This is a genomic window from Sphingobium sp. BS19, assembly GCF_027925545.1.
Taxonomy (GTDB): domain Bacteria; phylum Pseudomonadota; class Alphaproteobacteria; order Sphingomonadales; family Sphingomonadaceae; genus Sphingobium.
In genome coordinates this window covers 55,991-113,661 of sequence record NZ_BSEF01000002.1, presented here as the reverse complement: position 1 = coordinate 113,661, position 57,671 = coordinate 55,991, and the positions used below count along the sequence as shown (strand labels likewise).

Sequence of the window (57,671 nt, the reverse complement as noted above, 5' to 3'; positions counted from 1 at the left end):
TGATCAGCGTCAGCATTTCGCCCATCCCAAAGCCCAGACCCGGCTGCGGCCCCGCCAGCAGCATCAATCCGCTAAAAGCAAGCGCTACGCCGATCCAGCTCATGATATGCGGACGCTTATGCAGGATCAGCCACTGGAACACAGGCACCAGCGGGACATAGGCCGCGGTGATGAACGCCGACGTGCTGCTGGGGATATATTGCAGCCCCCATGTCTGCAGCGTGTAGCCCAGGAATATGCCAATGCCGATGGCCGACCCCGCGACCATTTCGGTCCGCGTGAAACCCCGCAGAACTTTCCGCGCGAGGATCAAGGTCAGAAGCGCAGCCGTGCCGAAGCGAAGTCCCACGAAGAATAGCGGGCCGCTATCGTGCAATGCCGTCTGTACAATCAGGAAAGTCGCGCCCCAAAGCATGGTGACGCCAATCAGCGCAGCTTCAGCCTTGCCGAATAGTAAGACGGGCTGAACAGGCGGTGCGATAGGAGGGGGCGAGGCGATGGACATAGGCCACGCCCCTTGAACTAGTCGTCCGCGCCGTCAAGAGTGCTGACGGCGCGGACGTGAAAACAAGGGTGTTAGTCCTTGATATCCTTGCCAGCCTTTTCAACAGAGCTGCCAATGTCATGCTTGGCATCCGCAGCGCCTGCTTCGATCTTTGCGCCTGCTTCGTCGGCGGCAGCGCCGATTTCGTGGCCCGCGTTATCTACAGCGGCACCCATTTTGTCGGCACCGGCGGCGGCCTTGTCGTCGGCGTTGTTGATACCGCGCTCGATATCGTTGCCTACGGCGTCACCGGCCTGCTCGACCTGGTCCTGTGCCTTTTCGGAACATGCCGAAAGACCCATGACGGCAATGGCGCCTAGGCTGGTGATGAGAATTTTACGCATGTCCGCTCCCTAATTCCGTGCGAGTGTTTGGCAGTAATCGTCGAGAGGAAGATAAGTTTCATTCGTCTCGCACGATTGTTTCACCCGCCTGAGCGCAACCCGGCTACCATCGAAAGATCTTCAACGGGAATCAATCCCTCCAGCACGCGCCAGAATCCGGTGACGGACCCTTGGCCCGCTTGCGCATAAGCAGCAGCCATTTTCTCTCGCAACGCACGAAACAGCTCCGCTTCCAATGCTGCGCCGCTTGCTGTCAGCCGCAGTAATTTCTGCCGCCGATCGCGTTGACCGGGCCGCGTCTCGATATATTCCCGCTCGATAAGTTCCGTCAGCACACGTCCCAGCGACTGCTTGGTAATGGCCAGCAGCTTCAAAAGTTCGCTCACGGTGAGGTCGGGTTGCCGCGATATGAAATAGAGGGCGCGGTGATGCGCCCGCCCGAGCCCCAGCGTTGCCAATCCCGCGTCGATGGAGTTGGTGAGGTTGCTATAGCCGAAATAGAGAAGCTCGACGCCGCGTCGAATTTCATCTTCACGAAGAAACAGCGGTGACGCTGGGGGAGATGGGACAGCCATATTGACGTATATAGACCAGACGACTAGTTTCCCGCAACTCTCCGGTCGCTCCTCGTGGAACGCTAGGCGAACGGTCGAAAAGCGAACGAAAGGCAGGCTGAATAATGACGAATGCGACGCTGGATTTCAGGATAGAGCCGAATGCCAATCCGGTTTCTCCTGATGTACGCGAAGGTCTGCTTGCCGATCCCGGGTTCGGGCGCGTTTTCACCGACCATATGGTAACCGTACGATATTCCATCGACAAAGGGTGGCATGATGCGGTTGTCGGCGCGCGTCAGCCAATCCCGATGGATCCCGCCGCGTCGGTTTTACACTACGCGCAGGAAATCTTCGAAGGGATGAAAGCCTATAAGCTGGCTGATGGTGGAACGGCATTGTTCCGGCCTGAAGCCAATGCGCAGCGCTTTCGCGAATCCGCCGTCCGCTTGGCGATGCCGCAATTGCCTGAAGATGTGTTTCTCGAATCGGTCCGCCTGCTCGTCGACATAGACCGCGCGTGGATTCCGGCAGGTGAGGGCGGCGCGCTATATTTGCGGCCATTCATGTTTGCCAGCGAAGTATTCCTCGGCGTCCGGCCCTCGCATGAATATCTCTATATCGTTATCGCCTCATCGGTCGGCGCGTATTTCAAGGGGGGTGCCAAGGCGATCTCCATCTGGGTTTCCCAGGATTACAGCCGGGCAGCTCCGGGTGGCACAGGCGCAGCCAAATGTGGCGGCAATTATGCGGCCAGTCTTGTCGCGCAGGCGCAGGCTATCGAAAAGGGCTGCGATCAGGTCGCGTTTCTGGATGCCGCCGAACGGCGCTGGGTGGAGGAGCTGGGCGGCATGAACCTGTTCTTCGTCTTCGACGATGGCACCATGCTCACGCCGCCGCTTGGCGGCACGATCCTGCCGGGCATAACGCGCGACTCGATTCTGACGCTTGCGCGGGATCAGGGGCTGACTGTGCGCGAAGCGCCCTACAGCTTCGCCGACTGGCGTGCCGATGCCCAAAGCGGTCGCCTTGTCGAAACCTTCGCCTGTGGGACTGCAGCCGTTGTGACGTCCGTGGGAACAGTGCGCTCGGCAGAGGGCGACTTCGTGATTGGCAGCGGCAGCCCCGGCCAAATGACCGAGCGGATGCGCACGGCGTTGACGTCCATTCAGCGTGGTACCGCGCCTGATCCCCATGGCTGGGTCAAGCCCGTAGCATAACTGCGCATCACAGGGACTTGCTTTACGCATTTGCGGGCCTATACGTCCGCCGACCGACAGGGCTATGACCCTGATCATCATACTGGGGCGTCGCCAAGCGGTAAGGCAGCGGCTTTTGATGCCGCCATGCGCAGGTTCGAATCCTGCCGCCCCAGCCATTTTATACTTGCATTATGGTTGGCGCGTTGCAGTAATGTTGCGACGCACAAGAATGCCATGTCGGCCATGCTGAGCGGAAGGAGATGCGATTGCCCTTCTATGAAATGCTGGATAGCCAGAATGCCGTTCGCCAATGTTATGCGGAGGTGCAGAACTGGGTCGAGCGGACGGGCATTGCGGGCCTCAATCGCCGGCTGGAAGAAGCCGAAGCGATCTTCCGAAGGATCGGCATCACTTTTGCGGTATATGGGGAGGGCGGCGACCCGGAACGGCTGATCCCGTTCGATCTGTTGCCCCGTATCTTTACTGCGCAGGAATGGCGCATCCTCGATCGCGGCATTCGCCAGCGGACGCGCGCACTTAACGCCTTCCTGCATGACGTATATCATCGCGGTGAAATCATTCGCGCAGGCATCATTCCCGGTGAGATCATCTATGGGAATAGCGCCTACAAACCCGAAATGGTCGGCTTTTCGCCGCCTGGCAAAGTCTACAGCCATATCGTCGGCATCGACATCGTTCGCACCGGGCCGGACCGGTTCGAAGTGCTGGAGGACAACTGCCGCACACCTTCGGGCGTATCGTACATGCTTGAGAACCGCGATATCATGACACGCATGTTCCCGGACTTGTTTGCCAAGGGTATCGTCGCTCCGGTGGACGATTACCCCGCCGAACTTCTCAAAAGTCTGAAAGAAGTCGCTCCGCCAGCCTGTAAGGGCGATCCAGTGGTCGTCGTGCTCACGCCGGGATCGCTCAACAGCGCTTACTATGAGCACAGCTTCCTTGCCGATCTGATGGGCGTCGAACTGGTCGAGCCCATGGACTTGTTCGTGCAGGATGGCCGGGTGTGGATGAAAACGACCGGCGGACCGACTGCGGTCGATGTCATCTATCGAAGGATAGATGACGAATATCTCGATCCCCTCGCGTTCAATCCGGACAGCCTTTTGGGTATCCCCGGTATTTTCAATGTGTATCGCAACGGCGGTGTGACCTTATGCTCCGCCCCCGGTGCCGGCATCGCTGACGATAAGGCCGTGTATACCTATGTGCCGGAAATGATCCGCTTTTATCTGGGTGAAGAGCCGATACTGGCCAACATTCAGACATGGCAATGCGCCAAGCCCGATGAATGTGCCTATGTGCTGGAACATCTGCACGAGCTGGTGGCAAAGGAAGTGCACGGTTCGGGGGGATATGGCATGTTGATCGGCCCCAAATCGACGAAGGAGGAGGTGTCGGCTTATGCGGATCGTATCCGCGCCAATCCCTCTGAGTTCATTGCTCAACCGACGCTCGATCTTTCGACGGTGCCCACGCTGGGTCCGGCAAGTGTCGTCGAACGCCATGCCGATTTCCGGCCCTATTGCCTCGTCGGCAAGCAACTCCGGCTGGTGCCGGGCGGGCTTACCCGCGTGGCGCTCACCGAAGGGTCTTTGGTCGTTAACTCCAGCCAGGGGGGCGGGGTGAAAGACACCTGGGTCCTGCAGGATTGATGCAATGCTGAGCCGGACCGCAGAAAATCTCTACTGGATGGCGCGCTACATGGAGCGTGCCGAGTCCACCGCACGATTGCTCACCATGGGGCAGCGCATGGCGATCCTCCCGGGTGCGCATCATCGCGACGAATGGCGCTCGGTTGTTCGTGCTACCGGATGCGAGGAAAACTTCCCGCCCGACGCACATGTGCGCGAAACCGATGTCGTCGCCTATCTGATGCTCGACCCGGAAAACCCCTCGTCGATCCGCTCCTGCCTCGCGCGCGCGCGCGCCAACGGCAAGTCGGCGCGCACCATGCTGACACAGGACATGTGGGAAGCGCTGAATGAAGGGTGGCGCAAACTCGACAGTTACGACGTGGCGGAGGCGCGCCAGCAATTGCCCGGTCTCATCGATTGGGTGAAAACCCGCGCCATGACCTTCCGTGGCGCGGCTGACAGCGGACAACTGCGGAACGAAGGCCATGATTTCCTTCGCACTGGTGCCGCGCTGGAACGTGCGCAGATGACGCTGCGCTTGCTGGACGTCAAATATTACGTTCTGTTGCCCGAAACAGAGGTAATCGGCGGCAACCGCGATCACTATCAATGGACATCGGTGCTCCATGCGCTGTCGGGCAGCCGCGCCTACCACCACGTTTATGGCGGCGCATATACGCCGTGGCAGATCACCGACTTCATCATGCTCAATCGGCTTTTCCCCCGCAGTGTAGCCTATTGCTACGATCAGTTGGCGTATCGGCTGAACAGGCTATCGGGATGGCACGATACGCGGGGCAAAGCGCATGATACGGTCCAGCAAATGGTCGTCGGATTCGAAAACATCGATAGCGGCGAAATCTTCCGTCGTGGCTTGCACGAGACCGTTCAAACGGGAATAGCGTCGACCGACCGCCTTGCGATGGAAATAGCGGAAGATTACCACTTCGGATGAGTTGGATTAGCCGAGTGCAAGGGGTCGGGGCTAAAGCGTCATGAAACTGCTCGTCCGCCATCAGACCATCTATAATTACGAAGCGGGGTCGAGCCGCGTCGCGATGATGCTGAAGCTCAAGCCACGCGATCATCATGGGCAGAAGGTTCTCGAATGGGGCGTTTTTGTCAACGATCAGCCTATTACGGATTTCGCGCCCAATGGGTACGGTGAGTTGGAAGCTCTGTGGATACGGCACGACCGAACGGATAGCGCGACTATCCTTGCCACAGGTCTGGTCGAAACGTCTGACACCCACGGTATCATCGGCGGACTGCAGGAACGGTTCGATCCGCGCATCTATCTGCGCGATACACCGCTGACGCTCGCTTCGACGGACATGCGCAACATGGCAGCCTCTATTGCGGAGCAGGATCCTTTGGGACGGCTGCACGCCTTGTCGGCGGCCGTGATCGATCGCGTGACTTATCGGACTGGCGTCACCAACACCACGACCAGCGCTGCGGAGTCGTTCGCTTTGGGGGCAGGCGTCTGTCAGGATCATGCGCAGATATTCATCGGCGCCGCGCGAAGCATCGGCGTCCCGGCGCGCTATGTCACAGGCTATCTTCTCGCGCAGGGAGAAGACGCCTTGCATGAAACGCATGCCTGGACCGAAGCGCTTGTGCCGGGCCTCGGCTGGGTCGGCTTCGATCCCTCCAACCAGATATGCGTGACCGAAAATTACATCCGTGTGGCATCCGGGCTGGATGCTGACGACGCGGCTCCGGTACGTGGTTCTGTAACGGCGGCAGGGTCGATCTGGATTGACGCAGACGTTCGCATAGCGCAGGCCAGCGAGGACGAACGCGAACAACAATTGCAGAAGCAGCAACAGCAGCAGTGGCAATATGATGGAGCGTCGGTGAGGATGAACGGGGGAGCCGGGGGGCGATGACCTATTGTGTTGCGGTACGGGTGAATGACGGACTGGTCATGCTGTCCGACACCCGGACCAATGCGGGCATGGACAACATCGCCCGCTTTCGTAAGACTTTTACCTATGAAGTGCCCGGCGAACGGGCTTTGGCGATCATGTGTTCGGGCAACCTGTCGATTACGCAGGAAGTCAAAAGCTGCCTGTCCCGCGCGATCAAGGAGTCGGCGGAAGATCCCGCCATTGAAACTATCCTGAATTGCGCGACGATGCACCGCGCGGCCCAGTTGGTGGGTGACGCCATGCGATCCATGCAAAAGCGTTATCGTGACACGATCGAGATGCAGGGCGCGGCGGCGGATGCGTCGATTCTGGTGGCAGGGCAACGTCGTGGCGGCAAACCGCGCCTGTATCTGGTGTATAGCGCGGGCAATTTTATCGAAGCCACGGCGGAAACGCCCTTCTTCCAGATCGGCGACCACAAATATGGAAAGCCGATTCTCGACAGGATTATCGAACCGGATACGCCATTGGAGGAAGCCACCAAGGCCGTGTGCGTGTCGATGGACTCGACGTTGCGGTCCAATCTGTCCGTCGGGATGCCGCTGGACCTCACGATCATTCAGCGCGATCAATATGCCTTCCGTACACGTTTCAGGATCGAGCCGGAGGACGAGCAGTTCGCGGCCATATCGCGCGCATGGTCGGCGGCACTGCGCCGAGGCTTCGAGGATTTGCCTTCCGTCCTCGATTGATTACGTACGGCGCGGGTCGGCTTGCAACTGACCGCCAAATGCCTATTTCCATGTTCACATAATTCACTGATCGAAGGCTTTTTATGACCGCGACACATTCCACTCGTATGCTGATTCTCGGCTCTGGCCCGGCCGGCTTATCGGCGGCGATCTATGGTGCGCGCGCTGGGATGGCACCGATCGTCGTGCAGGGAATGCAGCCGGGCGGTCAGTTGACGATTACGACCGACGTCGAAAACTATCCGGGCTTTCGCGACGTGGTCCAGGGGCCATGGCTCATGGAAGAAATGCAGGCGCAGGCCGAGCATGTCGGCGCGCAGATGATGTATGACCAGATCGTCAGCGTCGACCTGAGCCAGCGCCCCTTCCGTCTGATCGGCGACGGCGGCACCGTCTATTCGGGTGACACACTTGTCATCGCGACGGGCGCGCAGGCAAAGTGGCTCGGCGTCGAAGGCGAACAGCAACTCAGCGGCAAAGGCGTGTCGGCATGTGCCACTTGCGATGGCTTCTTCTATCGCGGCAAGAAAGTGGTCGTCATCGGCGGCGGCAATACGGCAGTCGAGGAAGCGCTGTACCTCACCAACCACAGTCATGATGTCACGCTCATCCACCGCCGCGATTCGTTCCGGGCTGAAAAAATTCTTCAGGATCGACTCTTTGCCAATCCGCGAATTTCGGTGGTCTGGAACAAGGCTGTCGAGCGCTTTGTCGGCGGCGGCGATCCCGAAGGTCTGGTTGGCGTCGACCTGATCGATACGGTGACAGGCGAGAAGTCGCATATCCCCACCGACGGCGCTTTCGTTGCCATCGGGCACCAGCCTACAACGGCGTTGTTCGAGGGACTGTTGCCGATGGACGATGGGTATCTCGTCGTCGACAAAGGCACCAGCCACACCAATATCCCCGGTGTATTCGCCGCTGGCGACGTGACCGATAAAATCTATCGGCAGGCCGTTACGGCTGCGGGCATGGGCTGCATGGCGGCTTTGGATGCAGAGAAATTTCTGGGGGAAGCGGACTTCGAATCGGTAGCGAAAGCTGCCGAATAACCCGATGAATTAGCCGCCGGTTTTCATCCGGGCGAACCCAAGCAGACTGCCGAATGTTTCGAAGGTCTCGCCATCCACATCGTCATCCTCGATGATGATGTGGAGGCGGTCTTCCATTTCCGTCAGTAACCCAGCCACCGCCATGGAATCGAGTTCGGGCAAAGCGCCGAACAAGGGCGTGTCCGCATCGAATCCTTCCACGCGATCCTGGCTCAGCGACAGTACGTCGCGAAGGATCGCGCGCAGGAGCATGTCGACGCTGTCGTGTGACGGCTGGGGCGAGTTGAGCGGATCAGCTTTCATGATGGCAGCCGCCCTATCGCGTCAACCTTCCCGCGACAAGGCTGGAAATCCGCGCGCGCAAGGCCGGCAGCCATGCAACGGGGAAGTGGAGATTGTAAGCGTCGATCCTGTAAAGTGGGCGTTGCGCTTCCATCCAGTCCATCTTATACCGATTGTTGCCGGTGCCATAGTCGATTTGCATCACTCGATCTTTGTCGATGGCGGCGCGGAACATATGATGGCTGAGCAAGGTGCCGGGCGATTGTGCGTCATATGCGATATCGTGCGCGAGCTTATGGATCAGCGCGACATTGTTCTGCACCGTCCATAGCTGCGCAGCGACAGGCACCCCATCCATGCGCGCGAAGCCAAGGCGGAGCGTTCCGGCGTCCGCTTGCTGTTGCGCCAGGGCGCGCAGAAACGGGAAATGCGGCTCGGATGGCTTCCAGCTCTTACCGTAAACCGTCAGATAGTCGGCCCAAAGACTATCGGTGACGTCATGGTGAATGGTAAAATCGAAAGGCGCGCTACGCCCCTTGCGCTGAACGAGGGTACGAAGTGGGCCGGGGCGCGTCGCCCAATAGGCGTCGAAGTCTCGCCCGTTCAGATCGAGAAAATGGTTGATGCCCATTTGACGCGACACGGCACTCCATCCGCTATCGCGTAACGCTGTCATCATTAGATGCAATGTCCCGTCGTCTTCCGTTATGGGATAAAGGTCGATATGGGCCACGCGCTTCGCCACACTGTGCGTCATGGCGGCAAGCAAACGCGCTTTTATGGCGGGATCGCTGGCGTTGTCGAAAACAGGTCGAAAAGCGAAACTGTACCAATTTGCCAACGCGCTACGCCGACGCGCGCCAGTTTCCGTCAGAAACAGCCAGGCTTGCGCGTCGCTTTCAGCCGCACGGACGATGTCGGCATTCCGGTCGGAAAAGCAAAACCGATGGAGCAGTTCGAGCCATCCGAACCGGTCGAACAGCGGTCGGTCGCACACGCTATCCGGCGACCCGGCCCCATGGCACCAGGCTTCGACAAAGCTGCGATATTCCCATCGCCCTTGCAAAGGACTATCTCCCGCCATGAGAATGCGTCGTAGCGGGGAAGTCTGGACATGAAGTTAAGCACGGCGTCCGTGGATCAAAAACCCAAAACGCGGCCCATCGACCACATTCTGCTGCGCGGGGAACCGACTCGTCCGGCATTGGACGGGCGTTCGGGGCATCTCGATTTTGCCGAACTTGAGAGTACTTTGGGTCATCTGGCGGCATGGCTTCAGGGATTCGGTCTTCCCCCCGGAGAGCGCGTGGCAAGCTGGGTCGCAAAAGGGCCGGTGGCCGCGCTAATGCCCATGGCGGCAACCCGCGCCGGGCTAGTGCATGTGCCCATCAATCCACTGCTGAAACGCGCGCAAGCCGCCCATATCCTGTCGGATAGCGGTACGCGCCTGTTGATCGGGACGCAGGCGCGGCTCGATACGCTGGAGGAAGGCGATGTGCCGCCCGATTGCCAGGCACATAGCGAGAGCGACACAGCCTGCGCGATGACAGGCGGCCCCACCTTGCCACCCTCCGACGCAGAACCCGATACGCTCGCCGCCATTCTTTACACCAGCGGTTCGACAGGGAAGCCAAAGGGCGTGATGCTAAGCCATGCCAACCTCTGGTTGGGCGCCGTCGCCGTTGCAGATTATCTCAAGATGACACCACAGGACAGAACACTCTGCGTCCTGCCCTTCAGCTTCGACTACGGGCAGAACCAGTTGTTCTCTACATGGTATGCGGGCGGCTGTGTGGTGCCACTGGACTATCTCACCCCGCGTGACGTCATAAAATCCATCGAGCGACGTCAGGTTACCACGCTTGCCGGAGTACCGCCGCTTTGGGTGCAACTGATCGAACTGGACTGGCCCCCAGAAGTCGCTGCGCAACTGCGGCGCCTGACCAATAGTGGCGGTGCCTTGACGCCCACTCTGGTTGCGCGATTGCGGGCATTATTTCCCAATGCAGATCTTTATCCCATGTACGGCCTGACAGAAGCCTTTCGCTCGACCTATCTCCCGCCTGCCTTGGTGGACAGTCATCCCGACAGCATGGGGAGAGCAATCCCCTTCGCGGAGATACTGGTGGTACGCCCCGATGGTACGCTGACCGACGACAATGAACCCGGCGAACTCGTCCATTGCGGCCCGCTCGTCGCCCAAGGCTACTGGAATGATAGGGCGCGCACGGCAGAGCGCTTCCGTCCCGCACCGGAAGTGTCGGCTTATGGCGGCATGGCAGTATGGTCAGGCGATACCGTCCGCCGCGATGCGGAGGGACTGCTCTATTTCGTCGGTCGCGATGATGCGATGATAAAGTCCGCCGGCAACCGCATCAGCCCTACGGAAGTGGAAGAGTCAGCGATGGCCGTTCCCGGCGTCCTGGAAGCGATAGCGCTGGGCGTTCCCGATCCACGGCTTGGCGCGGCAGTGCGCCTGTTGCTAAGGGGCAAGCCGGGCGTCGATCCGACGCTACTGGAGAATGACGTGCGCGGTCACCTGAAGCAGGATCTACCCAATTTCATGCAGCCCCGCGACATCCGCTTTGTGGATGCTTTCCCGGCCAATGCGAATGGGAAAATCGACCGTGTTGCTGTGGCACGGGAGCATGGCGAATGAAGCCCATGGGCCCAATCCCGGCGTGGTTCGCCAGTGAAGAAGCTATGCTCCTCATCGGCGGCTGCGGTGCGGCTTCGCTGGTCGACGAGGCAGGCGATACGCCTTTGTTCGTCTACGATCTTGGAATAATCGAAGCCCAGATCCGGCATCTGCGTGACGTCATGCCGCCGGATTTGTCGATCCACTATGCGATCAAGGCCAACCCTTATTTACCGTTGCTGGCCCATATGGTCGGGCTAGTCGATGGGTTCGATATCGCGTCGGGCGGCGAGCTGGATATGGCGCTGGCTGCGGGGCAGTCGCCCGATCACATCAGCTTTGCCGGCCCAGGCAAGCGCGACGACGAACTTGCTGCCGCGATAAGCGCAGGCGTCACCCTCAATCTGGAATCGGAGGGAGAGGCGGCGCGCGCCCTGCAAATCGCCGAGCGCCTTGGGCGCAAGCCTAATCTGGCCGTGCGCGTGAACCCAGATTTCGACTTGCGCGGCTCAGGTATGCGCATGGGCGGCGGCGCCAAGCCATTTGGCGTCGATGCCGATCGCGCCGCGGCACTGGCGCGCACGGTGATCGATGCAGGCGCAAACTGGCGCGGCTGGCATATCTTTGCGGGCAGTCAGGCACTGGACCCGATGGCGCTCATCGAAACGCAGGCCGCCACCATCGCTCTGGCCGCACGATTATCCGAACAGGTTGGCGTTACCCCGCCGCTCGTCAATCTGGGTGGCGGCTTTGGCATCCCCTATTTCCCCGGCGATGTGCGCCTCGACATCCGACCCATCGGCGTGGCGCTGGCAGAGGCATTGGAAAGTCGCCCAGCAATTCTCGCTGATACGCGCTTCGCCCTTGAATTAGGCCGCTGGCTGGTGGGCGAGGCGGGGGTGTACCTTACGCGCGTCATCGATGTGAAGGACAGCCAAGGCGAACGCTTCGCCATAGTGGATGGCGGCATGCACCACCAACTGGCTGCCAGCGGTAATTTCGGCACCGTCGTTCGCCGGAATTATCCCATAGCCATCGCCAACAAATTCGACCACGCTTCATTAGCCGATCCCGTCAGCGTCGTCGGTTGCCTGTGCACCCCGCTGGACCGATTGGGCGACAAAGTGGCGCTACCCAGTATCGAAGTGGGCGATCTCATCGCTGTCTTCATGGCGGGTGCGTATGGCGCAACCGCCAGCCCTGCTGCCTTCCTCGGTCACCCAGCGCCGCGGGAAATGGTCGTCGGCTAAGCCACAAGCTGATCCACAAAGGGCCGAAATCCTCCACGCCTAACGCTATCTTTACCCTTTGCAGCCAAAAAGACGGCTGAAGCCATGCGTGCTTCGCGGCTGCCTCACCTCTTGGGCACTGCGACGCGCATCGCGGGTAAAGAGGTGAGACGATCATGGTATCTGGTGCATTTGGCCGTGTTTTGCTGGGTGTTTCGTTGGCGGCAGTGACGCTGTCTGGCTGCGCAACCACGCGGGACGCACCGACTCTGCCGACGGCCTCCTTTGTCGGCACGGACGAAGGGCCGGGCGAGGAATATGTCATCGGCCCCCTCGATGAACTCACCATCTTTGTCTGGCGTAACCCGGAACTCGGCGCCAAGGTTCAGGTGCGTCCCGACGGTCGCATCACCACACCGCTGATTACAGACCTGCCAGCCGTCGGCAAAACGCCGGCTGTTCTTGCGGAGGACATCAAGCAGGCGCTGACCAAATATATCGAAAACCCGCTGGTGTCAGTCATCGTCAACAACTTCTCCGGCACTTACAGCCAGCAGATCCGCATCGTCGGCGCCACCGAAAAGCCCGCGTCGATCCCATATCGCGCGAATATGACGCTGCTGGACGCCATGATTTCCGTGGGTGGCCTTTCCGAATTTGCAGCGGGCAACCGCGCGCGCCTGATCCGACATGAGCGCGCGACAGGCAAGCAGAAGGAATTTGCTGTTCGCCTCAACGACCTCATCAAAAAGGGCGACACGCGCGCCAATGTGCTGCTTGCGCCGGGCGATGTCATCATCATCCCCGAAAGCATGTTTTGACGCGAAATATCAGGAATAACAGAACGATATGTCTGGTCTCTACGACGAAATCCTGATTGCGCTGCACGGCGTTTGGAACCGCCGCTGGCTTGCGCTCGCCGTCGCATGGGGCATCTGCATGGTCGGCTGGCTGGTCGTTTCGCTGATCCCCAACAGCTACGAATCGAAGGCAAAGGTCTACGTCCAGACGCAATCGATCCTGCCGGGGCAGATTGGCATTACCCCGGTCGAGCAGCAGCAAGGCGTGGACCGCGTAAAGCAAACCCTCGCCAGCGCTACCAATCTCGAAAAGGTGGTGCGCGGCACCGATCTCGCACAGACCGTTTCGAGTGACCGCGACGTAGCCGCGAAGGTTGCGGCGCTGCGCACAAGCATCAAGGTCGTTTCGACCCAGGACAATCTGTTCGAAATCACGGCATCGTCATCCGACACCAGCCTGTCCGATGGTGCCAATGCGCGCCTGTCGGCCCAGATCACGCAAAAGCTCATCGACATTTTCGAAGAAGAGAATGTCGCAGGCAACCGTGATGAAACGCGCCAGAGTCTCGCATTCCTCGATTCACAAGTCGCTGCGCGCGGCAAGCAGTTGCAGGATGCCGATCAGCGCCGCGTGGAATTTGAAGAGAAATATATGGGCCTGCTCCCCGGTGCGGGCTCGATCAGCACCCGCATGGATGCGGCGCGCACTGAAATCAATTCTATAGACGGCCAGTTGGTCGCCGCCCAAAGCGCGCTGTCCGCCATGAACTCGCAACTCGCCGGCACACCTGCGACCATAGCGGGCGCTTCGGGCGGCGGCACGACGGCGCTCGGATCGGTGCTGGGGGAAATCGCCGCTGCCAAAGCGCGCGGCTGGACGGAAAATCACCCCGATATCGTCGCACTTCGCCGTCAGGCTGCGGCGCTGAAAGGGCAGGGCGGGGCATCGGCCGTGACTGGCACACCGAACCCCACCTATACGTCGCTCAAATCCATGCAGGCCGAGCGCGCCGCCACTGTGCAGGCGCTGCAATCGCGCAAGAGCCAGATCCAGGCGGATCTGAACGCGATGTCCTCGCGCCAGATTTCCGAACCCGGCGTCGCGTCCGAGCAGGAACGGCTCGACCGCGAATATGAGGCGCTCAAGACGCAATATGACAAGCTGCTGGCCGATCGTGAACAAGTCCGCCTGCGCGGCGACGTTCAGAACGAAACCGGCGCCGTCAAATTCCGCGTCATCGATCCACCTGCCGTACCGTCCACACCTGCCGCGCCCAATCGCCCGCTGTTGTTGATCGCGGTGCTGATCGTCGGCATCGGCGGCGGCATCGGCACGGCCTTTGCGATGGGGCAGGTGCAAACGACGTATCCCACCGCCGCACGTCTCGAAAAGGCGGCGGGCCTGCCCGTCATTGGCGCGATCACCGAAACGCTCACCACGGCACAGCATGTCGTGCGCAAGCAAAGGCTGAAGTTGTTCCTGGCGGGCAGCGGCGGACTGGCGGGCGTCTGCCTGCTGCTGGTCGCTGTGGAATTCGTTCAGCGCGGCATGGCGTGAGGGACCATAATAATGACCAAACATAGCCCCATCGACCTGCCCAAGCCGTCCGGCAACTCCCTGCTGGAACGGGCGTCCAGCCTTTACGACTTCGGCGCTGCCTTGCGCGGTCCGGGTATGCCGCCGGTGGTGCCGCAGGTCATCGAACCTGTCGCACATACCGCAGACACCGCCATGCCCGTGGCGCGAAGCTGGTCCGGTCCGCTCCATCCCATCGATCGCGATGCGCTTGAAACTGCAGGGTTCGTCCTCCCCGATGGCCCCGTCAGCGGCATCAGCGAAGAGTTCCGCATCGTAAAGCGCCAGCTTCTGCTCGGCGCGCGCGATGGTGAGGAATCCGTTGCACGCGGTAACCGAATCCTCGTCTGTTCGGCCCATCCCGGCGAAGGCAAGACTTTCTGCGCCGTCAATCTCGCGCTCTCTATGGCCGCGGAAAAGGACATCGAAGTCCTCCTGATCGACGCCGATTTCGCCAAGCCCAGCGTGATGTCCACACTGGGCCTGCCCGATGGTCCCGGCTTTATGGACGTGCTTGCCGACCCCGCGCTCTCGGTCGAGGATTGCGTTGTCCGCACAGAATTTCCCTCGCTTGCCGTACTGCCAGCAGGCGGTCGGACCAACAACGATACCGAGTATCTCGCCTCCGCGCGCACCGGCCATCTGCTCGATGCCCTGACGGCGGGCAATCCGAACCGCATTCTCCTTTTCGATTCGCCGCCGCTGCTCGCTGCATCCCCCGCGGCTGTTCTTGCTGCACATGTGGGACAGGCGCTCATGGTCGTGCGCGCCGACAAGACCACCGAGAACGCCCTTCGCGACGCCGCGAACCTGCTCAAAGCCTGCGCGCATGTGCAATTGCTGCTGAACGGCGTCAAATTCTCAGCCAGCGGTCGCCGCTTCGGCAATTATTACGGAAAGGGGGAATGAAAATGCCCCGCACTTTGCCCATGATCGCGGCTGGCCTGATGGTCGCCGCCACGCTGGCCCATCCGGCCAGTGCACGCACGCAAACAGACGTATCGCCCTATCTGGAAGTAAACCAGATCGCGATTGCCAACTGGCAGGGCGGCAACGACGAAGTGCTAACCTACACGACGGTCGCTGCAGGCGTAGACGCCAGCATCACCACGCAACGCGCAGAAGTGGGCGTCAACGCCCGCTATGAGCGGCGTTTTGGCTGGGGCAACAACATCCCCGATCAGGATGCGATCAGCGGCCTGTTGCGTGGTCGGGTCAACCTGATCCGCGACACCCTCAGCCTGGAAGGCGGCGCCATCGCTACCCGCATTCGTACCGATGGTTTGGTCGGCGCGAACAATCTGCTGACCGGCAACGTCGATTCCACCACGCAAGTCTATTCCGCTTATGTCGGCCCCACGCTGACGACCCGCATCGGTGATCTCAACCTCAACGGTGCCTATCGCTTCGGCTATACAAAGATCGAGGACGATTTTGGCATCGGTGTGCCCGGATCGCCCGCATTGGGCAGCTTCGATGAAAGCCACAGCCATACCGCAACCTTCTCGGCAGGAATGCAGCCCGGTCCGCTCCCCGTGGGCTGGTCCATCGGCGGCGGTTATAACCGGGAGGACGCCAACGTCCTCGATCAGCGCTTTGAAGACAAATATGTGCGCGGCGACATCACTGTCCCCGTTTCGCCGACTCTCGCCTTGGTCGGCGGCGTCGGTTATGAAGACGTGAAAATCAGCCAGCGTGGCGCGTTGCTGGACGCCAGCGGCGCCCCGGTCCTCAGCGACAAAGGGCGTCTGATCACTGATCCGGCGTCGCCCCGCCTGTTATCCTACGACACGGACGGCATCATCTGGGATGCAGGCGTGTTGTGGCGCCCCAGCCGCCGTACATCTTTGGAAGCACGTGTCGGTCGCCGTTATGGCAACATGAACTACACCGGGTCTTTCTCTTGGCGCCCAAGCCGCGATACGTCCGTCAACATCGCAGTCTACGACAGCATCGAAAGCTTTGGACGGTTGCTGAACGGCAACATCGCCGGGCTATCCACCGACTTCAACGCTTCGCGCAATCCGTTCAGCGGCGATATCAACCCCTGTGTCCAGTCGGCCACCGGTGGCGGCCAGTGCTTCAACGACACGTTGAGCGCGATCAGCGGCTCCAACTTCCGTCGCCGCGGCATATCCGGCCAATTCGCCACCGCCAGCGGTCGTACCAACTGGGGCTTAGGCGTCGGATATTCACGCCGCACGTTCCTCGCGCCCGACAATGCCACCTTCGCCAGCGTCAACGGCTCGCACGACGATAACTACTACGCGCAACTGTTCGCCAATCGCCGCCTTGACGCCCAATCGGGCATCGATGGCATCATCTACGCCAATTATTACGACAGCGGCATAAGCGGCGATGGCGTGAACGGTTTTGGCGACGTCACGAACATAGGCGCAAACGCCAGCTACTATCGCAATTTCGGTCGTCGCCTGACCGCCACAGCCGCTCTTGGTGTCGACGCCGTCGACCCGCAGGGCATAGACAGCATAATCAGCGCGCTGGGCCAAATCGGCCTGCGCTACCAATTTTGACGGCCGGAGAGACGCGCATGTACGATCAATTTTACGGATTGTCGGGTCGCCCGTTCCAACTTACGCCCGATCCGCATTTCTATTTTGAAAGCGCAACGCATCGTAAGGCCTTGTCTTATCTGGGTTATGGACTGGCGCAGGGCGAAGGCTTCATCGTCATTACGGGCGATATCGGCGCGGGTAAGACGACACTGGTCGGCCATGTCATGGGCACCGTCGATCCAGCACGCCTGACAGCCGCCAAGATCGTCTCGACACAGGTCGGCGGCGACGACATCCTGCGTCTCGCTGCACAGAGCTTCGGCTTGTCTGCGGAAGGCCAGACCAAGGCGCAACTCCTGCAAAGGATCGAAGCGTTCCTCCATGCGCAGGCGCGTGCGGGCAAGCGCAGCCTTCTGATCGTCGACGAAGCCCAGAACCTGGCCATTTCCGCGATCGAAGAATTGCGGATGCTCAGCAATTTCCAGTTGGGCGGTCAGGCGCTGCTGCAGATTTTCCTGCTGGGCCAGCCCGAATTTCGCGACCTCCTCAAATCGCCTGAACTGGAGCAGCTTCGCCAGCGTGTCATTGCGACGCACCATCTTGAACCGATGCTGGAAAGCGAGATCGAACCTTATGTTCTCCATCGCCTCCGTCTCGTTGGCTGGGAAGGCAATCCGCAATTCACCGCGGATGCATTCGCCGCGCTCTACGCTGCAACCGATGGCGTACCGCGCCGGGTGAATGTGATTGCCAGCCGCCTATTGCTGCTGGGTGCCATGGATCAGCTTGGCGTGATCGACGCCGATACGGTGGCTGCGGTGTTGGCCGACATGGGTCAGGAAACCGAAGAACCTGCGGTCGTTGCGCCTTCGCCGATGGATCGTGCCGCCGAACCTTCTTCCGTTCCAGCGCCCGACGCTTCGGCTATCAAGGTGATCCATGCGGAACTTGATCTGCTCCGCACGGAACTTGCCGAAGCGAAAAGAGCGCTGGCCGCGCAGGGCAGTACACCCGATAGTGAGGAAGTCGTCGAGGTGCTTGCCTATTTCGACAAGCGTCTTGACGTCATCGATGCGCGTTCGCGGGAACAGGACACGGCCTTGCGCCGGGTACTGACGCTCCTGGTGGACTGGGTGGAACGCGACGAACAGGCTATGGGATCTTCTCACAGCCAGGCTGCCTGACGGGCAGTGGGATGGGGACGAGTGAATTCCATGCAGAACGCCCTGTCGGTGGACGTCGAGGACTGGTTTCAGGTCGGCGCCTTTGAAAAGACCATAGACCGGGCCGATTGGGACGGCTTGGCGCATCGTGTCGAGCGCAACACCGACAAAGTGCTGGCCCTGTTCGCCGATGCTGGCGTGTCGGCTACATTCTTCACTTTGGGCTGGGTTGCCGAACGCTACCCCGCCTTGATGCGCCGGATCGTAGACGCAGGGCATGAACTGGCCAGCCACGGCTATGACCACCAGCGCGTCTTCACCTTCGCGCCGGAGGACTGGCGCGCCGACCTGTGCAAATCGCGTGCGATCCTTGAGGATGCGTCCGGCACCGCTGTCACCGGCTATCGTGCACCCAGCTTCTCCATCGACACGCGCACCCCTTGGGCCCATACGATCCTCGCCGAGGAAGGCTATGCCTATTCGAGCAGCGTCGCGCCGGTGAAGCACGACCATTATGGCTGGCCCGACTCGCCCCGCTTCGCCTGGAAGCCATGCGCGGACAATCCGCTGATCGAACTGCCCGTCACCACGGCCCGCTTCGCCGGACGAACGCTTGCGGCAGGCGGCGGCGGCTTTTTCCGCTTGCTCCCCTACGCCTTCTCCCGCTGGGCCATCCGGCAAGTAAATGGCGACGCACAACGACCCGCCATCATCTATTTCCACCCATGGGAAATCGACCCGGATCAACCCCGTGTTGCCAATGCTCCAATGCGCTCCAAAGTGCGGCACTACAGCAACCTCTCCGTCATGGCGCCAAAGCTGCGCCGACTGGCGCGCGACTTCCGCTGGGGCCGAGTCGATGCCATCGCTGCTCAGGAATCGCAGCGGCTTGGGGGCATGGCGGCATGACAGCGCACAGCAACAACTGGACCACCGCCGACCGGATCACGGTGGAACAGGCCGCACTGGACGATGCGTCCATCGACGCATGGGTCATGGCCCACCCACGCTCAACGCCATTCCATCGCCCTGCATGGGTCCGCGCCGTTGCGGAAGGCACAGGCCAGACGCCGCTGATGCTCGTCGCCCGCGATGCCAGCGGCAAGATCGTCGGCCTGCTTCCCCTCACGCTCATTCGGTCGCTCCTGTTCGGCAGAGCCCTCGTCTCCACCGGCTTCTCGGTCGACGGCGGCATATTGACCGACGACCCGGCGGTCGCTGACGCTCTTGCCACTGCCTGCTGGGCGCTGGCCGAACGTCATGGCTGCACCACGGCAGAACTGCGCGGCGGAATGCTCCCCGACCTCGGCTGGTCGGTCAAAAACGATACCTATCTCAATTTCTCCAAACCTTTGGCCGCCGATGACGCCGCGCAACTGGCTGCCGTTCCACGCAAGCACCGCGCCGAACTGCGCAAGGGGCTTGATAACGGTCTGACCGTCGAGATTGGCCGCAGTGAAAAACTGCGCGCGCTGCACTACAGCCTGTACGCGCGCAGCGTTCACCGGCTGGGCACGCCTGTCTTTCCACGCACGCTGTTCGACAAGACCCTGGATGCAATGGGCAATGATGCCGATATCATTTTGATATCAAACAATAATGATCCCGTTACAGCCACCCTGTCGCTCTATCATAACGGCACATGTATGCCCTATTGGCAGGGATCGTCGGATGCCGCACGAGCGCTCCGCTCGAACGAAGTTGCCTATTTTCATCTGATGAACCACGCGCGCAACCGCGGTTGCCACACCTTCGACTTTGGACGCTCGAAGGTGGGCACAGGCCCGGCCGCATGGAAAAAAAGCTGGGGCTGGGAAGGCGTGCCGCTGTCCTACGCCGTCCGTTCCGCCGAAGGGCAGGACGCGCGCGACGTCAATCCGCTCTCCCCGCAATATCGCCGCAAGGTTGAGCTGTGGAAGAAGCTCCCGCTCGGCATTGCCAATCTTCTCGGCCCGCATATCGCGCGAGGCCTCGGATGACGCCCGCCGCCGATGCGGTGGCGGGCGAAATCCTGTTCCTGTGTCATCGCATCCCGTTCCCCCCGGATCGTGGCGACAAGATCCGCTCCTTCCATCTCCTGCGCAAACTCGCTGAGATAGCGCCGGTGCACGTGGGGTGCTTTGGCGACGACGCACGCGACCTGTCATTCGCCCCTATGCTGGCCGAGATCGCGATGTCGCAAGTCGTCCTCCAACGCAATGGTTCGCGCGTAACAGGCGGCTTGCGCGGCCTCGCGAGAAACCAGCCACTGCTCGTCGCCCTGTTCGATAACCCGGCCATGCACCAATGGGTCGCCAAAACCCTTAGCGAACGACCGATCCGTGCTGTGGTCGCCTACTCGGTGCAGATGGCCCATTTCGTCCCCGTCCTGCCAACAACCACTCGGTTCTTTATGGACTTCGTGGATTTCGATTCCGCCAAATATGCCGCCTACGGTGCGGAGCAGTCTGGCCCGATGGGGTGGATCAATCGCCGCGAAGGCCGCAAGCTGCTGGCGTTCGAACGCGATGTCGCCATGCGCGCTGACGTCAGCACCTTCGTCAGCGAAGCCGAAGCCGCCATGTTCCGCGCCGCCACGGGCGCAGGAATCGACCGCGTCCGTGCCATGGAAAACGGCGTCGCTCTCGATTATTTCGATCCCTCCGCCTCCTTCACCGCCTTGACGTCAGCGGAAAAGGGGGAAGGGCCGCTCATCGTCTTCACCGGCCAGATGGACTACCGCCCGAACATCGAAGCGGTGGAGAGCTTCGCCCGACAAAGCCTCCCGCTCATCCGCCAGTCCCGCCCCGACGCCCGCTTCGCCATCGTCGGTCGTGCGCCGACCAGCGCCGTGCAGGCGCTTGCCGAGATTCCCGGCGTCATCGTGACAGGCGGCGTAGACGATGTGCGCGGCTGGCTCGCCGCCGCCGATGTCGTCGTCGCGCCGCTGCGGATCGCGCGCGGTATCCAGAACAAGGTGCTTGAAGCGATGGCGATGGCCCGCCCCGTGGTGGCCTCCCCGCAAGCCGCCGAAGGCATAGACGCGACGCACGGCGCGCATCTGCTGGTCGCGCCCGACCCATCGGAAGAAGCCGCGATGGTTCTCGCGCTGCTGGGCGATACCGACCGCGCACAAGCGCTCGGTAAAGCCGCCCGTCAGCGAATGGTCGAGCGGTACGAGTGGGATCGCACTTTGGCGGCGCTTCCCGAACTCGTCATGGGCGGCACCTTGGCATGACCGCAGCCACCGCCACCATGCCGTCACGATCCTTCACAGGATGGCGCGCTCACCTGACGGCGTTGGCCATCGTCGCAACGGCCATCCTGCTGATCTTCATCCGCGACGCGCACGATATGGTCGCGATCTGGTGGAACGCCTCCACCTTCCAACATTGCCTGTTCGTGCCGTTCCTGATCGGCTGGCTGGTGCATCAGCGCTTGCCGGGCCTGAGCCAACTCACCCCGCAGGCATGGACCCCCGGCCTGCTATGGCTGGGCCTTGGCAGCTTCGCCTGGCTCCTCGGCGATGCGGCAGGCGTTGCCCTGTTTCGTCACGCGGGCCTAGTAGTAATGCTTCAGGGTGCCGTCATGGCGCTGCTTGGCCCCAATGTCGCGCGCGCGATCACATTTCCCCTGTTCTACGCCTTTTTCATGGTGCCGTTCGGTGAGGAAGTCGTCCCAACGCTACAAATCCTGACCGCCCACCTCTCGATGTGGCTGCTCCTGCTGGCAGGTATCCCCGCACATATGGAGGGCGTGTTCATCACCACGCCCACCGGCTATTTCGAAGTAGCCGAAGCCTGTTCCGGCGCGAAATTCCTGATCGCAATGGCCGCTTACGCCGTTCTTGTCGCCAATGTCTGTTTCCGTCGCTGGACCCGGCGCATCCTGTTCGTCGGCGGAGCGCTGGCGCTTTCCGTCCTGGCAAACGGCGTCCGCGCCTTCCTCACGATCCTCGTTGCGCACCTTACCACAGTCGATGCAGCCGTCGGCTTCGATCATGTCGTATTCGGATGGGTGTTCTTCGGCGTCATCATGGTGATTGTGATGGCCGTCGCATGGCCCTTCTTCGACCGGAAACCCACCGATCCCGGGTTCGATCCTGACGCTCTGAAGGGCACTATCGGGCTTCGCAGCCCTATGAGTTGGGTAGCACCCGCCGCTCTGGCACTTGCCGCGCTGGCCCCCGTCTGGTCTGCCGTCATGGCCGCCAGCAGCGCACCGGTTCCGGCCCATATCTCCCTGCCCAAAATCCCCGGCTGGTCACGCACAGCGCAGCCGCAATCCTACCCCTGGACTCCCCATTTCAGCGGTGCGGACCATTTCGTGTCAGGCCGATATGCCGATGCGCAGGGACGAATCGTCGATCTATCCATCGCCGTCTACGCCCGCCAACAAGAAGGCCGCGAACTGGTCGGCTTCGGTCAGGGCGCAGTCGGTCCCGATAGCAAATGGGCGTGGACGTCCTCCGCCTTCGCACCGGCCAATGGCATGGGAGAACGCATCACCGCGCCCGGTCCCTTGGTCCGCGACGTCATGACATTCTATGCGGTCGGCGGTGCCATCACCGGCAGCGCGGGCGCTGTAAAGCTTGCCACGCTCAAAGCGCGCCTGCTCGGTCGCGATCAGCGCGCCGTCGCGATCCTCTTCTCCGCCGAAGACCGCGAAGGCCATTCCGCTCAAACCGCCATGACGGCATTTCTGCGTGACCTTGGCCCCGTGAAGGATTTGGCTGACGCCAGCGCCGGCATCCGCTAGGGCAACCGCATATGTGTGGCATAGCGGGCATCTTCCATCTCGAAACGGCAAAGCCCGTCGATCCGGCGCGGGTCCGATTGATGACAGACGCCATCGCGCACCGGGGGCCTGACGGCGCAGGCGTATGGACCGCTCCGGGCGTCGGGCTGGGCCATCGCCGCCTGTCCATCATCGACCTAGGCGGCGGCGCACAGCCTATGCTCACCCCGGACGAAAGTCTCGCCGTCACCTTCAACGGCGAAATCTACAACTTTGCTGAGGTGCGCCGCGACCTGGAAGGGAAGGGGCATCGCTTCCGCACCGACAGCGACACTGAAGTCATCCTTCACGGTTATCGTCAATGGGGCGAGGCCTGCGTCAATCGCTTCGACGGTATGTTCGCCTTCGCCTTGTTCGATCGCCATGCCAATGCCCTGTGGCTGGTGCGCGACCGCCTTGGCGTCAAGCCGCTGCATTACGCGCAGGTTTCTGACGGTAGTGTAATTTTCTCTTCTGAATTGAAAGGCTTGCTGGCTAACCCTCTGTTGCGCCGTGACCCCGATGTGACGGCTATCGAGGACTATATGGCCTATGGCTACGTCCCGGACGATGCCTGCCTCGTCGCAGGGGTCAAGAAACTCGGGGCAGGGGAGACGCTCCGCCTCGTGCGGGGCCAGCCGATCAGCCGTCCGCAAAAATACTGGGACATCAGCTTTGCCGACCGCAGCGCCGCGACCCCGCAGGCGCTGGAAGAGGAACTGACGTCACTGATGCGCGCCGCCGTTCGCTCGCGGATGGTTGCCGATGTGCCGCTCGGCGCATTCCTTTCGGGCGGCGTCGACAGCAGCAGCGTCGTCGCCTTGATGGCGGAGGCGAGCGGGCAGGCGGTCAAGACCTGCACCATAGGCTTCGATGTCGCTGCGCTCGACGAGACGGCTTATGCCGACCGCATCGCGCGCCGCTTCGCTACCGATCATCGCACCCGCATTGTATCCTCGGAAGACTATGGCCTGATCGACACGCTCGCCTTCCATTTCGACGAACCTTTTGCCGATGCGTCCGCATTGCCCACCTACCGAGTCTGCGAACTGGCGCGCGAAACCGTCACCGTCGCATTGTCAGGCGACGGCGCAGACGAAGCCTTCGCCGGATACCGCCGTCACCGTTTCCAGTATCAGGGCGAACGCTTCCGCTCCCTGATACCCGACAGCATCCGCCAACCATTGTTCGGCACCTTGGGCCGCTTTTACCCCAAAGCCGACTGGGCACCGCGCGCCTTACGCGCCAAGTCCACGTTCTTGGAACTCGCGCAGAACGGCGCCGAAGCCTATGCCGCATCGGTCGGCGTTACACCGCACGCCATGCGCCAGCGGCTCTACACCGCCGACATGCGGGCGGCACTTTCCGGCCACCGCGCCGAAGATCGTTACGTTAGTGCAATGAATAACGCCCCGGCCCGCGAACCGCTCGACCGTGCCCAATATGCCGACATGAAAATCTGGCTCCCCGGCGACATCCTGACCAAAACCGACCGGATGAGCATGGCCGTAGGGCTGGAGGCCCGTGAACCGCTGCTCGACCATCGGCTTATGGAATTTGCCGGCCGCCTCCCCGTCAATCAACGTATTCGGGGAAACAGCGGAAAATATCTCATGAAGAAGGCGATGGAAGCCTATTTGCCGCAGGACATTCTCTATCGCCAGAAAATGGGCTTTGTCACCCCAATCACCGACTGGTTTCGCGGTCCGCTCGCCGGAGAAGCCAGCGCCGTCGCAGGCGGCTCTGCCATAGCCCGCACCGGCCTGTTCGATCTCAAGGCAATGGGCAAGGCGGCCTCCGACCATCGCACCGGCATAGCCGACAACGGCCGTTTGCTTTGGCAACTGGTCATGCTGGACAAGGCGCTCTCGCGGCTGTTCAAACTTTAGAATCGTTTTTACGTGTCGACTTATTCATAAACGGCACGCAACTTTCCCGCCCTAAAGCAAAGCTGCACTGGACAAACAGGGTCAGCGCGCTATGCGCCAACGCGCCATATATTAGGGGCAATCGTACTGGAGTCTGTGATGGGTTATCGTGTCGTCGTCGTCGGAGCCACCGGAAATGTGGGCCGCGAAATGCTGAACATTCTTGCCGAGCGGGAATTCCCGGCGGACGAGATTGCGGTTCTGGCATCCTCGCGCTCGACCGGCACCACGATTGAATATGGCGACACGGGCAAAATGCTCAAGGTGAAGAATGTCGAGCATTTCGACTTCACCGGATGGGACATCGCGCTGTTTTCCGCCGGTTCCGAACCGACCAAGATCTACGCGCCCAAGGCGGCTGCGGCTGGCTGCATCGTCATCGACAACAGCTCGCTCTATCGCATGGACCCGGACGTTCCTTTGATCGTGCCAGAAGTGAACCCCGAAGCGATCGACGGCTATACGAAGAAGAACATCATCGCGAACCCCAACTGCTCGACTGCGCAGATGGTCGTGGCGTTGAAGCCCCTGCATGATGCTGCGAAGATCACGCGCGTCGTCGTCTCGACCTATCAGTCGGTGTCCGGCGCGGGCAAGGAAGGCATGGACGAGCTGTTCGAGCAATCGCGCAACATCTTCGTCGGCGATCCGGCAGAACCCAAGAAGTTCACCAAGCAGATCGCTTTCAACGTGATCCCGCACATCGACAGCTTCCTTGACGACGGTTTCACCAAGGAAGAGTGGAAGATGGTCGTGGAGACCAAGAAGATCCTCGATCCCAAGATCAAGGTCGTCGCTACCTGTGTCCGCGTGCCCGTGTTCGTCGGCCACAGCGAAGCGATCAACATCGAGTTCGAGAATGAAATCTCGGCGACGAAGGCCCAGTCGATCCTCCGCGAAGCGCCCGGCATCATGCTGATCGATAAGCGTGAAGATGGCGGCTATGTCACGCCCGTCGAATGCGTCGGCGATTACGCCACCTTCATCAGCCGCGTTCGCGAAGATCCGACCGTGGAAAACGGTCTGGTCCTGTGGTGCGTATCGGATAATCTGCGTAAGGGCGCGGCACTGAACGCCGTTCAGATCGCTGAGCTGCTGGGCCGCCGCCACCTCAAAAAGGGCTGATAGCGTCTATTCCATCGCCATATGCGGAAGGTCGTCTTCATCGGCCTTCCGCTTTGGCTTGCGAAGAAGCAAAAGCAGCGGCAACCCCGCCAAAGTAGCGAACATCATGAAGTAAAAATCGTCCAGATAGGCGATCATCGCTGCCTGTTTGTTCACCATCGCATCCAGTCCGCTCATGATCGTATCGCCCCCAGACCCCAGCACGCTCACCATGCTTGGGTCCGCGGGTAGATTATAGGGGGTCACGGTCCCTGCGATATCGGCATGGCTCACCTGAATATTGCGCGCCAGCAGTGCCGTGACGATCGCTATTCCGACACTTGCCCCAAGGTTGCGCGACAGGTTCAGCAAGCTTGCCGCGTCGGTTCGATACTCATTCGGGAGAGTGGCAAAACTCAGCACGGTAAGCGGCACAAACACAAGGCCCAGCCCCAGCCCCTGGATAAACCCGCTCAGAACAATCGGTCTCCAGTCCATCTCGAGAGACCATCCGGTCATCAGCCCCAACGATCCGGCCATGATGGCAAAGCCCAATCCAAGCAGCAGACGTTGATCAACAACGCCCGCAATTCGGCCAGTCAATGCCGTCGTCAATAAGACGCCGGCGCCACGGGAAGATAAAATGATGCCGGTATCGAGTACCGAGTATCCAAAGAGGTTCTGAAGCAATGGGGGGAGCAGCGCCATTGCTGCCATCATCACGACGCCAATAACAAACATAAGGAGCGTGCCCGAAACCAGATTGCGATCCTGGATCATTGCGGGTGGAAACAAGGGCTTCGGGGCCGTAGCCATGTGTACCGCGAACATCCAGAGGCCGGTGACGGCGATACCTGCTTCAATCCAGATTTCGTTAGATGTGAACCAGTCGACATGCGGCCCGCGGTCCAGCATCAATTGCAGTCCTGCCAATCCTATGGCGAGCATGCCCCAACCCACCATATCGAACTTTCGCGGTGTGTTGGGTTTGCGCGGCAAAAGAAACCATAATCCGACAAGGCACGCTAGACCGATCGGAATGTTGACGAAAAACACCCATCTCCAATTATAATTCTCTGTCAGCCACCCCCCTATAATGGGTCCGAGGATGGGCCCGATCATGACCCCCATTCCATAGATCGACATGGCTTTCGCATGTTCTGATGGCCGATTGACGTCGAGCATGATCGTTTGAGCGAGTGGCGCCAGAAAGGCGCCACCGACACCCTGCAGCAGTCTGAACACCACCATCTCACTCAGGCTTGTGGCAATGCCGCAAAAGATCGAAGCCACCACGAAAAGGACTACTGACGCAATAAACAGATTCCGTGCGCCGTAGCGGGCCGCCAACCAGCCGGTAAGCGGAATAGCGACTGCAGCGGCCAGGATGTAGCTAGTCAGCACCCATGTTATACTGTCCTGCGTCGCACCGAGCGCAGCTTGCATATGTGGCAAGGCAACGTTGGCAATGGTCGTATCGAGCACTTGCATCAGCATTGCTGCCATGACCGATATGGTCAGCAGTGCTTTGTTGCGGACTACGACATTGGGAGCATCTTTTGCCGGGGCAGCGCTACTTGCCGTCATTGCTACTTTCCAGCTTTGCGAATGTCGACGACCACTTTTGCGGACTGACCGGCAATCATCGGACGAGGCGATTTATCGTCGAAGGCAATGCGAACAGGAACGCGCTGCGTAACCTTCACCCAGTTGCCATTGGCGTTCTGCGCGGGGAGCACCGCAAATTCAGAGCCTGTTCCTGCGCCAATGCTATCGATATGCCCGCGAAGCTTCAAATCGGGATAGGCATCTAAGCGCACTTCGGCCGGTTGTCCGGGATACATATGGTCCAGGTCCGTTTCCTTGAAATTTGCCTCGACCCAACTCCGATCGCTGGCAACGATACTTACCGCGGGAAGACCTGTGACCATCATTTGACCCACCTGCAGGCGATCCGACTGGCTGATACGACCTGATGTCGGGGCACGGACCGTGGTACGGGTCAGATCAAGCTGCGCCTTGGCGCGCTGGGCACGGGCTGCGGCAATGTCCGGGTTCTCGCCGGGCACCTGTGCGCCGGTGGCGAGCGATGCTTTGGCTTTCTGGGCATCGACCTGCGCCAACTGAACGCGCAATTGGGCGTTCTGGAAGGCATTCTGGGCAGCCTGCAACTTGGCTCGGGTGGTGAAACCCTTGTTCATCAACTCCTGCTGCCGCTGCAATTCGGCGCGGGTGAACGTGACATCGCTTTGCGCGCCCGCGATGCCGACACCACTGGTGCTATAGTCGGTTTGCAATTCTGTTACTTTGACCTGCGCTGCCGCAATTGCCGCATCGGCTTGGGCCAAGGCAACCTCATAAGGTTGGGGATCGACCCTGAACAGAATATCGCCCGCTTTGACCATCTGGTTCTCGCGCACGTTCACCGAAACGATGCGCCCCCCAACGTCGCTGCTCACGGAAACAACATCCTGCTTGATATAGGCATTGTCAGTGCTGACGGATCGACCGCTCGTCGCGTAGAAATAACCGCCAACTCCGGCAAGAAGCAGCGGCACCGATAGCATCAATGCCAGCCGCTTACCGCGTTTTGCCGTTTTCCGCTGAATGGGATCTGTTTCAGGCAATCTAGAACCATCCCGTTCAACGGCCATTGCCGGAGTCCCCGTTTCCCGGATCGGGCGATCGGCTTCAGCCATTGAGAACTTCCTTTTTAGCTGCGGGATCCAAATCCGTGGAATAATCGTCAATCAGATTGTTGCGAAGTCGGTCGAGCATCTCCTGTAACTGCTCGACCTCGCGAATGGAAAAGCCCTGCAGGCTCTGCGAGCGCATCTCCTCCGCTACCAAACCGAGCTGCGTCAGTAGTGGATCGGTAGCATCCGTCAGAAAAATCTGCCACGCCCGTCGGTCGGTCGGGTCACGGCGACGTTCAACAAGTCCGGCCTGTTCGAGGCGATCGATCATACGGCAGGTCGTGATCGGTTCGACTTCCAGCCGCTCGGCAATCTGACCCTGGTTTATACCGGGTGTCCGATGTAGCATGAACAACACGCGCCATTGCGACCCAGTGACGCCCAACTGCTTTGCCGCGCCGTCAAAACGCTTACGCATTAAACGACCGATGTCGTTCACATAGAACCCAAGATGCTCTGTCATAAGCGCCAACATAATAAGCATAGTTATAAATTTCTATACTCGCTCAGCAACTTTCAGAAATATTTTTACAATTGCCCTGACGACAGGAGGATTCTCATTAAAGAGCGCAAGCAGGGGGTTTGAGCGGCAGACTCAAATGCGTAAGAATCGGCTAAAGAAATAGAGAGCAAAGAAGCCTATTTAGGCTATTGCTCGATGCGTTTCCTCAATCGATACAAGCGGTCTCACCAAGCAGCGGCGAAAAGAATATCGTCCCGCCCACTCAAAGACGGATAGATTCCATTGGCCAGTTCCCCGATTGATATCACGACGCATATGGTGCCGGGCTATCGCGATGCGATGCTGGCCGTTCATGAAATGGGAGAGGGAAGGCCGCTTCTCTTGCTGCACGGACTGTTCTCCAATGCGCATGTGAACTGGATCAAATTCGGACACGCCGCGACCATTGCCGCACATGGCTACCGAGTCATCATGCCGGATTTTCGTGTTCACGGTCAAAGCGCCGCGCCGCACGATCCTTCGGATTATCCTCAGGACGTGCTGGCCCAGGACGTCCACGCCTTGATCGCGCATTTTGAATTGATCGATTTTGACCTGGGCGGCTTTTCTCTTGGCGCGCGGACGAGTGCCTTGCTGCTGGCAAAAGGGTTGCGGCCTGCCCGCGTCATTCTGGCGGGTATGGGTTTGGAAGGGTTATCGGGCTGGGCTAAACGGCGGGATTTTTTCCTTTCGGTGATCGCCGATCGCGACACGATCAAACATGGCGATCCGCGATGGCTATCCGTCCAGTTCATGAAGACGATGAAGGTCGACCCGATTGCGGCTGTGCTCTTGCTCAACAGCTTTGGGGATGTTGATCCGGATACCCTTAGAAGTGTCGATGTCCCGACACTGGTTCTCTGCGGAAGCGAGGATAAGGATAATGGCTCGCCTGAAGCCCTTGTCGATCTTCTGCCCAATGCCCGGCTGGCGGAAGTGCCGGGAACGCATATGAGTAGTGTTACTGAAAAGGCACTTGGAGAAACAATGGCGGCATTTCTGACGGCCTGAACTTTCTACCAAATATCCGTTCGAAATATGGTGACACTACACAGTTAATCCGTAAAACCCGTCCGCGAAGCTGCGTTGCACCATAACGGGAAGTTACAGAACTGCCGTGAACCCCAATCTTGTCATCTTGTCCGTTCTGTTTTTCAGTAGCGCCATCATGTGTTTCACGCTGACATTGGCGTGGCAACATTTCGGGCGGCAGCGACATGTGATGTTCTGGGCATTGTCTTATGGCATTGCCGTTGTGCAGTGGATTTTTAATACCTCGGGGCTCTTTCTCAAAAGCCCTCCGTTGATATTCATTGCAGCCGTATGTGTGCTGGCCAGTAGTTCGCTGGTAGTCATGGGGGCGCGCGTGCGCGCAAACATGCCTGTTCGCTGGCCGCAATTTCTGGTTGGGGCGGGGCTTGCTGTCATCGGCTGCGCAGTGGCCCATAGTCCTATAGGCACGCGGGCAATGCAAAGTGGCATCATCAGCGCCTACACGGGGGTGATGATGGCTGCCGCTGCGGTGGCGATATGGCCCAGAGGAAGGTCGTTCACGGCCCCCGAAAAGGCATTTTTCTCGATGCTGATCGTCTTCGTCTTGTTCGAAGGTCTGGTTACAGTCATGGGGCTGGCTTTGCCGCCGGATGGCACGGACGCTGCGGTGATGGCATATCGGTATACGCTGGCGCTCGGTTTGCCCGCTATTTATGTCGCAATGGGCGTGACGGCGATCGTCGTTATTGCCGGCGATCTTTCCCTTCAGCTTCGGATGCTGATCAGCAACGATCAGCTAACCGGCTTGCTGAATCGCGGGGGTATCGATGAAGCCGGGGCGCGCGCCATTGCTTATGCAAAGCGGCATGAGCGCAATCTGGCCGCCGTGATGTGCGATATGGATAGCTTCAAGGACGTTAATGACGGTCATGGGCATATCGTCGGCGATGCAGCCTTGCGCGCCTTTTCGCGGGTTCTCATGGGTGCAATCCGCCAGGGCGATCTTGCTGCACGGTTCGGCGGCGACGAATTCTGCGTCCTGTTGCTCGATGCGTCGGAGGCAGAGGCCGCCGAAGTAATGGAGCGCGTGCGTACAGGTATTGAAAAGCTGGCTGTCGACCGGATGCCCCCGGGCAGCATTAGCGCAAGCTTCGGTGTGACCGCCTTGCGACCCGGTGACGTAAGCCTGGATGACCTGGTCGCGCGCGCCGACCGCGCATTATACGAATCCAAACAACGCGGCCGCAATCGGGTGACCATTTGGCAAGGGGGGCAAAACGCCCCTAACCAACCGCACCTTGTCCAGGCGTCCGTATAAAATTTATCGGAACGGCGGCTCGTTGAACGCGCGTAGCTTGCGACTATGAAGTCGCGCTCCCTGTTGCCTTAACAATTCGCACGTTTCCAATCCTACTCTCAAGTGACCGGCAATCGCCTCTTCATAAAAGCGGTTGGCCTGCCCCGGCAGCTTCAATTCGCCATGAATCGGCTTGTCGGACACGCACAGCAGCGTGCCATAGGGCACGCGGAACCGGTATCCCTGTGCCGCAATCGTCGCGCTCTCCATGTCTATCCCGACGGCGCGCGACAGGCTGAAGCGCAACGCCGATTTCGAATAGCGCAGTTCCCAGTTACGGTCGTCGGTTGTGACAACGGTGCCGGTACGAAGGCGCCGCTTGAAGTCGTCGCCGCTTCCCAGCACCATTTCAGCGGCATCGGCCATCGCCACCTGAACCTCGGCAATCGCCGGAACCGGTATTTCGGGGGGCAGGACATCATCGAGAACATGGTCGTCGCGCAAATATGCATGGGCGAGAACATAATCCCCAATCCGCTGGCTGGGGCGAAGGCCTCCGCAATGGCCGATCATCAACCATGCTTCCGGGCGCACCACCGCCAGATGGTCGCAGATCGTCTTGGCATTCGATGGGCCAACGCCGATGTTCACCAGCGAAATACCACTGCGGTCGTCCGCAATGAGATGATAGGCTGGCATCTGGTGCCGCCGCCAGGCGCTGTCCGCTATCATCCGCGCAGGATCGGCGGTTTCGGATGTCACATAGACACCGCCAGCACCGGAAAGCGCGACATAGCGACTTCCTGGCTTCTTCAATTCCGCGCAAGCCCATGCGACGAACTCATCGACATAGCGATGGTAGTTGGTGAACAGGATATACCGCTGCACATGCTCGGCCGGCGTTCCGGTATAGTGCTTCAGTCGGGCAAGCGAAAAATCGGTTCGCAACCCATCGAACAGGGCGAGGGGGCGTTCACCGCCAAGGCCGGGCAGGAACAAGCCATCGGCTATTTCGTCGCCAATCTCTGCAAGCTCAGTCGCTGGAAAATGGCGGGCCAGTTCTGTGGGCGGTACGCCGTCCAGCGCACTCATATCCAGACCGTCCAGAACATAAGGAAACGGGATTTCCTGATTGCTCAGGCCGACTTCGACTTCGACCCCGTAATCCGCGACGAGCAAGTCGATCTGTTCGGCAAGATAATCGGCAAACATCGCCGGGCGTGTAACGGTCGTGGCGTAGTCGCCCGCATGCGACAAACGTGCAAAGGATCTGCCGGGCGGTGGCGCATCGCCTTCACCCTGATAATGTACGCGAAGCTGTGGGTAGCAAAAGCGGCGATCGACCTTGGATTGCGGCCCTGGCACGGTCCCTGTCCGGGCATATTCCTGCATCGCGTCGCGCAGGGACTGTATCGATGCCTGATAGATGTCGTCCAGTTGGGCGACGATGGCGGTGCCAATGCTCGGTGAGCCGATGATTCTTGTCATCGCGTCCTGTTACCGCGAAACCCGTCGAAACGGAACAGAGTATGTAAGCTGCGCCCCTGTCACGAGGACAGAGGCGCAGATATGATTACAGTTGGCCGAGCATATGTTCGGCGCTGGAGACCTTGAAATCACCGGCGGCTTCCACGTTCAACTCTTCGACGATGCCGTCGTTGACGATCATGGAAAAGCGTTGTCCACGCGTTCCCAGACCGAATTTGCTCCCGTCCATTTCCAGGCCGACAGCCTTGGCGAAGGCGCCATTGCCATCCGCCAACATGGTAACGGTGCCGTCAGCACCAGCAGACTTTGACCAGGCACCCATCACGAAGGGATCGTTCACCGCCGTGCAGGCAATTTCATCAACGCCCTTTGCCTTCAGATCGGCGGCCTTTTCAATGAAACCGGGAAGATGCTTGGCCGAGCAGGTCGGCGTGAAAGCACCGGGAACGGAGAACAGTGCGACCTTCTTACCGGCGAAATAGTTTGCGCTGTCGACAGGCTCTGGACCATTCTCGGTCATCGTGACGAAGGTGGTTTCGGGCAGTTTGTCGCCTTTTGCGATGGTCATCGAATAATCTCCTGTTGGTGGATGAGCGGAAACGTGACCGGGAGGTCGTGCCTGGATGCGCGTTAGTCAAGCATTCGCGGCAATTAAAGCCAATGAGCGCCTTGTGCGTAAATCTTGTTAAACCGAGCCATTGGCGACCCGGTGAAGCGTCCCTATAGTCGGGGCATGGATCTGCCTCCCTACTATGTTGGAAATTTGTTGCTCGCCATGCCGGGCATGGGTGACCTGAATTTCGACCATGCGGTCATTGCGCTGTGTGTCCATGACGCTGATGGCGCGATGGGTGTCGACGTCGGTTCGGAGATCGGCGGGCTCGGCCTGCGGGAATTGCTGTCGACGTTCGATCTCGACGGCAGCAACGTACCCGACACACCGGTCCTTCGCGGCGGCCCCGTTGAACCGCAGCGCGGTTTCGTCCTCCATTCGCTGGACTGGGGCGGTCAGGACATGGTGCAGGTGGACGATCTATGGGGTTTGTCAGGCTCCCTCGATATTCTGAAAGCCATTGCCGAGGGTCGTGGCCCCAGTCGGTATCTGGTGGCATTGGGATATGCAGGCTGGGGCGCGGGACAGCTTGAAGCGGAAATGACGGGGCATGGCTGGTTTCTTGCGCCAGCCCAAAGCCGTCTCCTGTTTGATACGCCGACACGCAGTCGATGGTCGCGCGCCTTCGCCGCCAGCGGCATCGATGCAGCGATGCTGACAAGCGCACCGGGACAAGCCTGAAATCCAACCAATATAAAGAAATCTTTATATTGCCTTGATTAGTTGCGATGCGATTGGTAGGGAACCTGCATCCGTCGCCATGCCCGCACTTTGTCGGACCTGGGGGCGCCCATGATCAGGAGATTTCTCAGTGGCCACCGCCCCAGCCCTTAACCCGGCCGACTACGTCATTCAGGACATTTCACTCGCTGACTTCGGTCGCAAGGAAATGGACATCGCTGAAACCGAAATGCCCGGCCTGATGGCTCTGCGCAAGGAATTCGGTGCTTCGCAGCCGCTCAAGGGCGCGCGCATTACCGGCTCGCTGCACATGACGATCCAGACCGCCGTTCTGATCGAGACATTGACCGCGCTGGGTGCGCAGGTCCGTTGGGCCACGTGCAACATCTATTCGACGCAGGATCACGCCGCTGCCGCCATCGCCGCCTCGGGTGTGCCGGTGTTCGCGATTAAGGGCGAAACCCTTGAAGAATATTGGGATTATGTCGAGCGCATCTTCGATTGGGGCAATGGCGAAACCTGCAACCTGATCCTTGACGATGGCGGCGATGCCACCATGTTCGCGCTTTGGGGCGCCCGTGTCGAAGCAGGCGAAGACCTGTTCACGCCTTCGAACGAAGAAGAGGAAATCTTCGTAAAGACGCTCCGTCGCGTGCTTGCCGAAAAGCCATGCTTCCTGACCAAGACGGTTCAGGCGATCAAGGGCGTTTCGGAAGAAACGACCACCGGCGTGCATCGGCTTTATGAACTGTCGAAGAAGGGCAAGCTGCCTTTCCCCGCCATCAACGTCAACGACAGCGTGACCAAGAGCAAGTTCGACAACCTTTATGGCTGCAAGGAATCGCTGGTCGACGCGATCCGCCGCGCAACTGATGTCATGCTCGCCGGCAAGGTCGCCTGCGTTGCCGGCTTCGGCGATGTCGGCAAGGGTTCGGCCCAGTCGCTTCGCAACGGCGGCGCGCGCGTTCTCGTGACCGAAGTCGATCCCATCTGCGCGCTTCAGGCCGCGATGGAAGGCTTTGAAGTCGTCACCATGGAAGACGCGGTAAAGCGTGCGGACATCTTCTGCACCGCCACCGGCAATGCCGATGTGATCACCGTCGATCACATGCGCGAAATGAAGAACATGGCGATCGTTTGCAACATCGGCCATTTCGACAGCGAGATTCAGATCGGCGGCCTGAACAACATGAAGTGGGTCGAAATCAAGCCGCAGGTGGACGAAGTCGAGTTCCCCGATGGCAAGAAGCTGATCGTACTGTCGAAGGGTCGCCTCGTGAACCTGGGCAATGCTACCGGCCATCCCAGCTTCGTGATGTCGACCAGCTTCACCAATCAGGTGCTGGCGCAGATCGAATTGTGGACCAACCGCTCGGCCTATCAGAACGACGTCTATGTCCTGCCCAAGCATCTCGACGAAAAGGTCGCGGCGCTGCATCTGGAAAAGCTGGGCGTAAAGCTCACCAAGCTGACCAAGGCACAGGCCGACTATATTGGCGTCCCGACGGAAGGCCCGTTCAAGCCGGATCATTACCGCTACTGATCTTCGGCTGCGGACTATTACGAAAGAGGCGTCGGGTTATCCGGCGCCTTTTTCATATGGTTTGCAGAGAATTCAGGATCGGTGAGCGCAACCGCTTCACGCCGTGCAATCTTTGCGATAGGCGGGGAGTATGAAGAGGATCGGTCGAGCAGGGGGAGATAGGCACTGATGCTGTCGCTATCCCCCATTGCCATGGTTCTGATCGGTGTAACGGTGGCGCTGTGGCTGGCGGGCGGCGTGTGGGCGGTACATACCGGCCTTAAGATGCGTCGCGAAGGCGCCCATGCCCGCGCGCAGGCGGACCGTCTCGGTAGTCTGCTGCAGTCGGCCCCTGCGCTTCCCGTGATGATCCGGCCCGATGGACGCATCGAAACGCCCGAGCGGCTTGCCAATTGGCTGGGGCGGGAGCGTGTGCCTGCCTTCGCTTCCGAACTGACGGCGGCAGACGGCGGGTTGCGGCCGGAAGACGGCGCGCAACTGGCCACAGACATCGCCTCGGCTCAGCGCGCCGGCAAAAGCTTCTCTCGTCCCGTTCGCGCCGTCGGATCGGCCCGCTCGCTCCTTGTGCGCGGTGCACCTGCTGGCCCGAGCATGGGCGCACCCGGCAGCGTCATCCTCTGGATATTCGACGCGACCGATGCCCAGGCAGAGATCCATGGACTTCAGGCGGATCGCGATCAATTGCGCGCGGCGCTCGAATCCCTATCCGGACTGATCGAGGCAGCGCCACTGCCCATGTGGCACCGCACCCCGGACTTGCGCCTCGCACTCGTCAACAGCGCGTATGTCGCGGCGGTAGACGCCGAATCGGCGCAGCAGGTCATCCGTGAAGGCATCGAGCTGGTCGAGGCATTGGACGGCAAAAGCCCGATGGCAGCCGCAGCGCAGGCCGCCGAAAGCGCAGAGCCGCTGGCCCGCCTCGTGCCGGCGACCATCGATGGCGCGCGTCGGGTTATGCGCGTTGTGGACGTTCCGCTTGGAGACGCGGGTATCGCTGGCTTCGCCATCGATATGCATGAGCTTGAGCAGGCGCGCGCTGAACATCGGCGATTTGAAACAGCCCAGCACGACTTGCTCGATCGCCTGTCCGCGGGCGTCGCCCAGTTCGGTGCAGATCGATCGCTGCAATTCTGGAACCAGCCTTTCAGCAGTCTTTTTGGTCTCAAGCCCGAGCATCTGGCGGACACACCGGAATTCGAGCGGGTACTGGACCGGATGCGCGAAATGGGCCGCATCCCCGAACATCGCGACTTTCCCGCGTGGCGCGCCGAGCGCCGCGACTGGTTTTTGTCCGCCGATGCGCAGGAGGAAAACTGGCTGCTCGCCGATGGCACGCATTTGCGCGTTTTCGCGCAACCCTTGCCCGACGGCGGCTTGCTGCTGATTTTCGAGGATCGCACCGAACAGGTTCAGCTTTCCAGCGCCCGCGATACGCTCCTGCGCGTCCGCACGGCGACCTTCGACAATCTGTTCGAAGCAATCGGTGTATTCGCCTCGGACGGACGCTTGCACCTCTGGAACAGCCGCTTCCGCCAGATATGGGGTGTCGAGGAGAGCCTCCTCGGCTCCCATCCACGCATCGACGAACTGATGCAAAAGGTGGCGAAGAACCTTTCGAAGCCGCAGCAGGCCAGCCTCGTTCGTGAACTGGTCCGTGCTGCCACTGTAGAACGCAAGCAGCGTGGCGGGCGCGTCGCCTTCGCCGATGGGCGCGTATTCGATTTCGCTGCCATACCGCTGCCCGATGGCAACGCGCTTTTCACGATGCTCGATGTCACGGACAGCCGCCGCATGGAACAGGTCCTGCGCGACCGGAATGAATCGCTCATCGAAACCGACAAGCTGAAGACCGCATTCCTTTCGAACATGAGCTACGAACTAAGGACGCCGCTCACATCGATCTCTGGCTTTGCCGAGATGATGCAGGCAGGGTTCGCAGGTGTGTTGCCCACAGCCGCCGCAGAATATGTCGACGCCATCATGCAGAGCACCGGGCGCCTCGCAGTATTGATCGACAATGTACTGGATCTTACCCAGGGAGAGGCTGGCGCGCTGCCGCTGGAAAGCCGTTCTGTCGATTTGGCGGCGGTTGCTCGGGAAAGTGCGAAGCGCGTGGCGGATGCTGCCAAAGAAAAGGGGCTCGATTTCGTGATCGATATCAAGCCGTCTTTGGGCCGCATTCAGGGCGATGCGCGTCGCTTGGGGCAAGCGCTGGATCGTGTCCTAGACAATGCCGTACGCTATTGCCCGGCGGGCAGCAGGGTGCTGGTGTATGGCGATGGCCAGCTTCGTACTGCGCGCCTCATCGTTTCGGATAATGGTCCGGGCATGGACGCCACAGCGCAATCGCGCGTGTTCGATCGCTTCAGTCGTGCCGATCAGGCAAAGCGCGGCGAAACGCTCGGTCTCGGCTTGCCGCTCGCCCGACAATTAGTCGATGCGCATGGTGGCACGCTGACTTTGGTGTCCGAGCCGGGGCAGGGGACGCTTATCACCATCGATCTCCCTCGCGAAAGCGCGCCGAGTGCCTGACATGATTGTCGTGGATGATATCGCCATGCGCGTCCTTGGCGCACGCCTTGCCACCGTCGTTCGCCCGGGCGATGTTATTGCGCTGAAGGGCGGGCTCGGCGCGGGTAAAACCACCTTGGCGCGCGGACTGCTCTCCGCCCTTGGGTTGGAGGAGGACGCGCCTAGCCCAAGCTTCGCTCTCGTTCAGCCATATGACGTGCCGCTGGTGCGACTACCCGTTGCCCATGTCGATCTCTATCGCCTTGAAGACGATGCAGATGTGCAGGAACTGGGGTTGGACGATTACCTGACTGATAGCCTCCTTATGATCGAATGGCCTGAGCGACTGGGCGCGCGCCTGTGGGATCACAGTCTCGTTTTGTCGATCGAAGTAACGCCGGATGGTAGCCGCCGCTTGACAGCATTGGTCCCGGACGCTTGGAGAGACCGATGGCCTCCCCAATGACTCCGCCCGCAGCTGCGCCCGCCTTCCTCGCAAGAGCAGGTTGGGGCGATGCGCAGATCTTACCGCTTGCTGGAGACGCCTCGTTTCGGCGCTATTTCCGCATCCACGATACCTCGCGGCAAGCTGTGCTGATGGATGCGCCGCCGCCTCATGAAGATCCTCGCCCGTTTTTGCTGATGGCCGATCATCTCATCGCGCAAGGCTTTGCCGCACCTACAGTTTTTGCGCGCGATCTGGACCACGGCCTCGTCCTGCTGGAAGATTTTGGCGATCTGCGCGTCCGTGAATATCTCGATGCGTCCCCGCATGAGGAACACAGCGTCTATACACGTGCCGTCTCTTTGCTGGCCGACCTGCACAAGCTCCCTCCCGCCGCCGTGCCGCCCTATGATCGGTCAGTCTATCATCGCGAAGCTGCGCTGTTGACCGAATGGTTTTGCCCGGCGGTCGGCCTGACCGTGGATGAAGCAGGATACACGAAGGCTTGGGACGCCATTTTGCCGATCGTCGAGAACGACGATGCACCGAAAGTCACTGTCTTGCGGGACTATCATGCCGAGAATATCATGCTCATCCCCGGTCATGAACAATCGCGCGGGCTTGGCCTGCTGGATTTTCAGGACGCGCTGATCGGTCATCCGGCCTATGATCTTGTGTCCCTGCTACAGGACGCACGTCGCGAAGTGTCTCCCGAAATCGAAACAGCCATGATCGCGCATTACAAGGCGATTGCCGCCCCCCGTGGCGATTTCAACGCCGCCTACGCCGTCCTGGGCGCGCAACGCAATGCCAAGATCATCGGCATATTCACACGGCTCTGGCAGCGCGACGGCAAACCGCGCTATCTAGATTTCCTGCCGCGCATGTGGACATTGTTGGAGCGCGACTTATCGCACCGTGCGTTGGAGCCGGTGGCTGATTGGTTCGCCGCCAACATCCCGGCTGACAAACGCCATCAGGCGCTTGCAGGCAAATGAGCGCCCATATCCGCACAGCCATGCTTATGGCCGCCGGTCTGGGCAAGCGTATGCGTCCGCTGACCGCCACGCGCCCCAAGCCTCTGGTAAAGGTGGCCGGTAAGGCATTGATGGATCACGCTCTTGATCGGTTGGAGGCAGGCGGCATCGAAAAGGTCGTCGTCAACGTCCACTATCTCGCCAGTACGGTCGAGGCGCACCTCAAGACGCGCAAGGGTTCAATGGAGCTCGTGGTCTCGGATGAGCGCACTAGGCTTCTCGAAACCGGCGGCGGCCTGATGCACGCCAAAGCACTGTTGGGTGACGCGCCCTTTCTGTGCGCCAACAGCGACAATCTCTGGATCGACGGACCGCGCAACAGCGTCGCTCTTCTGGCGGACCATTGGGATGACGCCAGAATGGACGCGCTCCTCCTGATGGTGCCCCACGCCCGCGCCAATTGCCACACTGGTCCCGGCGACTTTCACATGGACACCACCGGTCGCCTGTCGCGCCGCAAACCCGGCCATATAGCGCCGTTCGTCTTTACCGGTGTTCAGATCATGTCGCCACGCCTCCTGATCGACCCGCCCGGCGACGTCTTCTCCACGAACGTCTTCTGGAACCGGGCAATAGGATCAGGGCGGCTCTATGGCGTCTCCCATCAGGGGCTATGGTTCGATGTCGGCACACCGCAGGCCATCCCGGTAGTGGAAAACGTGCTCGCTCATGGGTGAGCGCACCCGGCCAGCCGTCTACACCATTCCCGCCCACCGGGCATTTTCCGATGCGCTGGCCGCAGGCGTTCTGGCGCAGCATGGCGGCGATCCGATGGGGCTGGCCCGCGGCATCATTCTGGTCCCGACCAACCGCGCGGCCCGTTCCATTTCAGAGGCTTTCGTGCGCCGCGCCGAAGGTGGATTGCTGCTTCCTCGCCTAGCCCCCATCGGCGACCCGGAACTGGACGAAACGCTTGGCAGTGCGCTCGATCCGATGGGGGCAGGGGCTGACATTCCGCCGGCCATTCCCCCTATGGAACGGCAGATGGTGCTGGCGCGCCTTGTCCAGCATGCACGCGCGCGCAGCGGTCAGCCAGTCGATGCAGCCGAAGCCATAAGACTGGCGCAGGCCTTGGCGAGTACGCTGGACCAACTGCTGATTGAGCAAGTCGATCCCCGCCGCATTCGCGATCTGGAATTGACTCAGGAGCTGTCATCGCATTGGCAGAAGTCGCTCGAACTCTTTGAGATTATTCTAAATATATGGCCGCAGGTGCTGGCCGATCGTGCTATGATCGACATGGCGGATCGTCGCAACCGCCTGCTGGACCATGTCACCCGCCGTTGGGCAGAGGCGGCACCACCCGGTTTCGTCATCGCCGCTGGTATCTCCACGACCGCCCCCGCCGTTGCGGCCCTGCTGAAGCAGGTGGCCCGAATGGAGCGCGGACAGGTCGTTCTCGCCGACCTCGATCAGAATATGAATGCGGAGGAATGGGACGCCATCGGTCCATTCCCGCCCGATCCGGTAACGGGGCGCAGCCGCCGTCCGCACGAAACGCATCCGCAATATGCTCTGAAACGCTTGCTCGATCAGATGGGCGTGGCACGCGAAGAGGTCGCTCTCTGGCGATGGGGCGGGGGTCACGACGCCCGCGCCATCCGCAGCCGCAATATCTCGCACGCCATGCTGGTGCCGCAGCTTACGGCCAAATGGCGCGATCTGGAAACGGCGGAGCGCTCTCTGGCAGGCGTAGAGGCGCTCGAAGTCGCGACCCCTGCCGAAGAGGCGCAGGCCATTGCCATCGCCCTGCGCGAAGCGCTGGAAACGCCTGAACGGACCGCTGCCTTGGTCACGCCCGACCGCGCTCTGGCTACCCGTGTCGCTGCGCACCTGCGCCGCTGGGGGATCGATGCGGACGATTCTGCTGGGCAACCGCTTTCGCGCCTTTTGCCCGGCACATTGCTCATCGCACTGGCCGAAGCGGCAGCGGAGCGGTTCGCGCCCGTGGCGTTGCTCAACTTGCTCAAGCATCCGATCGTCATGCGCGGGGAAACGCGCTTGGGATGGCTGGAGCATGTGAGGCGCTTTGATCTGCTGCTGCGCGGCCCACGGCCTGCTGCGGGACTATCGGGCGTCGATGCGCTATTGCTTCCCCGGGAGGATGACCGCCAATCCCACCTTCGCGCACAGGTCGCAACCTGGTGGCCCCACGCCCGCGCTTTGCTTGACCCTTTGGAAAGCGCTTTCGCTGCGGGCGGCGACCTTGCCACGCTCCTCGCTGCCCTGCGCACGACTGCCGGCATAATGAGCAACGACGCCGTCTGGGCTGGGCATCAGGGCCATGCCGCTGCAGCCTTTTTCGCCGACATGGAAACAGCCGCCCCGGAAGGGCCGCTCGACGCTTCGCCGCAGTCCATTCCGGCCTTGCTCGAAAGGATGCTGGGACAGGTGGCTATCCGCCCTCCACAGGGCGGCCATCCGCGCATCGCGATTCTCGGATTGGTTGAGGCGCAGTTACAACAGACCGACCTCATGATTTTGGCGGGGCTGAATGAAGGAACATGGCCCGCATTGCCTGCGCCGGACCCCTGGCTCGCACCACGCATCCGACAGGAACTGGGCCTTCCCGGTCTGGAACGCCGGATCGGCCTGTCGGCGCATGACTTCGCGAGTGCGCTTGGCGCGCCGCGCGTCCTCATTACCCGTGCCCGCCGCGATGCCAGTGCGCCTGCCGTCGCATCGCGTTTCTGGTTGCGCCTGAAGGCAATGGCCGGGGCGAACTGGAAAGAGGCGGATCGTTATGTCGCTATGGCCCGTTCACTCGACCACGCGGCCACCCATGAACCGGCGGACCGCCCTGCGCCTTGCCCTCCCGTCGATATTCGTCCCCGAACCATCGCCGTTACCGATGTCGACAGGCTGAAGGCCGATCCCTACGCATTTTATGCGCGCAAAATATTGCGCCTTTCGGTGCTCGATCCTGTTGATGCAGACCCCAGCGCCGCATGGCGCGGCACCGAAGTGCACCGCATTCTGCAGCATTGGGCCGAACAGGATAACCGCGACCCCGCGAAGTTGGCAAAGCAGGCGACGGACATGCTCGCCCGCGCCGATGCCCATCCCCTGATGCGCGCACTCTGGCAACCCCGCCTTCTCGCAGCTATTCATTGGATTGCCGCGCAAGTTGCTGAAGATATGGCCGAAGGTCGAAATATAGGCTTGGTCGAGGCCGCCGGAAAGGCGGTTATCGCGGGTATTACCCTCAACGGCACTGCCGATCGCATAGACCGTCTGCCCAACGGTCAATGGGCCGTTATCGACTACAAGACTGGCAAACCCCCTCGCGCCAAACAAGTGCAGGCAGGTTTCGCAATGCAGCTTGGGCTTTTGGGATTGATACTCGAACATGGCGGCTTTGCGGACCGGAATGTGACCGGCATATCCGGATCTTTTGAATATTGGTCACTCGGCAAAAAGGGTGACAGCTTCGGCTATAGGGACAGCCCCACCGATGCGGCAGGAAAGCGCGGAAAGATCGTAACCGCCGATTTTACGACACAAGCGCTTGATCAGTTTCAGGAAGCCGCTGCCAGCTGGCTGACTGGCGCGGAACCCTTCGTCGCAAAACTCCGCCCAGAAATTCCCACATATGCCGATTACGACCAGTTGATGCGCCTTGAAGAGTGGTACGGACGTAATGACTAAGCCCGCGACCGCACTTCAGGCTCTACACGGGGCGCAAGCCATCGCGGCCACGCCGGATAGCCACGTCTGGCTTTCCGCTTCGGCAGGAACCGGCAAAACACATGTGCTTACGGCTCGTGTTTACCGATTGCTGTTAAGTGGCGTCAGGCCCGAAAACATCCTGTGCCTGACGTTTACGAAAGCGGGCGCCGCCGAAATGGCAGAACGCATTCACAATCGGTTGGCTGCGTGGGTGCAGATGGACGGGCCCGCGCTTGCAGCCGATTTGCGTGCGCTTGGCGAAGATTACACGCCGGAAGCACAGGACCACGCGCGTCGGCTTTTCGCCGAAGTTCTGGAAGCAACTGGCGGCGGATTGCGTATTCAAACCATTCACGCTTTCTGTCAGCAGTTGCTGTCCGCTTTCCCTGTCGAAGCGGGATTGATCCCTGGCTTCCGTCCGCTGGAAGCCCGCGAACAGGCGCAACTGGCGCGGCAGGCACTAGCTGAAATGGTGCTCGATGCCGAAGCGACCGGTAGAGGGGCGCTGATGGGCGCGCTCCAGACACTTAGCCTACGTCTGGGTGAAGGGGCCGCCGAAGCCTATCTAATGCGCTGTGCGCGCAGATATGACGTCATGACGTCATTGCCGACAGACATCCGAACATGGCTGTTTCAATCGCTCGATCTGCCGCCCGGCGATGTCGAAGCCGCCATTGCAGCGGAATGCACAGATGATGCCTTCGACATGCACGGCCTTGCGCGGATCGCTGCCGCCAATGCCGCTTGGGGCACAGCCACGGGCTTAGCCGATGCGGACAAGGTAGCCGCCTGGCGTGTTGCGGATGCGGCGGGTCGTGCCGCAGGCCTCGATACGCTACTCAGCATCTTCTGCACCAAGCAGGGAGAGCCCCGCAAATATTCTCCAAAGCTGATTGCAGCAGAAGGCGACTACGCAGGGATTGCCATCCGCTTGGGCCAAAAATGCCTCGATCTGCTCGCCCTTCGCGAACGCGCCCTTTATGCGGACCTGCTGGCACAGGCGCTCAGCGCAGGACACGCTTTTGCTAATGCCTATGCCGTTGCAAAGCAGCAAGCGGGCGCGGTCGATTTCGACGACCTCATCGCCCGCGCACAATCTCTGCTCAGCGAACCGGGCATGGGCGACTGGGTCCGCTACAAGCTCGACCAGCAGACCGATCACATTCTAGTCGACGAAGCGCAGGACACAAATGTCCAGCAATGGCAGATAGTTGAATCGCTTGCTGGAGAATTTTTCGCAGGAGAAGGTGCTAAGGGTGACAAGGTCCGGACGATCTTCACCGTCGGCGATTTCAAGCAAGCTATCTTCGGTTTTCAGGGGACCAGTCCACTGGCATTCGAATATGCCCGTCGCCGTTTCGCGGCCTATGCAGCGTCGGCAAACCACAGCTTTCACGACCTTTCATTGGACCGTAGTTTCCGCTCGACCCCAGCCGTTCTAGAAGCGGTCGATGCCACCATCGCTGCTCTCGATCCCGGCGCGCTCGGCTTCGCGTCGGACAGCGTGCACCATGTCAGCGCCAATCGATTTCCGGGTGAAGTCATACTGTTACGACCCGTAGCTGCCGGGCTACAGGAGGATGACGAAGGCGAGCCAGAGGGCGAGGAAGACTGGCTTTCGGATCAGGACCGAAAACTAGCCGAGAACATAGCCAAGCAGATCCGTGATTGGATCGCAGCGCCCACGATGCTCGAAAGCAAGGGGCGCCCCATGACGGCAGGCGACGTCATGATCCTCGTGCGCAAACGCGGCGATCTGGCCCGCCTAATCGTGGCGCGATTATATGAGGCCGGGGTGCCGGTTGCGGGGATCGACCGCCTGCGCCTCAATGCCCCGCTGGCCGTGCGCGATCTCCTTGCTGCTCTGCGCTTTGCGGTGCAGCCGGAAGACGACCTCAACCTCGCCAACCTACTTGTCTCCCCCCTGATCGGATGGACGCAGGAGCAATTGTTGGATCGTGCGCACGCTCGACGTGTCGGCTTATGGTCGCATCTGCGCGCAACTGTCCCCGAACCGATCATCCAGCCCCTGCGCGATCTGCTGGCGCAGGCGGACTTCACGACGCCCTATCGCTACCTTGAGCAAATCCTGTCCGGGCCGATGCAAGGACGTCGCGCGCTCATCCGCCGCCTTGGCGTCGAGGCGCGCGATCCTATCGAGGAATTGCTCAACGCTGCCCTCGCGTTCGAACAGGACGGCCAGCCCACGCTTCAGCGTTTCGTCGACTGGTTTGACCGGGGCGATGTTGAGATTGTGCGAGATGCCGCCGCGCAAGGCGACGCCGTTCGCCTGCTGACCGTCCATGGTGCCAAGGGGCTGCAGGCACCCGTTGTGATCCTGGCGGACGCGGCACATGATCCGGACGCGGGCAACCGGACGGATGGGCTGGATTGGGAACTGGCCGAAGGAAAGCTGCCTCTGTTGGCGCCTCGTAAAGCGGAACGCTTCGGCCCAATTGCGGAGGCGTTCGAAGCGACTGCAGCAGCCGACAGGCAGGAACACTGGCGACTTCTATATGTCGCTCTGACCCGCGCGGAAGAAAAACTCGTTATCGCCGGGTCGCTGTCCGCACGGGCCAAAGGCATTGTGCCCGAAGCAAGCTGGCATGCCGCTGTCGAGCGCGGGTTGATCGCTTTAAGCACTGAATGGGAAGCCGATCCGCTATGGAACGCCCGTCGGATCTGGCGAGGCAAAGACGATTTGCCCGCTGCCAAGCCCAGTAAACGGGATGCCACCGTAACCGAAGCCGCGGCAGAGCCGGTGTGGCTTCGCCAGCCTGCACCAGTCGAAGCGCGCCCGCCGCGTCCGCTGGCCCCATCGGCGCCGGTTGAGGACGATACACCTTATCCCCCGCCATCGCCCGCCCAGCGTCAGGCTGCGGAGCGGGGTAAGATGCTCCATGCCCTGTTGGAACGACTACCCGATTTGCCTGCCGAACAACGCCGGGAATCTGCGGATCGCTGGCTGAAAAACATTTTCCGCGTGTCGACTTATTCTGACCGATGCGCCATAATCGATCATGCGATGTCCGTCATAGACGCACCGGACTTCGCTGACGTGTTCTCGTCCGATGCACTGGCCGAAGCGCCTATTGCTGCTGTTGTGGGTGACATCGTCATCAGCGGAACCGTGGATCGTCTTCTGGTCCGTCCGGACGTCGTTCAGTTGGTGGACTTCAAGACAGGGAACAGGGTGCCGCAGGACGATGCTGACATACCGACCCCACATTTGCGCCAGATGGCCGCCTATGTCGCTGCGCTGTCCGTTATCTTCCCGGGCCGCCGGATCGAGGCCGGCTTGCTGTACACCGCCGGCCCGCGCTTGATCGTTCTGCCCGGTGATATGCTCGCTGCGTACAAGCCCGGCTTCCAACCGCCACAGGACAAATTGCTGTGAATAGCCGTTGAGAGCAGCATCCAGACCCCCTAAATAGCTTTTCAACATCAAAGGAGATTTCGCATGGCCACCAAGGCAGTAACCGACGCCAGCTTTCAGTCCGACGTGATTGAGGCCGGTAAACCCGTTCTCGTCGATTTCTGGGCCGAATGGTGCGGTCCGTGCAAGATGATCGGTCCCGCTCTGGAAGAAATCTCCGAGGAATTGGCCGACAAGGTGGATATCGTAAAGATCAACATCGACGAAAACCCGGACGCACCCACAAAATACGGTGTGCGCGGCATCCCCACCATGATCCTGTTCAAAGGCGGGCAGATCGCAGCGACGAAGGTTGGCGCGGCACCCAAGAGCCAGCTCAAAGGCTGGATCGAAGGCGAACTATAAGCGCTCCAGCGCATAGCAAAATAGTGGTGCACCCGACGGGATTCGAACCCATGGCCCCCAGATTAGGAATCTGATGCTCTATCCTGCTGAGCTACGGGTGCGCCACGCAAACCCATAACTTTCGATGCTTTTACGTCAAGGTTTCATCGCGATCGGACCGATGATTACCGTCCGATAGCTGCATTTAGCATAATATTTGCGCCGCCTTGTCCCACATCCGGTGAGAAGACGCGCCCAACAATCCGCGCTTGTTATCGCCAATGATGTAGGGCGTGCCGTCCCGTCGTGCGAGTTTGGCACCGGATTCATTCAGCAGCAACGCTCCGGCGGCATGGTCCCACGGGTGCGAACGTTCGAAGAGGGACACGTCGTTGGTGCCCAGCACCAGTCGGGGATATTGTTCCGCTGCACGACGAGGGATATCGACCAGCGTCAGCTTTCCTTCCGCTTTCACCGCGATTTCCGCGCGTTGTTCGACGGTCAGGAAATACACTGCAAGGGCGGCAATGGGTTTGTCCGCTCCGGTTTCCTTCGCTGCGATCCGTTCCTCATCGATATAGGCACCGCCGCCCAACGCCGCATGGCACATCCGCCCAGTGAGGGGATCTAATATCCAGCCCGCTTGGATGACGCCATTGTCCACCAAACCGACCATGATCCCGAAAGGAGCGCGACCGGCCGCGAAATTACCGGTGCCGTCGATGGGGTCAATAATCCACTGCAGGCCGTTGCCGACATTGTCCATCACGGTGGGATCGGCAGCTACGGCTTCCTCACCAACGACACCCGCCTCAGGCAATATCTTCGACAGCCCCTCCTGCAGACGTATCTCGCTTTCCTTGTCGGCAATCGTCACATAATCGTCCGCAGCCTTTTCCTCGATCTCCTCGGCAGCAAGGTTCTGGTAGCGCGGCAGCACGACTTCGGCGGCCACGGTTTCCATCAGCGTCGCAACCTGGCGGTAAAGTGCGTGCATGGGCGTTAACTCCGATAGTCGGCGTTGATGGTTATATATCCGTGGGTCAGGTCGCACGTCCAAACCGTAGCGCGGCCTTCACCAAGGCCAAGGTCGACGCCGATATCGATCTCGTTCCCTTTGAGATGCGCGGCCACCGGCGCTTCGTTATAGCCATCCACCGCGAGGCCGTCCTTGGCAACTTGCACACCGCCAAAGCGGATAGAGAGCTTGTCCCGCTCGGCGGGTTCGCCTGCTTTGCCGACGGCCATCACGATCCGTCCCCAATTGGCGTCCTCGCCCGCGATAGCCGTCTTGACGAGCGGCGAATTGGCGATGGAAAGTGCCACTTTATGCGCGCTCGCGTCGCTACTCGCCCCTTCGACGGTGACGGAGATGAACTTCGAAGCACCTTCGCCATCGCGCACGACCAGATGTGCCAGTTGCCGACACAGATCGGACAAGGCAGCTGCAAAGGCGTCGCTCCCTGCATCTTCGAAACTGGCCAACGGCACATTACCCGCAGCGCCCGTCGCGAACGCCAAAACGGTGTCGGACGTGGATGTGTCGCTATCGACCGTGATGCACGAAAAGCTGGTGCGATTGGCGGCACTAAGCATCGCTTGCAAGAAAGACGCTTCCACGGCTGCGTCAGTGAAAATATAGCCCAGCATCGTCGCCATGTCTGGCGCGATCATACCTGATCCCTTGATAATCCCGACCAGATTGACGGTACGGTCACCGACTACAGCTTGAGTCACCGCTGCCTTGGCGAAGGTGTCGGTGGTCATGATCGTCGAAGCGGCATCTTCCCAACTACAGGGTGCAGCCGCGAAAGCCGCATCCAGCCCTGCCTCGGCCTTATCCACTGGCAAGGGCACGCCGATGACGCCAGTCGATGAAACGAACACGTCGCTTGGCAGGCAATCCATATGATTGGCCACGCGCGCCGCTATCGCTTCGACGGCTGCCCTTCCGCGATTGCCGGTAAAAGCGTTACTGTTCCCCGCATTTACTACGACAGCGCGCGCATTGCCCAACGGTATCGCATCACGGCACCATTCGACTTCCGGCGACGGACAGAGGCTTTGCGTCGTCACGCCAGCAACGGCTGTACCCGTCGCCAACTCGACATAGGTGAGATCGCAACGATCCCACGTCTTGTAGTGCGCCCGTGCCACACGGAGCGTCACGCCACCAATATCAGGCAAGTCGGGAAAAGCGGCCGGAGCGAGGGGGGAGCGGTTTGTCATGCCGTGCGAATAGCGCAATTGCGCGGCGGATCAATGACTCTCCGCATCAGATGTCCTGTGCTATGCGCCCGTAAAGTTCGGGTCTGCGATCGCGAAAGAAGCCCATGCCTGCCCGGTGCGTACGCGCTGCCGTCAGATCGACAGTCGCGACCAGCGCCCCACTTTCGTGAGCGCCGACCTCTGCGAGAAAGTCGCCCCACTCATCGCTAATGAAGCTGTGGCCGTAAAAGCGCTGCTCTGTGCCGTCGTCTTCGCTTTCGCTTCCGATACGGTTGGCGGCGATGACGGGCATGCAATTGCTGACAGCGTGGCCTTGCATCGCCCGCCGCCACATCCGACTGGTGTCAAGGTCGGCATCATAAGGCTCCGATCCGATGGCCGTAGGATAGAACAGCATCTCAGCACCCATCAGCGCCATCACGCGCGCGCATTCGGGATACCATTGGTCCCAGCATATCCCGACGCCGACGGTGCCGTATTTCGTATCCCAAACTTTGAAACCCGTATTGCCGGGGCGGAAATAATATTTCTCCTCATATCCCGGTCCATCGGGGATATGGCTTTTTCGGTATACACCCATGATCGCGCCGGCATCGTCGATCATTGCAAGGCTGTTGTAATATTGCTGCCCATCTCGCTCGAAAAAGCTGGTGGGGATGTAGACTTCCAGCTCTTGCGCAAGTCGCTGCATCGCAAGGACCGCGGGATGGCTTTCCAGCGGTTGCGCGCGGGCAAACAGCGCCTCATCCTCGACCCGGCAGAAATATGGACCTTCGAACAACTCCGGGGGCAATATGATCTTGGCGCCACGCGCCGCAGCCTTGCGCACGTGCGTTTCAACCAGCGCAATATTCTCGTCGATATCGTCGGTGAAGGCGAGTTGCAGGGCGGCAACGGTAACTTTGGTCATACAGGCTCCGGAAGGTCAGGCGCTCGGCATTTGCTGGCTGGTGCAATGGAAACTGCCGCCGCCCGCCAATATGGCATCGCTACGCAATCCGACAATCTCCCGGCCCGGAAAAAACGGACGCAGCGCATCGAGGGCGGCCTGATCGTTCGGACGACCGTAAATCGGCACGACGACAGCGGCATTGCCGATGTAGAAATTCATGTAACTCGCTGGGATCGCTTCGCCATCCACCAGTACGAGGCCGGGCGAGGGCATCGACGCCACCTCAACCCCATGCGCTTTGGCCCGCGCACGCGCGTCAGCGTAAATCGCCGCGTTGGGATCGTCGGCATCGGTGGCTTCGGGGAGCGCCAGCACACCGGGTGCCACAAACCGCGCCAGATTATCGACATGGCCGTCGGTATGATCGTTGAGCAGTCCGTCGCCCAGCCAGAGCATATCGGACAGGCCCAGGCTTCCCGCCAGCAGCGTCTCGATCTTGCCCTTGTCCAGCGCGGGATTGCGATTGGGGTTCAACAAGCATTGCTCGGTCGTCACGAACAATCCTGTCCCGTCGGTATCCACGGCACCGCCTTCGAATATCCACGGTGCGGTAGTCAGCGATAGGTTGATCTGTGCGGCCAAACGGGCGCCAACGTCCTCGTCGCCCGCCATCACATATTTTCCGCCCCAGCCATTGAAACCGAAATCGACCAGCGCGCGCGCACTGCCGTTGGTAACGCAGATTGGACCCGTGTCCCGCAGCCAAACGTCACCATGCTTTTCGACCTGCACGACTACGCCAACTCCAACCAATGCGCGCGCAATGGCCGCATTCGCGTCGTCCGCCGCGACCAGCCGCACCTCTTCGCCCTTACCCCCCGCATGAACAGCATCGGCAAATGCCGCTATCTGCCGTTGCGCATCAGGCAATGTAGCGGGCCATTCTTCTTCGTTGCCTGGAAAACCTATCCATACCCAATCATGCAGAGCCCATTCGGCGGGCATGTAATAGGTCATCGGTTAACTCCGGTCGGGATATGAGACTGCCCGCCCTCTACAGGATCACCTCAGTTCAGACAGCCCCAAATTTTGGCAATTCGTTGTCGGCCTGCATCATCAATGCAGGTTGCAATATTGGGCCGCGCTCGCAAGATAGGACAACATATGCTCGGGGGAGAAAAATAGGTGCTTCGTTTCGTTACAGGCTGCACGTCGGCTTTATTCATTTCGGCGTCGGCCGCTGCTGCGCCCGATTCTCTCGCGGTGGCGTTCGGTGCACGGGAAGGGATCATTTCAGCCAGCATATCGCCGGATGGAAGCAAGATATCGTTGATCGCCGCCGGATCCGGAAGGACCAGCAAGTTATTTATCCTTGATGCCAAGGAAGGCACCGAGCCTAAAGCAGTTCTGACGACAACCGGTGCACCGGAATCCATGGGCAGTTGCGATTGGGTGTCGAACGATCGGCTGGCATGTCAGGTGTACGGCACAACCCACTATGAAGGCGAAATTTACAATTTCAGTAACGTAGTTGGCGTTGATGCATCAGGCGGACATGTAAAACTCCTTAGCCAGAAGCGGAGCTCGAATTCGTTATGGGCGGATTTCCGTGGTGGCGGCATAGTTGACCTGCTGCCGGAAGAGAACGGCGCCATCTTGATGGCCCGCTCTTACGTTCCGGAGGCCAAAATCGGAAGTCTGGTCGAAAAAAAGCTCGAAGGACTGGGCATAGATCGCGTCGATACGCGAACGGGACAAATAAGCCGTGTGGAAATGCCAAAAACTATGGCCACTAGCTACATTAGTGATGGGTTGGGCAACATACGCATCATGGGCGTTCAAGAAAATGTAGCGGAATACTCCGCAAAAGGTACAACAAAGTACTTCTTTCGCTTGAAGGGTAGTCGGGATTGGCTTGATCTTGGCACCTACGATTGGTCCAAGAAAACCGGCTTTTTGCCTGTGGCGGTGGACCCGGCAAAGGACGTTGCATATGGCTTTGAGAAAATCGATGGGCGTTTTGCCATCGTTAGTGCGTCTTTAGGGAGTACCGAAAAAAAGGAGGTTATCTTTGCCCATCCAAAGGTTGACGTCGATGACCTGATCCGGATTGGTCGCCGTAAACGGACTGTAGGCGTAAGCTATGTGCTTGAACATCGCGAAGCTCTGTACTTCGACAAGGGTATAGCTTCGGCAGTGTCGGCGTTGGGCAAAGCGCTTGGTGGGAGAGCTGTCAATGTGGCGGATACCAGCCTGGACGAAAATCGGATGCTTGTTTGGGCGGGTAGCGATCTCGATCCGGGTAACTATTATCTCTTCGACCGAGCAGCCAAAAAACTATCTCCGGTCATGCCCAATCGCCCCTTGTTGGCGAACGTTACGCTGTCTCCGATGAAGGCCGTAACCGTCAAGGTCGCAGACGGAACCGACATGCTGGCCTATCTTACGCTACCGGCCGGGAAAGACCCGAAGGGACTGCCTGCGATTGTAATGCCGCATGGCGGCCCTGAATCGCGCGATGAGTGGGGATTTGATTGGCTGGCGCAATATTTCGCAGCACGCGGTTTTGCGGTTATCCAGCCACAGTTTCGCGGATCGGCGGGATTCGGCGATCAGTGGCTGATGAACAATGGCTTCAGGTCGTGGCGCACGTCGGTCGGCGATGTAACGGATGCGGGGCGCTGGCTGATACAAAACGGCATTGCAGATCCGAATAAGCTTACGATCGCGGGCTGGTCCTATGGCGGATACGCAGCCCTGCAAGCAGGCGTGCTCGCACCCGATCTGTTCAAGGCCATTGTCGCCATCGCACCCGTTACGGACATCAGTGATATGCTTCGCCGCAGTCGCTGGTCGACAACATATGCACTACAAAGAGACTTTCTGGGCACTGGCTCCCAGGCTGATGCTGCATCACCGGCGCAAAACGCAAAATCGATACGCGCACCCGTTTTGATGTTTCACGGTACTGAAGACGTAAACGTCGACATAAGCCAGTCGCGGATCATGCAAAGCAAACTGGAAGGCGCGGGTAAGAAGAGTCGACTGGTGGTATACCAAGGTCTGGAACATAGCCTTGTCGACAGCGATGTACGTGCCGATCTCCTTCAGCAGGCAGGCGACTTCCTGTTAGCTGCCGGACAATAACGGTAACGAAAAAGGGCGGCTCCTGCAGGAACCGCCCTTTCGCATTTCCAGGATCGCGAAACGATCAGCGCGAATAGAATTCCACGACCAGGTTCGGTTCCATCTTCACCGGATAAGGCACTTCATCCAGCGTCGGAATGCGTGTGTACGTAACCTTGGCGCTGCCATCGGGTGCGATATAGTCAGGAATGTCACGCTCGGCGAGGCCTTGCGCTTCCATGACCAGCGCCATGTCCTGCGCCTTCTTGCCCAGAGTCACTTCGTCGCCGGGCTTCACCAGACGCGATGCCACGTTGCATTTCACGCCGTTCACATAAATGTGACCGTGCGAAACGATCTGACGTGCCGAGAAGATCGTGGGCGCGAACTTGGCGCGATAGACGACAGCGTCAAGGCGACGCTCCAGCAGGCCGATCATGTTCTGGCCGGTGTCGCCCTTCATACGGGCCGCTTCGGTGTAGTTCTTCTTGAATTGCTTTTCGGTCACGTCGCCATAATAGCCCTTGAGCTTCTGCTTGGCGCGGAGCTGAATGCCGTAGTCGGAGACTTTGCCCTTACGGCGCTGACCGTGCTGGCCGGGGCCATATTCACGCTTGTTCACCGGGGACTTGGGACGACCCCAGATGTTTTCGCCCATACGGCGGTCGAGTTTGTGCTTGGCGCTTTGACGCTTCGACATATGTATTCCTTAACAATTGCTACAACGTTGGCCGCCTGAAAGGCAGCGTCGATCCCGGTACTCGCTCCGATACGGCAAATGCGTAGCAGGGCCGCTGCTTCACCGGGGTGCAGGGCCAATTGCGAAGGCGCGCGTATGAAGGGGCAGGGGGGTGATGTCAACCCTCGACAGCGTCGCTCCCCTTGCTTAGGGAAGCGGCATGACGGAACCGCTCTTCCCCGCCGATTGCCATACGATGACCGAGGTTCGCGCTGGCGTGGACGCGCTCGACCGGCGTCTTGTCGCGCTGTTCGCCGAACGCTTTGCCTATATGCGCGCTGCTGCCCGGATCAAATCGGAACGCGGGCATGTTCGGGACGAGGCGCGCAAAGCGGACGTGATTACCAATGCTATTGCAGAGGCTGAGAATTTGAGCATCCCTGCAGAAGCGATTGGCGAAATCTGGGAAACGCTTGTGGAAGCCTCGATTGCCTATGAAATGGTCGAGTTCGATCGGCTGAGGAAATAGACTTTAAGACATTCCTCTGGGCCGCGATTTCGTCAATGCCGACAAAACGCCGCGCAATGTCCGCACTTCTTGACTGTTCCAGCCTGGCTTCGTCAGCACGCTGCGCAAAGCGCGCTTGGTCGCTGGCGTCCGATCAGGGGGAAAGAAATAACCCGACACCTCCAGCATCGTTTCCAGTTGCCCGATCATCCCGTCCAGTTCCTCCTGCGGCGCCGGTTCACCCAGATCATTGAGCGTTGGAGAGACAAGGTCGACTTGCTTCGACCATTCATAAGCGCACAGGATGACTGCCTGAGCCAGATTGAGCGAACCGAATTCCGGATTGATCGGCACCGTTAATATTGTGCGCGCGACAGCCACGTCGTCCGTTTCCAGACCCGACCGCTCCGGCCCGAACACGAACGCGCTCCGCCCTGTTGCGGCATGAATCTCCCGCGCGGCTTCTTCCGGTGTCACGACCGGCTTGGTGACGCCGCGCTTGCGCACCGTGGTTGCATAGACATGCTGACAATCCGCGACGGCCTCCGATAGCGTCTCGAACACCTGAGCGCGTTCCAGCACGATGTCGGCCCCCGATGCGGCAGGCCCAGCGTCAGGATTGGGCCACCCGTCGCGTGGAGAAACGAGTCGCAATTCAGTGAGCCCGAAATTGAGCATCGCCCGAGCGGCCTTACCGATGTTTTCGCCAAGTTGCGGGCGGACGAGGACGATTATGGGGTGGTTATTCTCGACAGGAGCGAACCGAACGGGATTAGGCGTGAGCAACCCTTTCTCTCCCGTTCGGTTCAAGCCAGCGTCAAGCGAAGTCGGGACGCGGGGTCGGGAATGGGCTGCCGAATAAACGGCAGTCCAATCCCCACGGATTAGCGCCTCTTTTTTCTTTCGTGACCAGTCCTTGACCTGACGCTCTCGCTCCAGTGCATCGATCCGTTCGGCAAAGGTTTCGCTGAACACCAGTTCGACCGGACGACGGTCGTGGGTGTAGCCGGGGAATGTGCCCGACTCATGCTGCGCCACGCGACGCTCAAGATCGTCTGTGTGGCCGGTATAATAAGTGCCGTCCGAGCAACGTAAAATGTAAATCCAGAAGCTCATTTCGTGGACGGTTCTCGACAAGCTCGAATCGAATGGGGGACAAGGCATGGGAATGACATCGGTCGCCGCCCCTCACTCACCCCCGACTTCCTTTACCGTGCTTGCGAAATCCTCAAAATCCCGCGCTTCGCCGAAGTCCTTATAAACACTGGCAAACCGAATATAGGCGACACTGTCGAGGACTTTTAGCCCCTCCATCACCATCTCACCGATGATCTTGGCTTCGACTTCCGTCTCGCCGCTGGTTTCGAGTTGGCGCTGAATGCCCGACACGAGCTTTTCCATCCGTCCCGCATCGATAGGCCGCTTGCGGCATGCGATGCCGATGGATCGTGCCAGCTTGTCACGCTCGAATGGCTCGCGCCGCCCCTCGCTTTTCAGCACCCAGACCTCGCGCAATTGAATACGCTCGAAAGTCGTGAAGCGCGCGCCGCACGCTTCACACTGCCGCCGCCGCCGGATCGCACCGTTGTCCTCGGTGGGGCGGCTGTCCTTTACCTGGCTATCGTCATGACCGCAAAAGGGGCAACGCAAGTCTCAGCCCTCGTAGATCGGGAAGCGTGCGCACAAGGCCGACACGCGCTTGCGCACATCGGCTTCCACTGCCGGATCGCCCGCTTCTCCATTGTTGCGCAGTGCGGCGAGCACATCAGCGATCATATCGCCAATGGCTTCAAACTCCGCGATGCCGAAGCCGCGCGTCGTGCCGGCTGGTGAGCCGACGCGGATGCCGCTCGTCTTGGTCGGGGGCAGGGGATCGCCAGGCACGCCGTTCTTGTTGCAGGTGATGTGGCTGCGCTCCAACGCTTCATCCGCATCCTTCCCGCTGATGCCATAAGGACGCAGGTCGATCAGCGCCAGGTGCGTATCGGTGCCGCCCGAAATCACGTCGAGCCCACGAGCCTTTAGTCGTGCTGCCAGCGCCTTGGCATTCGCCACAACGGCTGCAGAATACGCCTTGAACTCCGGCGTCAGCGCTTCGCCGAATGCGACTGCCTTCGCCGCAATCACATGCATGAGCGGCCCACCCTGCAAGCCAGGGAACACGGCCGAATTGATCTTCTTCGCGATGGCTTCGTCGTCGGTCATGATCATGCCGCCACGCGGGCCGCGCAATGTTTTGTGCGTGGTGGTCGTCACTACATGGGCATGCCCGAACGGCGTGGGATGCACGCCCCCCGCCACCAATCCAGCGAAATGGGCCATGTCGACCATGAAGATCGCGCACACCTTGTCGGCAATCGCGCGGAACCGTGCGAAGTCGATTTCGCGCGGATAAGCTGACCCGCCAGCGATGATGAGTGTCGGCTTATTCTCGATCGCCATGGCTTCGACGGCATCGTAATCGATCAGGTGTGTCGTCTCATCGACGCCATATTGCACAGCTTTATACCATTTGCCGGAAAGCGCTGGCTTCGCGCCATGGGTCAGGTGACCGCCGGCATCGAGCGACAGACCCATGATCGTGTCACCCGGCTTGGTCAGCGCCAGCATTACCGCGCCGTTCGCCTGCGCGCCCGAATGCGGCTGCACGTTGACGAAACCGCAACCGAACAGTTGCTTGGCCCGGTCGATGGCGAGCTGCTCGACGGCATCTGAAGGCGCACAACCCTGATAGTACCGCTTACCTGGATAACCCTCGGCATATTTGTTCGTAAAGACCGAACCCTGCGCTTCCAGAACGGCGCGCGACACAATGTTCTCCGATGCGATCAGTTCGATCTGGCCCTGCTCGCGTTTCAGTTCATCGGCGATGGCGGCTGCGATGGCGGGATCGGTTTGCGCGACCGTGCGCGTGAAGAAGCCTTCTGCTCGGATGGCATCGACGTCGTCGATCGAGGCGTCGGGAGCGGAAGCAAGGGTTGCAGTGCTGCTCATGCGAAAAATTCCTTTCAGAGCGCCAGAGATTAGGAAG

Annotated in this window: 51 protein-coding genes and 2 tRNA genes (2 of these 53 running past the window's edge); 33 read left to right on the top strand and 20 right to left on the bottom strand. The window is 60.1% G+C overall.

Features of this window, described 5'->3' with window-relative positions:
* From QMG56_RS02970 to QMG56_RS02960, 3 genes are all read right to left on the bottom strand, one after another.
* Window positions 1-505: the 5' portion of a DMT family transporter gene (locus tag QMG56_RS02970; protein ID WP_281821085.1), read on the bottom strand. 413 nt of this gene lie to the left of the window's left edge; only the first 505 of its 918 coding nucleotides appear in the window; it begins with the start codon at window positions 503-505; its stop codon lies off the left edge, out of view.
* Between the two features lie 71 nt (window positions 506-576).
* On the bottom strand, window positions 577-888 hold the full coding sequence (locus tag QMG56_RS02965; RefSeq protein ID WP_281821083.1) for a hypothetical protein: 312 nt from the start codon (window positions 886-888) through the stop codon (window positions 577-579).
* An 80-nt stretch (window positions 889-968) separates the two neighbouring features.
* Entirely contained in the window at window positions 969-1,463 is a 495-nt protein-coding gene (locus QMG56_RS02960; RefSeq protein ID WP_230188128.1) for a MarR family winged helix-turn-helix transcriptional regulator, read from the bottom strand.
* Between the two features lie 104 nt (window positions 1,464-1,567).
* On the opposite strand from QMG56_RS02960, the gene QMG56_RS02955 reads away from it, so the two are divergent.
* From QMG56_RS02955 to trxB, 7 genes are all read left to right on the top strand, one after another.
* Window positions 1,568-2,662: a branched-chain amino acid aminotransferase gene (locus tag QMG56_RS02955; protein WP_281821081.1), complete on the top strand. Its 1,095-nt coding sequence runs from the start codon at window positions 1,568-1,570 to the stop codon at window positions 2,660-2,662.
* 83 nt (window positions 2,663-2,745) lie between these two features.
* Window positions 2,746-2,820: transfer RNA gene (locus tag QMG56_RS02950), tRNA-Gln, on the top strand.
* A 105-nt stretch (window positions 2,821-2,925) separates the two neighbouring features.
* The gene (locus QMG56_RS02945) at window positions 2,926-4,320 is read left to right on the top strand and encodes a circularly permuted type 2 ATP-grasp protein (RefSeq protein WP_375713634.1); all 1,395 of its coding nucleotides are present in this window, start codon (window positions 2,926-2,928) and stop codon (window positions 4,318-4,320) included.
* A gap of 4 nt (window positions 4,321-4,324) precedes the next feature.
* The gene (locus QMG56_RS02940) at window positions 4,325-5,257 is read left to right on the top strand and encodes an alpha-E domain-containing protein (protein WP_281821080.1); all 933 of its coding nucleotides are present in this window, start codon (window positions 4,325-4,327) and stop codon (window positions 5,255-5,257) included.
* A 40-nt stretch (window positions 5,258-5,297) separates the two neighbouring features.
* The gene (locus QMG56_RS02935) at window positions 5,298-6,194 is read left to right on the top strand and encodes a transglutaminase family protein (RefSeq protein ID WP_281821078.1); all 897 of its coding nucleotides are present in this window, start codon (window positions 5,298-5,300) and stop codon (window positions 6,192-6,194) included.
* On the top strand, window positions 6,191-6,928 hold the full coding sequence (locus tag QMG56_RS02930; protein ID WP_230188132.1) for a peptidase: 738 nt from the start codon (window positions 6,191-6,193) through the stop codon (window positions 6,926-6,928). Before QMG56_RS02935 ends, QMG56_RS02930 begins: the two co-directional genes overlap by 4 nt.
* Before the next feature lie 83 nt (window positions 6,929-7,011).
* Window positions 7,012-7,980 (top strand): thioredoxin-disulfide reductase, encoded by a 969-nt coding sequence (trxB, locus tag QMG56_RS02925; RefSeq protein ID WP_281821076.1) that lies wholly within the window; start codon window positions 7,012-7,014, stop codon window positions 7,978-7,980.
* Between the two features lie 9 nt (window positions 7,981-7,989).
* Here the strand turns inward: trxB and QMG56_RS02920 are convergent, their stop codons facing one another.
* The gene (locus tag QMG56_RS02920; protein ID WP_281821074.1) at window positions 7,990-8,283 is read right to left on the bottom strand and encodes an acyl carrier protein; all 294 of its coding nucleotides are present in this window, start codon (window positions 8,281-8,283) and stop codon (window positions 7,990-7,992) included.
* Between the two features lie 13 nt (window positions 8,284-8,296).
* The gene (locus QMG56_RS02915) at window positions 8,297-9,346 is read right to left on the bottom strand and encodes a GNAT family N-acetyltransferase (RefSeq protein WP_281821072.1); all 1,050 of its coding nucleotides are present in this window, start codon (window positions 9,344-9,346) and stop codon (window positions 8,297-8,299) included.
* Between the two features lie 30 nt (window positions 9,347-9,376).
* Between QMG56_RS02915 and QMG56_RS02910 the strand changes: the two genes are divergently transcribed.
* The 13 genes from QMG56_RS02910 (at window position 9,377) to QMG56_RS02850 (ending at window position 25,992) form a co-directional block, all read left to right on the top strand.
* Window positions 9,377-10,921 (top strand): acyl-CoA ligase (AMP-forming), exosortase A system-associated, encoded by a 1,545-nt coding sequence (locus QMG56_RS02910; protein WP_281821070.1) that lies wholly within the window; start codon window positions 9,377-9,379, stop codon window positions 10,919-10,921.
* On the top strand, window positions 10,918-12,150 hold the full coding sequence (locus QMG56_RS02905; RefSeq protein ID WP_281821069.1) for a pyridoxal-dependent decarboxylase, exosortase A system-associated: 1,233 nt from the start codon (window positions 10,918-10,920) through the stop codon (window positions 12,148-12,150). The genes QMG56_RS02910 and QMG56_RS02905 overlap by 4 nt, the downstream gene beginning before the upstream one ends.
* A 155-nt stretch (window positions 12,151-12,305) precedes the next feature.
* Entirely contained in the window at window positions 12,306-12,950 is a 645-nt protein-coding gene (locus tag QMG56_RS02900) for an XrtA/PEP-CTERM system exopolysaccharide export protein (RefSeq protein ID WP_230188138.1), read from the top strand.
* A gap of 28 nt (window positions 12,951-12,978) precedes the next feature.
* Window positions 12,979-14,487, top strand: a complete 1,509-nt coding sequence (locus QMG56_RS02895) for an XrtA system polysaccharide chain length determinant (protein WP_230188139.1) — start codon at window positions 12,979-12,981, stop codon at window positions 14,485-14,487.
* A 12-nt stretch (window positions 14,488-14,499) separates the two neighbouring features.
* Window positions 14,500-15,414: an exopolysaccharide biosynthesis protein gene (locus QMG56_RS02890; RefSeq protein WP_281821066.1), complete on the top strand. Its 915-nt coding sequence runs from the start codon at window positions 14,500-14,502 to the stop codon at window positions 15,412-15,414.
* On the top strand, window positions 15,411-17,039 hold the full coding sequence (locus tag QMG56_RS02885) for a hypothetical protein (protein WP_281821065.1): 1,629 nt from the start codon (window positions 15,411-15,413) through the stop codon (window positions 17,037-17,039). The genes QMG56_RS02890 and QMG56_RS02885 overlap by 4 nt, the downstream gene beginning before the upstream one ends.
* Before the next feature lie 17 nt (window positions 17,040-17,056).
* On the top strand, window positions 17,057-18,205 hold the full coding sequence (locus QMG56_RS02880) for an XrtA/PEP-CTERM system-associated ATPase (RefSeq protein ID WP_281821064.1): 1,149 nt from the start codon (window positions 17,057-17,059) through the stop codon (window positions 18,203-18,205).
* Window positions 18,206-18,235: 30 nt separating this feature from the next.
* On the top strand, window positions 18,236-19,093 hold the full coding sequence (locus QMG56_RS02875; RefSeq protein WP_281821063.1) for an XrtA system polysaccharide deacetylase: 858 nt from the start codon (window positions 18,236-18,238) through the stop codon (window positions 19,091-19,093).
* Window positions 19,090-20,163 carry a FemAB family XrtA/PEP-CTERM system-associated protein gene (locus QMG56_RS02870; RefSeq protein WP_281821062.1) on the top strand — a complete coding sequence of 358 codons (1,074 nt, stop codon included), beginning with the start codon at window positions 19,090-19,092 and terminating at the stop codon, window positions 20,161-20,163. Before QMG56_RS02875 ends, QMG56_RS02870 begins: the two co-directional genes overlap by 4 nt.
* Window positions 20,164-20,180: 17 nt before the next feature.
* Window positions 20,181-21,401 carry a TIGR03087 family PEP-CTERM/XrtA system glycosyltransferase gene (locus QMG56_RS02865; protein WP_281821223.1) on the top strand — a complete coding sequence of 407 codons (1,221 nt, stop codon included), beginning with the start codon at window positions 20,181-20,183 and terminating at the stop codon, window positions 21,399-21,401.
* Window positions 21,398-22,921 (top strand): exosortase A, encoded by a 1,524-nt coding sequence (xrtA, locus tag QMG56_RS02860; protein WP_281821061.1) that lies wholly within the window; start codon window positions 21,398-21,400, stop codon window positions 22,919-22,921. Before QMG56_RS02865 ends, xrtA begins: the two co-directional genes overlap by 4 nt.
* Window positions 22,922-22,932: 11 nt before the next feature.
* Window positions 22,933-24,828 carry an XrtA/PEP-CTERM system amidotransferase gene (locus QMG56_RS02855; RefSeq protein WP_281821060.1) on the top strand — a complete coding sequence of 632 codons (1,896 nt, stop codon included), beginning with the start codon at window positions 22,933-22,935 and terminating at the stop codon, window positions 24,826-24,828.
* 138 nt (window positions 24,829-24,966) lie between these two features.
* Window positions 24,967-25,992: an aspartate-semialdehyde dehydrogenase gene (locus QMG56_RS02850; protein ID WP_230188147.1), complete on the top strand. Its 1,026-nt coding sequence runs from the start codon at window positions 24,967-24,969 to the stop codon at window positions 25,990-25,992.
* 6 nt (window positions 25,993-25,998) lie between these two features.
* Here QMG56_RS02850 and QMG56_RS02845 read toward each other — a convergent pair whose 3' ends face one another.
* From QMG56_RS02845 to QMG56_RS02835, 3 genes are read right to left on the bottom strand one after another with little or no spacing between them, the layout of a single operon-like run.
* Entirely contained in the window at window positions 25,999-27,558 is a 1,560-nt protein-coding gene (locus QMG56_RS02845; RefSeq protein ID WP_281821059.1) for a DHA2 family efflux MFS transporter permease subunit, read from the bottom strand.
* Window positions 27,559-27,560: 2 nt separating this feature from the next.
* A complete protein-coding gene (locus QMG56_RS02840) occupies window positions 27,561-28,670 on the bottom strand; it encodes an HlyD family secretion protein (RefSeq protein WP_281821058.1) in 1,110 nt (369 codons plus the stop codon).
* Window positions 28,663-29,106: a MarR family winged helix-turn-helix transcriptional regulator gene (locus QMG56_RS02835; protein ID WP_281821057.1), complete on the bottom strand. Its 444-nt coding sequence runs from the start codon at window positions 29,104-29,106 to the stop codon at window positions 28,663-28,665. Before QMG56_RS02835 ends, QMG56_RS02840 begins: the two co-directional genes overlap by 8 nt.
* A gap of 306 nt (window positions 29,107-29,412) precedes the next feature.
* Between QMG56_RS02835 and QMG56_RS02830 the strand changes: the two genes are divergently transcribed.
* Complete coding sequence (locus QMG56_RS02830) at window positions 29,413-30,180, top strand: alpha/beta fold hydrolase (protein ID WP_375713626.1); 768 nt, start codon at window positions 29,413-29,415, stop codon at window positions 30,178-30,180.
* A 316-nt stretch (window positions 30,181-30,496) separates the two neighbouring features.
* A complete protein-coding gene (locus QMG56_RS02825; protein WP_281821056.1) occupies window positions 30,497-31,480 on the top strand; it encodes a GGDEF domain-containing protein in 984 nt (327 codons plus the stop codon).
* 3 nt (window positions 31,481-31,483) lie between these two features.
* Here QMG56_RS02825 and QMG56_RS02820 read toward each other — a convergent pair whose 3' ends face one another.
* Entirely contained in the window at window positions 31,484-32,947 is a 1,464-nt protein-coding gene (locus QMG56_RS02820; RefSeq protein ID WP_230188152.1) for an AMP nucleosidase, read from the bottom strand.
* Between the two features lie 85 nt (window positions 32,948-33,032).
* Window positions 33,033-33,515: a peroxiredoxin gene (locus QMG56_RS02815; RefSeq protein WP_230188153.1), complete on the bottom strand. Its 483-nt coding sequence runs from the start codon at window positions 33,513-33,515 to the stop codon at window positions 33,033-33,035.
* A gap of 165 nt (window positions 33,516-33,680) precedes the next feature.
* Here QMG56_RS02815 and QMG56_RS02810 point away from each other — a divergent pair, with 165 nt between their 5' ends.
* The 9 genes from QMG56_RS02810 (at window position 33,681) to trxA (ending at window position 47,227) form a co-directional block, all read left to right on the top strand.
* A complete protein-coding gene (locus QMG56_RS02810; protein WP_230188227.1) occupies window positions 33,681-34,241 on the top strand; it encodes a YqgE/AlgH family protein in 561 nt (186 codons plus the stop codon).
* Window positions 34,242-34,371: 130 nt separating this feature from the next.
* Window positions 34,372-35,784 carry an adenosylhomocysteinase gene (ahcY, locus tag QMG56_RS02805; protein WP_281821055.1) on the top strand — a complete coding sequence of 471 codons (1,413 nt, stop codon included), beginning with the start codon at window positions 34,372-34,374 and terminating at the stop codon, window positions 35,782-35,784.
* A gap of 168 nt (window positions 35,785-35,952) precedes the next feature.
* Window positions 35,953-38,316 carry a PAS domain-containing sensor histidine kinase gene (locus tag QMG56_RS02800; RefSeq protein ID WP_230188155.1) on the top strand — a complete coding sequence of 788 codons (2,364 nt, stop codon included), beginning with the start codon at window positions 35,953-35,955 and terminating at the stop codon, window positions 38,314-38,316.
* Between the two features lies 1 nt (window position 38,317).
* Window positions 38,318-38,761: a tRNA (adenosine(37)-N6)-threonylcarbamoyltransferase complex ATPase subunit type 1 TsaE gene (tsaE, locus tag QMG56_RS02795; protein ID WP_281821221.1), complete on the top strand. Its 444-nt coding sequence runs from the start codon at window positions 38,318-38,320 to the stop codon at window positions 38,759-38,761.
* The gene (locus QMG56_RS02790) at window positions 38,758-39,738 is read left to right on the top strand and encodes an aminoglycoside phosphotransferase family protein (protein ID WP_281821054.1); all 981 of its coding nucleotides are present in this window, start codon (window positions 38,758-38,760) and stop codon (window positions 39,736-39,738) included. Before tsaE ends, QMG56_RS02790 begins: the two co-directional genes overlap by 4 nt.
* Window positions 39,735-40,454 (top strand): nucleotidyltransferase family protein, encoded by a 720-nt coding sequence (locus QMG56_RS02785; protein ID WP_281821053.1) that lies wholly within the window; start codon window positions 39,735-39,737, stop codon window positions 40,452-40,454. Before QMG56_RS02790 ends, QMG56_RS02785 begins: the two co-directional genes overlap by 4 nt.
* On the top strand, window positions 40,447-43,425 hold the full coding sequence (addB, locus tag QMG56_RS02780) for a double-strand break repair protein AddB (protein ID WP_281821052.1): 2,979 nt from the start codon (window positions 40,447-40,449) through the stop codon (window positions 43,423-43,425). The genes QMG56_RS02785 and addB overlap by 8 nt, the downstream gene beginning before the upstream one ends.
* The gene (addA, locus tag QMG56_RS02775; protein ID WP_281821051.1) at window positions 43,418-46,843 is read left to right on the top strand and encodes a double-strand break repair helicase AddA; all 3,426 of its coding nucleotides are present in this window, start codon (window positions 43,418-43,420) and stop codon (window positions 46,841-46,843) included. Before addB ends, addA begins: the two co-directional genes overlap by 8 nt.
* A 63-nt stretch (window positions 46,844-46,906) precedes the next feature.
* Window positions 46,907-47,227: a thioredoxin gene (gene trxA / locus QMG56_RS02770; protein WP_281821050.1), complete on the top strand. Its 321-nt coding sequence runs from the start codon at window positions 46,907-46,909 to the stop codon at window positions 47,225-47,227.
* A gap of 24 nt (window positions 47,228-47,251) precedes the next feature.
* Here the strand turns inward: trxA and QMG56_RS02765 are convergent.
* The 5 genes from QMG56_RS02765 to QMG56_RS02745 form a co-directional block, all read right to left on the bottom strand.
* Window positions 47,252-47,328: transfer RNA gene (locus QMG56_RS02765), tRNA-Arg, on the bottom strand.
* Window positions 47,329-47,411: 83 nt separating this feature from the next.
* Window positions 47,412-48,203, bottom strand: coding sequence for an inositol monophosphatase family protein (locus QMG56_RS02760; RefSeq protein WP_281821049.1), 792 nt, complete (start codon window positions 48,201-48,203; stop codon window positions 47,412-47,414).
* Window positions 48,204-48,208: 5 nt separating this feature from the next.
* A complete protein-coding gene (gene argJ / locus QMG56_RS02755) occupies window positions 48,209-49,435 on the bottom strand; it encodes a bifunctional glutamate N-acetyltransferase/amino-acid acetyltransferase ArgJ (RefSeq protein ID WP_230188162.1) in 1,227 nt (408 codons plus the stop codon).
* Between the two features lie 46 nt (window positions 49,436-49,481).
* Window positions 49,482-50,345 (bottom strand): N-carbamoylputrescine amidase, encoded by an 864-nt coding sequence (gene aguB / locus QMG56_RS02750; RefSeq protein ID WP_281821048.1) that lies wholly within the window; start codon window positions 50,343-50,345, stop codon window positions 49,482-49,484.
* Between the two features lie 15 nt (window positions 50,346-50,360).
* Complete coding sequence (locus tag QMG56_RS02745; protein WP_281821047.1) at window positions 50,361-51,344, bottom strand: agmatine deiminase family protein; 984 nt, start codon at window positions 51,342-51,344, stop codon at window positions 50,361-50,363.
* A gap of 168 nt (window positions 51,345-51,512) precedes the next feature.
* Here QMG56_RS02745 and QMG56_RS02740 point away from each other — a divergent pair, with 168 nt between their 5' ends.
* Window positions 51,513-53,474: a S9 family peptidase gene (locus tag QMG56_RS02740; protein ID WP_281821046.1), complete on the top strand. Its 1,962-nt coding sequence runs from the start codon at window positions 51,513-51,515 to the stop codon at window positions 53,472-53,474.
* Between the two features lie 64 nt (window positions 53,475-53,538).
* Here QMG56_RS02740 and rpsD read toward each other — a convergent pair whose 3' ends face one another.
* Window positions 53,539-54,153 (bottom strand): 30S ribosomal protein S4, encoded by a 615-nt coding sequence (rpsD, locus tag QMG56_RS02735; RefSeq protein ID WP_230188166.1) that lies wholly within the window; start codon window positions 54,151-54,153, stop codon window positions 53,539-53,541.
* A 199-nt stretch (window positions 54,154-54,352) separates the two neighbouring features.
* On the opposite strand from rpsD, the gene QMG56_RS02730 reads away from it, so the two are divergent.
* Window positions 54,353-54,661 carry a chorismate mutase gene (locus QMG56_RS02730; protein ID WP_281821045.1) on the top strand — a complete coding sequence of 103 codons (309 nt, stop codon included), beginning with the start codon at window positions 54,353-54,355 and terminating at the stop codon, window positions 54,659-54,661.
* Window positions 54,662-54,664: 3 nt separating this feature from the next.
* On the opposite strand, the gene QMG56_RS02725 is transcribed toward QMG56_RS02730, so the two are convergent.
* The 4 genes from QMG56_RS02725 to rpiB form a co-directional block, all read right to left on the bottom strand.
* Entirely contained in the window at window positions 54,665-55,756 is a 1,092-nt protein-coding gene (locus QMG56_RS02725; protein WP_281821044.1) for a TrmJ/YjtD family RNA methyltransferase, read from the bottom strand.
* A 72-nt stretch (window positions 55,757-55,828) separates the two neighbouring features.
* A complete protein-coding gene (gene nrdR, locus QMG56_RS02720) occupies window positions 55,829-56,290 on the bottom strand; it encodes a transcriptional regulator NrdR (RefSeq protein ID WP_281821043.1) in 462 nt (153 codons plus the stop codon).
* A 3-nt stretch (window positions 56,291-56,293) separates the two neighbouring features.
* Window positions 56,294-57,634, bottom strand: a complete 1,341-nt coding sequence (gene glyA / locus QMG56_RS02715; protein WP_281821042.1) for a serine hydroxymethyltransferase — start codon at window positions 57,632-57,634, stop codon at window positions 56,294-56,296.
* 29 nt (window positions 57,635-57,663) lie between these two features.
* On the bottom strand, window positions 57,664-57,671 hold the end of the coding sequence (gene rpiB, locus QMG56_RS02710; protein ID WP_281821041.1) for a ribose 5-phosphate isomerase B. 430 nt of this gene lie beyond the right edge of the window; 8 of the gene's 438 nt are visible here — the last part of the coding sequence; the start codon falls outside the window, past its right edge; the stop codon is at window positions 57,664-57,666.

What these genes read in the sequence shown, in the direction of transcription:
- QMG56_RS02965 (WP_281821083.1), bottom strand. Translation starts at nt 888, where the DNA reads ATGCGTAAAATTCTCATCACCAGCCTAGGCGCCATTGCCGTCATGGGT.
- QMG56_RS02960 (WP_230188128.1), bottom strand. Translation starts at nt 1,463, where the DNA reads ATGGCTGTCCCATCTCCCCCAGCGTCACCGCTGTTTCTTCGTGAAGAT.
- QMG56_RS02955 (WP_281821081.1), top strand. Translation starts at nt 1,568, where the DNA reads ATGACGAATGCGACGCTGGATTTCAGGATAGAGCCGAATGCCAATCCG.
- QMG56_RS02945 (WP_375713634.1), top strand. Translation starts at nt 2,926, where the DNA reads ATGCTGGATAGCCAGAATGCCGTTCGCCAATGTTATGCGGAGGTGCAG.
- QMG56_RS02940 (WP_281821080.1), top strand. Translation starts at nt 4,325, where the DNA reads ATGCTGAGCCGGACCGCAGAAAATCTCTACTGGATGGCGCGCTACATG.
- QMG56_RS02935 (WP_281821078.1), top strand. Translation starts at nt 5,298, where the DNA reads ATGAAACTGCTCGTCCGCCATCAGACCATCTATAATTACGAAGCGGGG.
- QMG56_RS02930 (WP_230188132.1), top strand. Translation starts at nt 6,191, where the DNA reads ATGACCTATTGTGTTGCGGTACGGGTGAATGACGGACTGGTCATGCTG.
- trxB (WP_281821076.1), top strand. Translation starts at nt 7,012, where the DNA reads ATGACCGCGACACATTCCACTCGTATGCTGATTCTCGGCTCTGGCCCG.
- QMG56_RS02920 (WP_281821074.1), bottom strand. Translation starts at nt 8,283, where the DNA reads ATGAAAGCTGATCCGCTCAACTCGCCCCAGCCGTCACACGACAGCGTC.
- QMG56_RS02915 (WP_281821072.1), bottom strand. Translation starts at nt 9,346, where the DNA reads ATGGCGGGAGATAGTCCTTTGCAAGGGCGATGGGAATATCGCAGCTTT.
- QMG56_RS02910 (WP_281821070.1), top strand. Translation starts at nt 9,377, where the DNA reads ATGAAGTTAAGCACGGCGTCCGTGGATCAAAAACCCAAAACGCGGCCC.
- QMG56_RS02905 (WP_281821069.1), top strand. Translation starts at nt 10,918, where the DNA reads ATGAAGCCCATGGGCCCAATCCCGGCGTGGTTCGCCAGTGAAGAAGCT.
- QMG56_RS02900 (WP_230188138.1), top strand. Translation starts at nt 12,306, where the DNA reads ATGGTATCTGGTGCATTTGGCCGTGTTTTGCTGGGTGTTTCGTTGGCG.
- QMG56_RS02895 (WP_230188139.1), top strand. Translation starts at nt 12,979, where the DNA reads ATGTCTGGTCTCTACGACGAAATCCTGATTGCGCTGCACGGCGTTTGG.
- QMG56_RS02890 (WP_281821066.1), top strand. Translation starts at nt 14,500, where the DNA reads ATGACCAAACATAGCCCCATCGACCTGCCCAAGCCGTCCGGCAACTCC.
- QMG56_RS02885 (WP_281821065.1), top strand. Translation starts at nt 15,411, where the DNA reads ATGAAAATGCCCCGCACTTTGCCCATGATCGCGGCTGGCCTGATGGTC.
- QMG56_RS02880 (WP_281821064.1), top strand. Translation starts at nt 17,057, where the DNA reads ATGTACGATCAATTTTACGGATTGTCGGGTCGCCCGTTCCAACTTACG.
- QMG56_RS02875 (WP_281821063.1), top strand. Translation starts at nt 18,236, where the DNA reads ATGCAGAACGCCCTGTCGGTGGACGTCGAGGACTGGTTTCAGGTCGGC.
- QMG56_RS02870 (WP_281821062.1), top strand. Translation starts at nt 19,090, where the DNA reads ATGACAGCGCACAGCAACAACTGGACCACCGCCGACCGGATCACGGTG.
- xrtA (WP_281821061.1), top strand. Translation starts at nt 21,398, where the DNA reads ATGACCGCAGCCACCGCCACCATGCCGTCACGATCCTTCACAGGATGG.
- QMG56_RS02855 (WP_281821060.1), top strand. Translation starts at nt 22,933, where the DNA reads ATGTGTGGCATAGCGGGCATCTTCCATCTCGAAACGGCAAAGCCCGTC.
- QMG56_RS02850 (WP_230188147.1), top strand. Translation starts at nt 24,967, where the DNA reads ATGGGTTATCGTGTCGTCGTCGTCGGAGCCACCGGAAATGTGGGCCGC.
- QMG56_RS02845 (WP_281821059.1), bottom strand. Translation starts at nt 27,558, where the DNA reads ATGACGGCAAGTAGCGCTGCCCCGGCAAAAGATGCTCCCAATGTCGTA.
- QMG56_RS02840 (WP_281821058.1), bottom strand. Translation starts at nt 28,670, where the DNA reads ATGGCTGAAGCCGATCGCCCGATCCGGGAAACGGGGACTCCGGCAATG.
- QMG56_RS02820 (WP_230188152.1), bottom strand. Translation starts at nt 32,947, where the DNA reads ATGACAAGAATCATCGGCTCACCGAGCATTGGCACCGCCATCGTCGCC.
- QMG56_RS02815 (WP_230188153.1), bottom strand. Translation starts at nt 33,515, where the DNA reads ATGACCATCGCAAAAGGCGACAAACTGCCCGAAACCACCTTCGTCACG.
- QMG56_RS02810 (WP_230188227.1), top strand. Translation starts at nt 33,681, where the DNA reads ATGGATCTGCCTCCCTACTATGTTGGAAATTTGTTGCTCGCCATGCCG.
- QMG56_RS02800 (WP_230188155.1), top strand. Translation starts at nt 35,953, where the DNA reads ATGCTGTCGCTATCCCCCATTGCCATGGTTCTGATCGGTGTAACGGTG.
- tsaE (WP_281821221.1), top strand. Translation starts at nt 38,318, where the DNA reads ATGATTGTCGTGGATGATATCGCCATGCGCGTCCTTGGCGCACGCCTT.
- QMG56_RS02790 (WP_281821054.1), top strand. Translation starts at nt 38,758, where the DNA reads ATGACTCCGCCCGCAGCTGCGCCCGCCTTCCTCGCAAGAGCAGGTTGG.
- QMG56_RS02785 (WP_281821053.1), top strand. Translation starts at nt 39,735, where the DNA reads ATGAGCGCCCATATCCGCACAGCCATGCTTATGGCCGCCGGTCTGGGC.
- addB (WP_281821052.1), top strand. Translation starts at nt 40,447, where the DNA reads ATGGGTGAGCGCACCCGGCCAGCCGTCTACACCATTCCCGCCCACCGG.
- addA (WP_281821051.1), top strand. Translation starts at nt 43,418, where the DNA reads ATGACTAAGCCCGCGACCGCACTTCAGGCTCTACACGGGGCGCAAGCC.
- trxA (WP_281821050.1), top strand. Translation starts at nt 46,907, where the DNA reads ATGGCCACCAAGGCAGTAACCGACGCCAGCTTTCAGTCCGACGTGATT.
- QMG56_RS02760 (WP_281821049.1), bottom strand. Translation starts at nt 48,203, where the DNA reads ATGCACGCACTTTACCGCCAGGTTGCGACGCTGATGGAAACCGTGGCC.
- argJ (WP_230188162.1), bottom strand. Translation starts at nt 49,435, where the DNA reads ATGACAAACCGCTCCCCCCTCGCTCCGGCCGCTTTTCCCGACTTGCCT.
- aguB (WP_281821048.1), bottom strand. Translation starts at nt 50,345, where the DNA reads ATGACCAAAGTTACCGTTGCCGCCCTGCAACTCGCCTTCACCGACGAT.
- QMG56_RS02745 (WP_281821047.1), bottom strand. Translation starts at nt 51,344, where the DNA reads ATGACCTATTACATGCCCGCCGAATGGGCTCTGCATGATTGGGTATGG.
- rpsD (WP_230188166.1), bottom strand. Translation starts at nt 54,153, where the DNA reads ATGTCGAAGCGTCAAAGCGCCAAGCACAAACTCGACCGCCGTATGGGC.
- QMG56_RS02730 (WP_281821045.1), top strand. Translation starts at nt 54,353, where the DNA reads ATGACGGAACCGCTCTTCCCCGCCGATTGCCATACGATGACCGAGGTT.
- QMG56_RS02725 (WP_281821044.1), bottom strand. Translation starts at nt 55,756, where the DNA reads ATGAGCTTCTGGATTTACATTTTACGTTGCTCGGACGGCACTTATTAT.
- glyA (WP_281821042.1), bottom strand. Translation starts at nt 57,634, where the DNA reads ATGAGCAGCACTGCAACCCTTGCTTCCGCTCCCGACGCCTCGATCGAC.